The organism is Noviherbaspirillum pedocola, from assembly GCF_016632335.1.
Lineage (GTDB): Bacteria > Pseudomonadota > Gammaproteobacteria > Burkholderiales > Burkholderiaceae_D > Noviherbaspirillum_A > Noviherbaspirillum_A pedocola.
In genome coordinates, this window is record NZ_JAEPBG010000029.1 from 1 (window position 1) to 46,631 (window position 46,631).

Below are 46,631 nucleotides of genomic sequence, written 5' to 3' on the forward strand. Positions count from 1 at the left end.
GCTGGATGAACCGATTCCGCCGCGTTCTGATTCGTTGGGAAAAGCTGGCGAAAACCTATCTTGCGTTTCTTCATTTGGCGTGCGCTGTTATTACCTGGCGTGCAATTGGCCTACTGGAATAGGCTCTAAGCCGGCCCGCTTGCGGCACGCCTTGTTCCAGGTCAAGTGCGCCGCAGGCTTTTGCGGCAGCGGCGAACTTGCGCTTGCCCACACGCGTGCGCAATCATCAGGACACACTGCGAAAGGAAACCGGCATGCAATGCGACATCCTCTGCGTGGGCATTTCCACGCTCGACCGGGTCTGGCTGGTGGACAGCCTGCCCACCGGCGGCGGCAAGTTCCGCGCGCACGATTACCTGGAGCTCGGCGGCGGCATGGCCGCCAATGCCGCGGTGGCGGCAGCGCGACTCGGCGGCCGCGTGGCCTACTGGGGCCGCAATGGCGATGACAGCGCCGGGCGCACGATGCGCGACGAGCTTGCCGGCTGGGGCGTGGATGTCGCGCAGTTCCGCCTGTATGCCGGCCACCGTTCCTCGGTCTCGGCGATCTTCGTCGGCCGCGACGGCGAGCGCACCATCGTCAATTACCGGGATGAAAGCATGCCGACCGACGCTGCCTGGCTCCCGGCCGAGCGCGCCGCCGGCTGCCACGCGGTGCACGGCGATGTGCGCTGGCCCGAGGGCGTGGCGCCGGCTTACCGGGCCGCGCGCGCGGCAGGCGTGCCCACCGTGCTCGACGGCGAGATCGCCGCCCCGGAAGTCTTCGCCACGCTGCTGCCGCTGACGGACCATGCGATCTTTTCCGAGCCGGGCCTGGCTTCCTTCGCCGGCCGGCCCATCGCCAGCGACGCCGACCGTCTCGCCGCGCTCGCCGCCGTGCGAGCTCAAGGCTGCCGGGTCGCGGCGGTCACCCGCGGCACGCAGGGCGTGCTGTGGCTCGATGAACATGGTGAACACCATCTGCCGGCTTACACGGTGGCCGTCGTCGACACCACCGGCGCCGGCGATGTATTTCATGGCGCCTATGCGCTGGCGATCGGCGAAGGCCAGTCGGTCGAGGCGGCGATGCGCTTTTCCAGCGCGGTGGCGGCCATGAAATGCGCGGTCAAGGGTGGCCGCGCCGGCATTCCGACGCGCGTGGAAGTGGACGGATTTTTGGCCAACGGATAGCCGTTCCTGCTTTCCCGGTTTCGGATTTGCGCTCGGCGCGGATCGTGACCTGCATGCCCCAGTGGCCGGGACGGCAGCTTGACGCGGCACAGGAGCGCAAGCGTTCTTTGCCCTTAGGCTGGCATTCCTGTTCTTCGCAATGCGCACGAGGCGCTTATGTCGCACTCAAGAATCTTCCCCGACCGCCATGCGGCCGCGCTGGCGCTGGCGCAACGGCTTGCGCCTTACCGCGGACAGCGGCCGCTGATCCTGGCGATACCGCGCGGCGCGGTGCCGATGGCGCAGGCAATCGCCGAGGCGCTGGGCGGTGACATGGACGTGGTGCTGGTGCGCAAGCTCAGCGCACCGTTCAGCCCGGAATACGCGGTCGGCGCGGTGGCGGAAAGCGGCTGGACCTGGATATCGCCGCATGCGCAGGCGGCCGGCGCCAATGCGGCCTGGATCGACAGTGAAAAGCGCCGGCAGATGGCGCTGCTGCAGGAGCGCCGGAAGCGCTACACGCCGTTGCGGCATGCAATCGATCCGGCCGGGCGCATCGTCATCGTCGTCGATGATGGCCTGGCCACCGGCGCGACCATGACCGCCGCGTTGCATGCCGTACGCGCGCATCATCCGGCCCGGCTGGTGTGCGCGGTGCCAGTGGCCGCTCCCGACAGTTTGGCCAGAGTGGAGGGGCTGGCTGACGAGGTGGTATGCCTGGAAGCGCCCGAGGACTTTTCCGCGGTCGGCCAGTTCTATGCCCGTTTCGATCAGGTCGACGATGCGCAAGTCGAGGACATCCTGGCTGCGCAGGCGGGCGCGCAACCCTAAGGCATGGACTTGCGCAGCCGGCGTTCCTGGCGCTGCTCGCTGGCGATTGCGCCGGTCAGCAGCGACAGTTCCAGCGACAGCAGCCGGACGATGTCGTCACCGGTGACGATGCCGGCCAGCGCGCCTGACGCATCCACCACCGGCAGGCGCCGAATGCCGTGCTGGCGCATCAGCCGCAGGGTTTCGACGAAGCCGGCGTCGAGCCCCACTGTTACCGCCGGGCCCATCACGATGTCGCCGGCGGTGAAGAGCTTGGCGTCCAGATCCAGCGCCATGGTTTCAAGGACGATGTCGCGGTCGGTGACGATGCCCAGCGGCACGCGCCGGCCGTCGCGCTCCTCGATCACCACCACATCGCCGACATGATGCCTGCGCATCAGCGCCGCCACCTCGGGCAGCGCGGCGTCGGCATTGCAGCTTACGACCTTGCTGTTGGAGCATTCACTGATGGGCATGTTGATGATCTCCTTTCGGCAAACGCCTACGCTGGAAAGCCCTGCCAGACGCTGCCCTATAATGGACCGGGCCTTCAGGCCATCCCCCAACCAACCAGGAGCTTCGATGACCATGGAATCCCCCGGCGCCAATGAGCCTTCCACCAACGCGCAATGGAGTCTTGAGCGAATCAACCGCCTGGTCTTTGACCTCGAGCAAGAACTGTCCAAGGCGCCGCCAGAGGCCGATGTGGAGCGCATGCGCGCGGAATTGCACGTGCTGCGCAATGCTCTCAATGAACATGCGGCGGCGGACGCCGAAGCGCGCGACGCGCACATGGAAACCGCCCGTTCCTCGTTCGGCCGCATGACCGCCGCGGTCGAGAACGAAGTGCTGCGCGACAGCAGCTATATCGCCGAGCTCGGCCGCATCCTCGGCATGGTGTAGCGGGCTGCTCGCGCCGCAAGATCAGCCTTCATCATGCGACTCGCGCAGGCCGGGCTCGACATCGAACCCGGCCTGCCGGCACAGCAGATGCGAAGGCTTGAGCGTGCTTTCCCGGCCCAGACAATGCGCATGCCGCGCCAGCCATCCATCCATCGCGGCGCGGCCGACGCCGTGCAGATACTCCAGGAAATCCCATTCCACGTTGAACTTGCTCGAAATATCCAGCGAGCGCAGTTCCTGTTCGGCACTGATGTGATGCAGGCACATGCGCGCATAGCGCCGCTCGGCCGCGCTGCCATCGTGCACCAGTCGCTTCAGCAGCCGCAGCGTCGCAACCTCCTTCACCAGGCTGGCGTTGAAGGTGATTTCATTCAGGCGGTTCTGGATGTCGGCGGCGGTGCGCGGCAATTCCTCGCGTTCGGTGGGATTGATCTGCACGATCATGATGTCGTCGGCCGCGGTGTCATCGATCAGCGGAAACAGCGCCGGATTGCCCATGTAGCCGCCGTCCCAATACGGATCGCCATCGATTTCCACCGCGCGAAAGATCTGCGGCAGGCAGGCCGACGCCATCACCACATCCAGGCTGATCTCATGGCGCCGGAAGGTGCGGGCCCGGCCGGTGCGCACATTGGTGGCCGAGACGAACAGATGCAGCTCACGGCACGCGCGCACCCGCTCGAAGTCCACCTTGGCCGCGACCAGTTCGCGCAGCGGATTGATGTCGAAGGGATTGAATTGATACGGCGACACCAGGCTGCTGGCGATGCCGAACAACTGGTAGCCCGGCGAATTGTCCATCGTCCATTTGCCGAGGGCGCGGTCCAGCGGCGTGCGCTGCAGCGGGCTGAAGCGGGCCAGATTGCTTAGCGACTGCCAGAAGTCGCGCAGCGCCGCGCGCGCGCCGTCGCGTCCGCCGCTTGCAAAGCCATGCGCCAGCACCACCGCGTTCATCGCGCCGGCGCTGGTGCCGCTGATGCCGTCGGGAATGATGCGCTCGTCTTCGAGCAGCCGGTCCAGGACGCCCCAGGTAAAGGCGCCGTGCGCGCCGCCGCCCTGCAGCGCGAGATCGATGGGTATGGGTTGTTGGCTCATGGTTGTGCAGTTGTGAAGGAATGCCCGCAAGCTAGCACGGTCGAGAGCCGGTCCGACTGCGCTGGAGCAACCCAGTCTTGCCAAGCGCCCTTATCCGGCGAGGTGATGAAACCAGTCCGGCGCCTGCCTGGCATAGCAATGCCAGTCATCGTTGAAGCTGGCCAGCATGAACCCGTGCCTTTCACCCAGCAGCGCCAGGCTTTTCTTGGCATACAGGCTGATGTGGCCCACGCGCGGCGAGCAATACCACCAGTCGATGCGCTCATCCCTGCGCAAATAACCGTCCGAGGTCGCGGTGCTGAAGAGCACGACGCCGCGCGCATCCAGAAGGTGTGCAAGCGTCGCCATCAGCGCATTCGGATCCGGCACATGCTCGAAGACTTCGAAGGCCGTGATCAGGTTGAACTTGCCGAGCGCATCAAGCCGCGTGTCGCTCGCCGGAAACGGATCATGGGAAAGCGAATCCCATCCGTCGTCCCGCAGCAGCGCCGCAAGCCTGCCATTGCCGCCGCCGTAATCGAGATGCCGGATCTGCGCCTTGCATGGCGCAAGGACCGACATCAGCAAAGCGGCATTGGCGGACGGCCTGGCTTCGACATAGTCAGGATCGAGTTCCAGGTAATGCGCGTTGTAAACCTTCTCGAGAAAATCCGCGTCGCTCCATGACTGGAATTGCGGGCTGAATGTGAAATCGCAGGTTGCGCACATGTAGTAGTAGACCGGAACGCCGGCGAGCTCCAGGCGCTTTCCGGTGCGCTGCTGGTAAGTCAGGTTGTAGTTGAAATCGACGACGTCGAGCGCTGTGCTCGGGCTGGCGCAGATGGGGCAGGGGCTGGGTGTCATGTGTGGTCAGCGTTGTGATGGGCGGCCTCGGCTGAGTAACGCAGGTCGGCGCGCTGCTCATTGCCGCACATTGCCAGTCATTGCCAGCGAGCCATCCGCGCTGCGCCCGCTTGCGCGAATCGGCGCTGCGGCGCCGCCATCCCGGCTCATCCAGAACCAAGCCGCGCCTGCCCGGTCAACCGCTTCATCCCACCCGCAAAGGAGAGCCGCGATGCGCATGCATCATCTGAACTGCATTTCCTCCTGTCCGCTCGGCGGCAGGCTGATGGATGGCCGAACGCCCGGAATTCTGAAGCGCGGCGAACTGTGCTGCCATTGCCTGCTGATCGAAACCGAGCAGGGCCTGGTGCTGGTCGATACCGGCTTCGGACTGCGTGACGTAGCCGATCCGCACAGCCGCCTGTCCGAGTTCTTCCTGCTGCTGCTGTCGCCGGATTTCCGCGAGGAGATGACCGCGGTGCGCCAGATCGAGCGGCTCGGCTTTCGCGCCGCCGATGTGCGTCACATCCTGCTGACCCATCTCGACTTCGACCATGCCGGCGGCCTCGATGACTTTCCAAACGCCACCGTGCACATGCTCGAGCAGGAGCGCGACTATGCGCTGCAGCAGAAGACCTGGATGGACCGCCAGCGCTTCCGGCCGCAGCAGTGGAGCAGCCGCAAGCGCTGGCAGGTGCATGCGGCCAGCGGCGGCGATGCCTGGTATGGCTTCCAGTGCGTGCGCGACATTCCGGGCCTGCCGCCGGAGATCCTGTTCGTGCCGCTGCCGGGCCATACCTTCGGCCACGCCGGCATCGCGATCCAGACGCCCGATCGCTGGCTGCTGCAGGCCGGCGACGCCTACTTCTATCACCGCGAAATGCATGCCACGCATCCGTACTGCACGCCGGGGCTGCGCCTGTACCAGTTCATGCTGGAGAAGGACCGCCGGGCGCGCCTGGGTAACCAGGAACGGCTGCGGCGACTGCGCCATGCGCATGGCGGCGAGGTGGAACTGTTCTGCGCGCATGATCCGGTGGAATTCGAGCGCGTCACCGGACGCTCGCTGCACACGAGCGCGGCATCGCGCATCGGCGGCTTGCAAACGCATGCGGGCTGAGCCCGGGGCGCTCAAGCAGGGACCAGCCAACTGCCGTTACACTGACGCCGCATCGCGCGACGCCGCGCGATGACACCGCCCTGCGCGGCTGCGCGGGGACGCCGCTTTCCAACCACTTTCAATAACAAGCAAAGGAACGACATGGCCCTGAAGAATTCGCTGCCGCTCGTGTGCGCGGCAGGCATCAGCATGTTCATCGCTGCCTGCGCCACGCCGCAGGCTTCCGCCCCCGCAGCAGCCCCCATGGCCGCTGCCAGCGCGCCGGCCGCCGCCGGCAAGGTGCGGGTGCAATGGCTGGGACAGGCGACCACGAAGATCACCGCGCCGAACGGCAAGGTCATCGTGATCGACCCATGGCTGACCACGAATCCGAAAACGCCCGAAGCCTACAAGCGTCTCGAAGCTCTCGGCAAGGTCGACGCGATACTGGTCACGCACGGGCATGGCGACCATTTCGGCGATGCGCCGGCGCTGTCCAAGCTCAACAATGCGCCACTGTACGGCCCTGCCGGGCTGATCACGTCGGTGACGACGCTGGGCATCCTGCCGGCGTCGCAGGCGATCGGCTTCAACAAGAGCGGCGCGGTCATGCCGGTGGGTCCTGGCATCACCGTCACCGCGGTGCATGCGGAGCACAGCTCCGAGCTGGTCTACAAGAACCCGGAAAGCGGCAAGAACGAGGTGCATGTCGGCGGCGAGCCGATCGGCTATATCGTCGATCTGGGCAACTTCCGCATTTATCACATGGGCGACACCGGCGTCTTCGGCGACATGAAGTGGATCGCCGATTACTACAAGCCTGATCTGATCCTGATGCCGATCGGTGGCCATTACGTGATGGGACCGAAGGACGCTGCCTTTGCCACGCGCGAGCTGCTGCATCCGAAGTATGTAATCCCCATTCACTACGGCACCACGCCGCTGCTGAAGGGCACGCCGGAAGAGTTCAAGGCCGCGCTCGGCAACAGCTCGACCGCGGTGATCGCGCTGCAGCCGGGGGAGATGGTGGAGTTTTGAGGAGTCGGGCGCAAACCCGCTTGGATAAATTTTCGTAGGTTGGGTTGACGCAGGAAACCCAACATGTTCGCGGTCCGCAGACGCCGGATGTTGGGCTTGTCAGCCCAACCTACGCGTCCTCAAATGAACACGTAATCGCGGCCCGCAGACGCTGGATGTTGGGCTTGTCAGCCCAACCTACGCGTCCTCAAATGAAGACGTAGTCATCCGGCAACCGCATCACCCGCATGCGCAGCGAGGCTTCCATCAGCTCGATGCCGGAGCCCACCATCTGCACGTCATACGCCGAGCGCTTGCCGCCGGCAAAGCGGATGCGGCTTTCGATCTCGCTCCAGTCGACGCGATCGCGGATGTCATCCGGCGTCGGGCACAGGAACACCAGCAGGTCGGCATCGGTTCTGGCCAGGGCGTCCAGGCCAAGCCGCACCAGCGCGCCGGACGTATGGCCGTCCACCACCATGCCATACACCTTCGCGCCTTCCGGATAGGCAAAGCGCTGCGCGTGGGCCATCGTGCTTTCCATCGTTTCCATGCTCATCTCCTTTACATCGGCGGTTGGCCGTTGGAAGCGGTCAGGCCGCCATCCACCGGCAGGTTCACGCCGGTCACGAAGCGCGCGTCGTGGCTGGCAAGGAAGGCGATCACGTCGGCGATGTCTTCCGGCTCCGCGCCGCGTCCCAGCGGGATGCGCTCGGCAAATTTCTTCATCAGTTCCGCATCCTCATACATGTCGGTGGTGAGGTCGGTGCGCGTCAGGCTCGGGCAAACCGCGTTCACGCGCACGCCGTCGCGCGCATGGTCCATCGCCAGCGCGCGGGTGAAATTGGTGACCGCGCCCTTGGCGGCGTTGTAGAAGGACAGCGCCCAGTCGCCGCCCAGGCCCGACACCGAAGAGACATTCACCACGCACCCTTTGGTCTTGATCAGCTCGGGCATGGCCGCGCGACAGCAGAAGAACACGCCATCGAGGTCGGTGCCCATCACATCGCGCCAGTCTTCCACGCTGGCCTCGGTGATCTTCCCTTCGGGCGCGACGCCGGCATTGTTGATCAGCACATCGAGCCGGCCGAAGCGCGCGAGCGTGTCGGCCACCAGCCCCTGTACCTCCTCCAGCTTCGACACATCGGTCGGACGCACCAGGCTCCTGCCCTTGGGGATGTCGAGCGCCGTGCGCTCGAGCTTGTCGCGGGTGCGCCCGGCCAGCACCACCGAAGCGCCATCGGCGGCGAAACGTTTCGCGGTGGCCGCGCCGATGCCGGAACCCGCGCCGGTAACGATGACGACCTTGCCTTCAAATCGAGCCATTGCTGCTTTCCCTTTCTTGAAACGGTTTTCAGAAAAACAAGGCAAGCCATGTCCAGCCTGCAGTGGGCTTGTCGCTTTGGCCATATGGACGCGGAATTTGTGGCGGAGTTCGGATTTTTTTGCGTAAACACTTGCTTCGTGTCAGCCGAATCCCGACATGGACGTTACATTGCAGTCTTCCCGAAAAAATGCTGCATTGCTGCAACTTTGGCAATTGTCGCTCTGTCATCCGACCCGTACCGCCGACCCGTATCGATTTCCCGCCGCATGTCCGACATCCTGCTTCCCGAAGTTCCCGCGACCTCATCGTCGCAGCTCGACGTTTCGCTGGGCCATCCCGACCTGCTTGCCGGCCCTGTTCAGCCGGAGCTGTTGCGCAATGAAGTGCTGGCCGATTTGTTCGAGGCCACTGCCATCGCGCATCCGGAAAAGATTGCGCTGATATGCGGCACCGAAGCGATCAGCTACCGGGAGCTGAACGCCCGGGCGAACCGCGTCGCTTCGTGTCTGATCGCCGACGGCGTGCAGCCGGGGCATATCGTCGGCCTGTGGCTGCCGCGCGGCATTGCGCTGCTGGTGATGCAGCTCGGCATCGCCAAGGCCGGCGCGGCCTGGCTGCCCTTCGATGCCGACACCCCGGCCGAACGCATCGAAGTCTGTCTTTCCGATGCGCAGTCGGTCGGCCTGCTCACCTGCGACGCGCATGCGGCGCTGCTGACCGGACGCGAAGTCGGCGCGACTTGGACCCTGGAAGCCATCGCCGCCGAGCATGCGCCGGCCGAACACCGCCGCACCGGCGTGCTGCCCTCGCATCCGGCCTATGTGATCTACACCTCCGGCTCGACCGGCAAGCCGAAGGGCATCGAAATCAGCCAGGGCAGCATCTGCCATTTCCTGCGCAGCGAGAACGCCGTGCTCGGCGTGACTGCCGCGGACCGGGTCTACCAGGGCTTTTCGGTGGCCTTCGACATGTCCTTTGAAGAAATCTGGATCAGCTACCTGGTCGGCGCCACGCTGTGGATCGCGCCGAAGGAGCTGACCGGCGACCCCGAAGCGCTGCCGCGCGCGCTGGCCGACAACGGCATCACGGTGCTGCACGCGGTGCCGACGCTGCTGTCGCTGTTCGCCACGGACGTGCCCAGCCTGCGCATCATCAATCTCGGCGGCGAAATGTGCCCGGAAGCGCTGGTGTCGCGTTTCGCGCGCCCGGGACGGCGCATGTTCAACACCTATGGCCCGACCGAAGCCACGGTCTCGGCCAGCCTGGCGCAGCTCGTGCCCGGCAAGCCGGTCACCATCGGCACGCCGCTGCCGAATTACGGCCTCCTGATCATCAAGCCGTCGATGGAAGACGGCCTAGTGCTGCTGCCGCGCGGCGAAGTCGGCGAACTGTGCATCACCGGGCCGGGCGTGGCCGCCGGCTATCTCGGCCGGCCCGAACTCACAGCGGAAAAATTCCTGCCCAATCCCTGGTCCACCGGCGCGGCCGACGCCCGCCTGTACCGCACCGGCGATCTGGCCTGTATCGAAGCGGATGGCGAAGTGCGCTGCCTCGGGCGCAGCGACGACCAGGTCAAGATCCGCGGCTTTCGCGTCGAGCTCGGCGAAATCGAAGCGGTGCTCGCGCGCCAGGCCGGCGTCGGCGCGGCGGCAGTGGTGCTGCGCGCCGAGGAGGGCATGGACCAGCTGATCGCCTTTGTCGTGGCGGAATCCGGCGCGCAGCTCGAAGGCGCCGCCCTGCGCAATGCGCTGGCCGCGCTGCTGCCGCCCTACATGGTGCCGGCGCGCTTCGAATTCCTGGCCGAGATGCCGCGCCTGACCTCGGGCAAGATTGACCGCAAGGACCTGAAGGCCAGACCGCTGGCTGCTCCCGCAGCGAACGACGCGGCGCCATCGGATACGCCGGCCAACGACGCTGAAGGCGCGCTCTTCGCCGCGCTGGCCAAGCTCTTCCCGGGCCAGGCGATCCGGCGCGACGCCGACTTTTTCTCCGACCTCGGCGGCCATTCGCTGTACGCCGCGCGCCTGGCTTCGGCGCTGCGCGCCGATGGCCGCTTTGCGCAGGTGACGGTGCGCGACATCTACCAGAACCGCACCGTTGGCCGCATTGCCGAGGCGCTGATTGCCGGCGGCGCCGTGCGCGGCGCGGCGAAGGTCGACACCGACTGGGCGACGCCGATGGCTGCGAAACGCTGGGCCTGCGGCGCGGCCCAGGCCATCGCGCTGCCGATCATGATCGCGCTGCGCATGGCGCAATGGCTGGCGCCCTTCTTCACCTATCACTTCTACACCGGCGACCCGGGCGACTCGAACTGGCGCGCGCTGGGCATGTCGCTGGGCGCCTTCCTGGTGGCCACCGTGCTGGAATTCGCCATTGCCATCGCCGGCAAATGGCTGGTGGCCGGCCGCCTGGAATCCGGCCGCTATCCGCTGTGGGGCATGACCTATTTCCGCTGGTGGCTGGCCGACCGCATGGTCGATGCCGCGCCGACCTATCTCCTGGCCGGCTCCTCGTTGTATGCCTGGTGGCTGCGCGCGCTCGGCGCGAAAATCGGCCGCGATGTGGTCATCGGCTCGATCACGGTGCGCGCGCCGGATTTGCTGGCCATCGGCGACGGCGCTTCGATCGGCAATGCGGTGAACCTGGAAAATGCCCGTGTCGAGCATGGCGAACTGCGCCTGGGCGGCATTGCCATCGGCGACAACGCCTGCATCGGCTCGTACGCGGTGCTCGAAAGCGGCAGCAGCATCGGCAGCCACGGCCATCTCGACGGCCAGTCGGCGCTTGCCGAAGGGCAGACCGTGCCGGCGCTGCGCCACTACACCGGCTCGCCGGCGCGCGACATCGGCGCCTGGGATGTCGCATCGAATCCACCGCGGCCGAAGTTGACGAAGGCGCGCGCCACACTGGAAAACCTGTTCTTCCTGGTCGGCGGCCTCGCCATCACCGCGCTGTTTTTCCTGCCGGTGTTCCCGAGCTTTCTGCTGATCGACACCATCGACAATGCCGACCGCTTCCCGTGGCTGCAGAGCAGCAGCATCGCTTTCCAGCTCGCCAAGTACTTCTTGCTCGCCTTCCCGGCCACCGCGCTGATGATCCTGTGCACAGTGCTGCTGTCGGCGCTGGTGCGCTGGACCGTGCTGCCGCGCCTGAAACCCGGCAGCACGCCGGTGCACAGCCTGCTCTACTGCCGCAAGTGGCTGGTGAACCAGATCCAGGAAACCAGCCTGCACGTGCTGCACGGCGTGTATGCCACCGTGTATGCGCCGTTCTGGTATCGCCTGCTGGGCGCGAAGGTCGGCCGCGATGCCGAAATCTCGTCGGCGCTCGGCCTGGTGCCGGACATGCTGACCCTGGGCGACGAAACCTTCATCGCCGACGCGGTGATGCTCGGCGATGAAAAGATCGACGGCGGCTGGATGACCCTGAAGCCCACGGTCATCGCGCGCCGCAGCTTCGTCGGCAACGGTTCCTATGTGCCGGACGGCACCGTGCTGCCCGAAGGCGTGCTGATCGGCGTGCATTCGACGCCGCCGGCCAATGCCGAGTTGAAGAGCGGCCAAACCTGGCTCGGTTCGCCGCCGATCCACCTGCCGGCGCGCGAAGCGGTGGCCAGCTGCTTTCCCGAGAACCTGACCTTCCGACCGGGCAAGCGCCGTCGTCTCGCGCGCGGCCTGGTAGAGGCCTTCCGCGTCGTGTCGCCGCACGCCATCGTGATCTCGGTCGGCTACACCCTGGTGCTGAACCTGATGCCTCTGGCCGGCGCCGGCCGCTGGACCGAAGTCGTATTGCTGCTGGCCGCGGCCGGTCTGTGCTACGGCCTGGGCAGCCTGCTGTTCGTGGCGATGTTGAAGTGGCTCTTCATTGGCCGCTACCGCAAGCACAGCGTGCCGATGTGGACGCCTTTCGTCTGGGTCTCGGAAGCGGTCACCAACTTGTACGAAGGCGTGGCCGTGCCGAACTTCATGCGCTACCTGCGCGGCACGCCGATGCTGCCCAAGGCATTCAACCTGCTCGGCGCGAAAATCGGCCGCGGCGTGTATCTCGACACGGTCGACATGACCGAATTCGATTGCGTGGAAATCGGCGACCACAGCGAACTGAATGCGCTGTGCTGCCCGCAAACCCACCTGTTCGAAGACCGCGTGATGAAGATCGACACCGTGCGCATCGGCAGCCGGGTCTCGATCGGTCCGCGCGGCTGCGTGCTGTACGGCGCCGAAGTCGGCGACGGCGCGCAGCTCGGCGCGTTGACGCTCGTGATGAAGGGCGAATTCATTCCCCCTGCCACCGCCTGGACCGGCCTGCCGGCCGCACCGGCGCAGGCGTGAGCGAAGTTATCGTCCATCACTGGCCGCGCGACCGGGCCGCGGCGCTGGCCGCGCTCATCAAGGGCGATGCGCCGGTGCTGCTGCAATTCGCTACGCCGCAGACCACCCAGCGCGACGCCGCGCGCGCAGCAGTGCGCGATGCGCTATGCGTACTCCTCGCCGATTACCTCGGCTGCGCGCCCGAAGCCGTGCCGCTGGTTTCCATCCCCGGCCAAGCGCTGCGGCTCGATGTGCCGGGCGCGTTACCCGGCATCTCGGTCAGCCATGATGCCGGCATCAGCCTGGTGGCGCTCAATGCGCATGGCGCGAGCGGCATCGACGTCATGCGCCTGGAAGACTTGCCCGACTGGCGCGAAGTCGCGAGCGACTACCTGGGCGCGGCCGCATGCCGCCACATCGCCGCGAGCGCGCGGCAGGAGCGCGCGCAAATCTTCGCTGCTGCCTGGACCCGCATGGAAGCACGCCTGAAATGCCTGGGTCTGGCGCTGACCGAATGGACACCGACGCTGGAGCGCCTGCTCGAGCGCTGCGGCGCCCAGTCCTTCATGCCCGCCCCCGGCGTCGTTGCCACCCTGGCCTGGCGCCGGACGTACTGACCCTTCCTGACATCGCCGCCACGCTGTTGTCCGGCTCGAAGATGAACACTTGTTCGTTGCCTTGAGCAGCGATCGCCGCGTCGTTACCCACCCCGTCCCGACGCCGCCTTGCAGGCGCGGGTTCCGTTGTCCATTCCAATTCATCCCTGCAAGCGGCCATGGGTATTGCGCATGTTGTGTCCGTGGTCCCATGACGGTTCGATGCACCGGGCTGGACGATCACTCACCGATGGCGCAAGCGGCGAACGCATCGCGCAGGCAAGCGCCATCCTTATTCGGTATCGATCTCATGAGAACAAGCTCCGACTATGCGCGCCCAGTCGCGACTCCTGCGCCAGGAAATTTGCAACCACAACCGCAGGGCAACCACGTCGTGCCCGACGTGCGCAGCCAGCAGCAGGCCGCCATGCCGCTGACCACGGCGGCGCAGCCCGGGTACGGCAATGCAAAGGTTGTACTCGCGTCCGGGCCGTTCCTGCGGACGGTCCCGCCATCGGACCAGGCCGTGGAGGAAAACGAGGATGTGAGCGAGTGCCGGGTATTTGCCAGGCGTGGCGATGCCGAGTCGCAGAACGAATTGGGGTGGAGGTACCTCCATGGCTGTGGCGTGGCGCAAAGCTTTGACCTGGCGTTTTTCTGGTTAGGTAAAGCGGCGCAGCAGGGCCATGCGCTCGCACAGTACAACCTGGCCGTGATGCACATGCGAGGCGAAGGAACGCACCGGGATTTGGGCATGGCCTTTTACTGGTTCAGCAAGGCCGAGCAGGGAGGCAATCCCGATGCGCAGCGCGAATTAGGCTTGATGTATGCAGCCGGCAGAGGCGTGGCACGCGACCCGGTCCAGGCATGCGCCTGGTTCAGCAAGGCCGCACAGCGGGGCGACGCCAAGTCGCAGTACCTGCTGGGAATGCATTACTGCGAGGGTGCCGGCGTGGAGAAGGACTGGACGAAGGGGTTTGCCTGGATCAACAAGGCGGCAAAGCAGGGTGATGCCGAAGCCCAGTTCTGGATGGCCTTGATGCATTTCGAGGGCGAGGGCATGGTGAAGAGCGTCGAACTGGCGATCGCTTGGCTTGACAAGGCGGTTAAACAGAGGCATGCGGGGGCACAGTGCTTGTTGGGGCACTTCCATAGCGAAGGCATCGGCGTTGCGAAAGATCTCAAGCAGGCATTCGAGTATTTCAACCAGGCGGCGCAACAGGGCGTCGTCGAGGCGCAGCGTACCTTGGGCAGGATGTATGGCGCAGGCACGCATGTGAAGCAGGATGGTCGGAAGAGCGCCGAATGGATGATCCGCGCGGCCGGGTGGGGCAAACCCGATGTGGGCACGCTGAGCTTGCGCAATCGCGGCATCGACGACACGCTGCTGGCCGGCATGCTGACGTGCTTGCCGGCCAATGCCGGGATCGGACCCCTTGATCTCGGCAACAACCTGATCGGCAACGAAGGCGCGGCAAAGCTTGCCGCGATGCTGGACCGCTACCCGACCCTGACCGCGCTGAACCTGGACAACAATCCCATCACGAAGCCGGGAATCCGCGCGCTGGCGCAAACCTTGCGCGGCAATACCACCGTGACCGAGCTGAGCGTGATTCCGTCGATGCTGCCAGGCGCGGCCGGCAATGCCGAACTCGAACTGATAGAAGCCGAGTGCGAAAACAATCTGCGCATCGCCGCGCTGCTGCAGGAACAGCGATCATGGAAGACCGATGGCTGGAAGGGCTACGAGCCGAAGCTGGCGTCGCTGCTGGAGCAAAGCCTGATCCGCGCCGACATCAAGCTGCATGACAGCGATTCCGAAGACACGCAGCGCCGCGTCCTGGAAATGCAGCTGTGCCTGTCAGGACTGTCGAAGCAGTGAAGGTCTGAGCGGCAAACCATGGCCGGCATGCTTTGGTCGGTACGCCAAAGCGCTGACGATGACATCAGCAGCGTCGGCTTCACGCGGCCGCGCCAATAGCGTCACTTCCGCAGCGCTGCCGCGACCGCGCCGCGCAACTCCGGCAGCACTTCCGCATCGAACCACGGATGCCGCGCGAACCAGCCGCGATTGCGCGGCGACGGATGCGGCAAGGGCAGGCGCGCCGGGCCGTAGTCGCGCCAGGCAGCGACGGTATCGGTGAGCGTGGGCTTGCGCGTTGCTCCAAGAAAGTAGCGCTGCGCATACTGGCCGATCAACAGCGTCAGCCGTATGTCGGGCAATTGCGCCAGGATGCGGTCCAGCCATAACGCCGCGCATTCCGGCCGTGGCGGCAAATCGCCGGAAGCGCCGCGCCCCGGATAGCAATACCCCATCGGCACGATCGCAATGCGCGACGCATCGTAGAACACCTCCCTGCCCACCCCCATCCAGGCGCGCAGCCGCTCGCCGCTGGCGTCATCCCACGGTATGCCGCTGCGATGCACCTTCAGTCCGGGCGCCTGGCCGACGATCAGGACACGCGCGCTCGACTCCGCCTGCAGCACCGGGCGCGGGCCCAGCGGCAGATGCGCGGCGCAAGCGGTGCAGGCGCGTATTTCGGACAGCAATGCGGCAAGGTGAATGACGGACGAATCTGACATGGCGAGGAAGTGGGGCGGGGAATATCCCAGATGGCGCCTACCGTTCGTCGATCAAGAGCAAGCCTTGCGCGATGCAATGCCGGCATGCGGGCAAGGCTATCCATGCAGCATTCTTTCCTGCTGGCGATGCCTGCGCGCCGAAGCAGCCTTGCTTGCAGCCATACGACCCGGGGACCTCGAACCGTTCGTCGGTTGCAGCCGAACCGCATGCCAGAAGCGACGTCTATCCGCGCGGCATTGCCGCAAGGCGCCGCCCTCAACAACAATTCATGCGAAACGGAGTCACATTGAAATCCCTTCTCCCCTTGGCCGCGGCCTGCGCCGTGCTGATCTGCTCTTCCGCCCACGCACGGCAGGATCACCGCTACCTCAACCATCCCTGGAGCAGCGGCGCCACGACGACCACGACCAGCACGGCACCGACCACTACCACTACGACGACGACCACGACCGCTCCAACCACGACCACCACAAGCACCACGACTTCTGCCAGCAGTCCCACGACGACGAGCACTAGCGCCCAGCTCAGCGCCGCGCAGACCTGCAGCCTGCCCAACTTCCTGCAGGACATGATGAATCGCATCAATGCCGCCCGCGCCAGCGGCCGTACCTGTGGCACGACCTGGTATGGTCCGGCGCCGGCCCTGTCCTGGAACGCCGTGCTGTTCAATGCCGCCGCCGCGCATTCGACCGACATGGCAGCCAACAATTACTTTTCGCATACCGGCCTGAACGGCAGCGACCCCGGCCAGCGCATCACCGGCGCCGGCTATGCCTGGAGCGCCTATGGCGAAAACATCGCCGCCGGCCAGACCTCGGTACAAAGCGTGGTCGACGGCTGGTTGAACAGCCCGGGGCATTGCGCCAACCTGATGAATCCGCAGCTCGTCGATGTCGGCGTGTCCTGCGTCTCCAGCAACACTTCCAACTATCCGACCTACTGGACCATGGACCTGGCGCGGCCGCGCTGAGGCGGGACCTTGTGTGGCCGGGATGCGAGCGGACGCAATCCGGCCGCGTACGAATGTGCGAGTGTGCAGCGGGGAATTGCCGGGTGTTACGAAAGCGGCCTGTCTACTTTGAGAAAGGTCCGCCATGCAACCGTTCCTGGCCACGTACCAGCCCGCACGGTCAGACGACTGTCGCTTCGTCGACGCCTTTGGCGGGCTGCCCACCGATGTGGCGAAAATCGTGGTGCGTTCGATCCCGCAATGCGAACGCACCAGCCTGCTCAGCCTGGCGCTGCTGGAGACGAAGAACGAATGCATCGGTTCCGATAACGAAGTCGCGACATGGCGCCTGTTCATTCGTGTCATGGCCAATCAATCCAACTCGAACACCTTGCCGCGCTATCAGTCCAGCGAAGCGCTTGCGCTCGACCATGTAGCGGAGCTGCTGAAGCGGCAGAACACCATGACGCATGAAGCCTGGGTCGAAATAATGGCCACGACCGTCGAACAGCTCGGCCATAGCGCAAGGCTGCATGCGGCCGTTCGCGACGCGCTGTCGCATGCGGCCGCGATCGCACCGGCACCGCGCGCCAGGCTGCTGCGCCGCATCGTGGAAACCAGCCGGTTCGCGCAACCTGGCCAGCAGTCGGGCGTCATGCTGTACGTATTGCCGGTGGCGAAGGATCTGCCCAGCCGTGAACGATGCGACCTGTTCCTTCCACTGCTTTCGCTTTGCATGAAGGCCCATGCGCAGAATGGCGAAGCCGGCGAGTGGCTGCGCAAGACCACGGCCCTGCTTGCCCGCTTGCCCGAGCCTCTGGCCATGCATGCCATCGAGGAGGCATTGATGCACGTGGCGAAAGACTGCGCCGACATGAAAACCTACATCGCGGTGGTCGAGGCGCTGTGGGGCCAGGCCACGACGCTGTCGGCGCAGCCGCAGGCGCATCTGCTGCTGCAACTGGCACTCTGCATAGGGCAAATCGATGGCGAGCCTGGAGGGCGCATGCTGAGCGCATTGCTGACCCAGGCGGACGCGCTCGATCTGCCGCAAGCAAACAAAACCGCCTGGAAGCTCCTGTACCGCGCAGCGGCATGGCACCACGATATGGGCATGCAGCGCAATCAGCAGCATCGAAGCGCCATCGTGCGGGAGGCCAGGGTACTGCCCGAATCCCTGCGTCGGCAGGTGATATCGATGCTGCAAGCCATCGATGAGGCACCGTACGCGCGCAAGTACCGCCTGCCGGACGCGGGATGGGGATGCACGATCCTCTGACGTATCCCTGTCCATGCCTTCAGGCCAGACCGGCTTGCGCCAACGCCAACCCGCGCCCTTTCGGCGGAACCTATGTCGTTCACGCTTCGTCTGACGAGTCCTAACGCTGCCAAAAGGACAAGGAGGACGTCATGGGTCTGGGTGCCGATTTTTCCCGCATTCTCGAGCAATACAGCGATCCGCAGGCGCAGGCCGCGCCGCAGCAGGTCGAGTCGCAACAGGTCGAGCAGGACTTCGACCATGTCGCGCAAGGCGCCGATGTCGAAACGCTGCAGCACGGCATCGACGGCGCCTTTCGCTCCGAGCAGACGCCGCCATTTGGCAACATGGTCGGCCAGATGTTCGGCGGGGCCGATCCGAATCAGCGCGCCGGCATGCTGAACCAATTGATCGGCGCGGTCGGCCCGGCGGTGATTGGCTCGCTGTTAGGCGGAAGCAATGCCGGCGGCGGCGGCCTGGGCGGCCTGCTCGGCGGTCTGCTTGGCAATGGCGGCGCGGCTGCGCCACAGATCTCGCCGCAGCAGGCGCAACAGCTTGATCCGCAGCAGGTGCAGGAAATCGCCAACCATGCCGAGCGCGAAAATCCGGGCGTGGTCCAGCAGATGAGCCGCTACTACGCGCAGAACCCGCAACTGTTCAAGGCGCTTGGCGGCGCCGCGCTGGCGGTGGCCTTGGGCCATATCGCCCAGCGCAACCGCCAGGGCTGACTCAGCGGCGGAGCCAGCGATGAAGAATCCCTGGGGCAAGAAGAATCCCTTCCTTTCCATGTGGCTGTCCGGCGCCAACGCCATGGCCGGCGCCGCGCGCGGCCGCGCCAGCGGGCAAGCGAAGCGCCAGGCTGCCGCCGCGACCACCCGTGGAGCGAAGGCCGCAACCAAATACTGGACCGATGCGCTATTTCCGCCGCCCGCGCGCAAGAAGCGCAAATCACGCTGAGGCTGCCAGCGCTTTTCACCATACGAGGAGCGAACATGTCCGCTTATTCCATGCCGATGATCACCGGCATCTTCCCCGACCGTCCCAGCGCCGAGCGCGCCTGGGCCGAACTGGCCGCGCGCGGCTATGACGAGAAGGACATCAATGTGATGATGTCCGACGACACCCGCAAGCGCCATTTCGGCGACGACGCCCCGGATACACCGCTTGGCAACAAGGCTGCCGAAGGCGCCGGCATAGGCGCAGCCATCGGCGGCACGCTGGGCGCGATCATTGCCGCGGTGGCCGCGGTCGGCACCACGCTGGCCTTGCCTGGCGTGGGCCTGGTTGTGGCCGGACCGGTCGCCGCCGCGTTGCTGGGCGCCGGCGCCGGCGGCGCCACCGGTGGCCTGCTCGGCGCGCTGCTGGGCTGGGGCATACCGGCCGAGCGCGCCAGGCATGCCGAGGCCGGCATCCGCGGCGGCGCCATCCTGCTCGGCTTCGTGCCGCGCAATCGCGAGGATGCGGAATATTTCGAACGCCACTGGGAAGCGGTGCAAGTGCAGGAAGCCGCGCCGGTCGCATCGGCAAGCGCGCCTGCGACCGCGGCAAGCTCGACAGTGACGACATCCGCATCGCGGCCGGTGAGCCCGGCCGCGGCTGACTTGCCGCCATCGACCGCTTACGACCCGAACCGCGCCGACTTCCGCAACGAGACCATCGTGGTCAAGGAAGCTGCCGAGCAGCCAGTGGTGAACAAGACGGCGCGGGTGGTCGAGGAAGTCGCCGTTGGCAAGACCGCGGCCGAACGCAGTCAGCAGGTCGGCGGCACGGTGCGCCAGACCGTGGTCGACGTGGAGCGCGTGGGCGGGGTCGATGTGGGCAATGCGACGAATGCGGCCAATGCGGTCGATACGCACGATGCCGCGTACCGGGTGCACCACGCCGACAACTTTGCCCATCGCGGCGAGTATGAGCGCTATGCGCCGGCCTACCGCTACGGCGCAGAACTGGCCGGCGCCGGGCGCCATCGCGGCCGTTCCTGGGACGACATCGAGCAGGAAGCCAGGGCCGACTGGCAGGCGCGCCATCCGGACAAGCCATGGGAAGACACCGGCTCGGCGGTGCGCTATGGCTGGGAAAGGATGATGGGGCCGGATTGAGCATCGGCGCACCGCATCGGCATGGAGCGCGGCATGCCCGACGGGGACGGGCTTGCAGGTAAGCGCGCCGTGATTACGCGGTTTTGGGCGCCGTTTCAGCGCTGGAAAACTGTGCGCAGAAAGGAACGCGGGCACGCCGACAGTAACAAAGCGGGTCCTTTCTCCTTTCCGTCCGAACAGGCTGCGTTGATCAGATCCCGCTCATGTCCCCCTTTCCCTATCCCTTTTCCGCCCCGACTACGCCGGCGCTGCCCGACGATCACCGCTACGTCGGCAGTTTCGGCGACCTGCCCCTCGATATCCTGCCCATCGTGGTTCGCTCGATTGCGCTCGGCGAGCGCGCAAGCCTGCTGAGCCTTGCGCTGGTCAACAAGAGCATGTATTTCGCCACCCGGCCGCAGCGCACATGGCTGGGCGTGTGGCCCGAACGCGGCGCCTTGCAGCGGGAATCCTCGCGATTCCAGGCCGGAACGCGTTTTCAGTACATGCTGCACCTGGCCGCCTCGATGCAGGAGCCCATGCCTGTCGACGCCAGGCATGCCTTGCTCTGTGCATGGCTGGACCAGATCCTCCCGCATCGACATGGCTTGCTGCTGAACCACTACCCGGATTGGCCGCTGCACATGCTGCAGCAGTTCCTGCAAGCGGTGCAGACGCTGCCCGCGCGGGAACAGGGCGATCTGCTGTGGAGCTTGCTGAGCGCACTGGAGCGGCCGGTTCGGCAGCAGGGCCCCGAAGCAGGCGCGAAGACGACGCTGCTGCTGCAGATGAAGCAGATGGACGGCTGCCTGCCGGATGAAGAAAGACGGGCTTTCACCATCGCCTGCCGTGTCGCCGGCTGGCGCATCGAGAGCGGGTTGTTTGCGCATCGCTTCGATCATGCCGCGCAACAGGGCGAAGAAGCCTTGTCCGCCGAACACCTGCAAGCAGCGTGCGATGCAATCCTGTTGCATGCGCACGCGTTGCCGATTGCGGCGCTGGCGACAACGCTGGATGTCATCATCAGCCACCTGAGGTTTCTGCCGCAGCAGCGGCGCGAGAAGGCGCTCGCCTCCATGTTCGAGGCGAGCGCCGCATGGCCGGCTTATCATCGCGTCCGCATCCTGGCCGCGCTGCTCGATGCGCTTCGCCATTGCGACGTCAGCCCAGAAGCAGCCGACCGCGTCATTGCGCACATGCATGAGCTGGAGCCCATGCTCGACGCATGCGCGGCGCTGCCTGAGGATGACAAGCTGCGGCTGCTGCGCGATGCGGTCTGCCTGGTAAAGGGCTACGCCACGTTGTGCGAGCATTGCAGCGATCCGGCGGCAAGCGCCGCCGCGTTGGAAGAGGTCATCGATCGCATCGGCATCCAGCTCATTGCCCACCTGGTCGCGCTGCCCTCTTCGCGCTTGCCGCAGTCCGTACTGGAGCGCACGCTGCGCGAAGCGATGCGGACCATGTACGGATGGGGCGGCAACGCCTGCAAATGGCAGCAAGGCTACGCGGCGCTATGCGCAGCCAACAAGCTCGCGCATGGCGTGACCTATGGCCTTGCCTGCGACTGGATGGCCCGGGCTCTGTTCACGCGTGCTGAGCGAAATCGTGCCCAGTCGCCGCAGGAGGCGCTCGCCGCCCTGCTGGAGCAGGACGAGACAGCGCCGGATGGTCACGACGAGGTTGCGACGTGGCGCCTGTTCATCCGCATCGGCAGCAATAGGCTGGACAGCCGCCGGCGCGAACCCGACGACGACAGCGCCCTGGGCGACGCCGAGACCCTGCTTGCCAGGCCGGGCATCATGACGCCCGCTGCCTGGGTTGAACTGATGGGCATGAGCCTGGAGGGAATCGCGCCCTCCGATAATGGCTGTCGCCTCCTGCACCGGGTACTGCAGCACGCCCGTACGATCCCGGAGACGCTGCGCGCCGAACTGCTGGCGCGCATCACCCGCATCGTCAAACACTGGAAGCCCGAGCATCAATCGGGCGTGGCCGACAGTCTGTTGCAGATGGCCGAAGCGCTAAACGTCCACGCGCGGGCACGATTGCTGCCGGTCCTCATCGAACTCTGCATGGAAGCCATCCCGGGCAACCGCAGCGCGCAGTCATGGCTGGACGCAACCATGCGCATGATCGCCGGACTGCCGGATGCAGCGAAGTATCATCTGCTGGAGACAGTATTGAACGTCGATACCATTGCGAGCTCTCATGCTGTGGCCTGCGCCGCGTTACTGTCCCAACTCGAGCAACAGATCGCCACGCTGCCACCGCAGCCGCAAGCCCGCCTGTTGGCAAGCCTGGCGCTGTGCCTCGGGGGGCGCAGCGATGGCCATGCGCGGCGCATGTTCGAAGGCGTCATGGCCCGTTTGAATAGGCTCGATTTGCCGCCGCAGGCAAAGCAGGCCTGGCAGCTGGTGTGTCAGGCGGCCTATCTCCATCCGCGCCAGCTCGAACATGGCGAAGCTCCGCAGCAGAAGATACGCGGCGATGCCGAAGCGCTGCCCGATCCGCTGCGCCAGGCTGTGCATACGATGCTTGACCACATCGACGAGCTGCCCTCCTATTCGGTGCGCAGGCGGGAAGACCGCGACGGTACCTGCGTTCTCATCTGAATGCCGGTGCGCCGCGTGCGGGTGGCGTCGGCGGAAGCGGGCAATCAGGCGTCTTGGCATGCGCGCGCCGGCCGGGGCGACGAAGGGGCGTGGCAGGACATCAGCGCGCAATGCGATGCGCTGCCCGATGCCTTGCAACGGGACGCCCGCGCCATGCTGGACGACATCAGGCGCTTGCGCCACTACCGCGGGCAGAAGACCAGCGACAGAAGCAGCGGCTGCGTGATCTTCTGAGATGCCAAGCGCCTGGACAATTGCGCGCCACGGTTGCCGCCATCCCGTGCTATTGGAACGCCACCTCCGCAAAGCTCCTCAGCTTCCTGCTGTGCAACCGGTCCTGCCCATCCTGACGCAACAGCTCGGCCGCGCGTATGCCAATGCGCAGATGCTGGTCCACCCGCTGCCGGTAGAACTGGTTGGCCATGCCGGGCAGCTTGATCTCGCCATGCAAAGGCTTGTCCGATACGCACAGCAGCGTGCCGTAAGGCACGCGGAAGCGGAAGCCGTTGGCGGCAATGGTGGCGCTTTCCATGTCCAGCGCCACCGCGCGGCTCTGGCTGAAGCGGCGCTCGGGTGTGCGGTGCGGCAGCAGCTCCCAGTTGCGGTTGTCGGTGGAGGCCACGGTGCCGGTGCGCATGATGCGCTTCAGGTCGTGGCCGGACAGACGCGTGACTTCGGCCACCGCCGCTTCCAGCGCCAGCTGTATCTCGGCCAGCGCCGGAATTGGCACCCACAGCGGCAAGTCTTCATCGAGCACATGGTCCTCGCGCACATAGCCATGGGCCAGCACATAGTCGCCCAGCGCCTGCGTATTGCGCAGGCCCGCGCAATGACCCAGCATCAGCCACGCATGCGGACGCAGCACCGCGACATGATCGGTGATGGTCTTTGCATTCGCCGGTCCCACGCCGATGTTGATCATCGTGATGCCGCTGCCGTCTTCCCGCACCAGGTGATAGGCCGGCATCTGCGGCATGCGCGGCGGCGCCGCGCCGCGCTCGTCACCCGGTTGCGCCTCCAGGCCGGCGCGGCGTGTCACCAGGTTGCCCGGCTCGACAAAGGCGACATAGTCATCGGCACCGTTCATCGGCTGGCACATGATTTCCTGGCCGAGCTTGATGAACTCGTCGATGTAGAACTGGTAGTTGGTGAACAGCACGAAGTTTTGCAGGTGTTCGGGGGCGGTGCCGGTGTAATGGCGCAGCCGCTGCAGCGAATAATCCACGCGCGGCGCGGTGAACAGCGACAGCGGCTGCGGCCGGCCGGGCGCGATGTCGACGGTGCCGTTGGCGATGCCGTCATCCATCGCCGACAGATCCGGCAGGTCGAACAGATCGCGCATGCGGTGCAGCCGCTCCGGCGGCATGTCGGCTTCCACGTGGTCGTGCTCGGCGAAGGAAAAATGCACCGGGATGGGCTGCGAGCTGGTGCCGACTTCGAGCTGCACCCGCGCGCTGCCATGGTTCTTCAGCAGCAGGTCGAATTGCCTGAAGTAATAGTTGGCGAACAAATCGGGCCGGGTCAGCGTGGTTTCATAGGTGCCGGGTCCGGCGACGAAGCCATAGGCCAGACGCGAATCGATGGGCGCGTTGGTGTCCGTGTGCACGCGCACGAAGGGATAGCAGGCGCGCACCCGCTCGGCCAGGTTTTCGCCGCGGATGAAGCGCTGCAGGCAGGCGCGCAGATGGCGGATGCTGCTGTCATAGATCGCCTGGACCTGCGCGAGCGCGGCAGCCGGATCGTCATAACGTTGCGTGGCGATGAATGGCGGGGTCAGCATGTAAGGCTCCGTTCATGATGGATGCGGGAATGCGGGAATACATAATCAGTTTATGCAAGAAGCATGCTCAGGCGCATGATGGTTCTGCGCATTGTAGCGGTCGGCTAAGATGCCCGGTTCCCGGCATGGAGAACGCCTCATGAATCGTATCGACATCATCGCCGCTGTCTTGTTCGGCATCGCACTGCTGCACACCTTCTCGGTCAAGCTCTTCGAAAAGCTTGCGCATCGCAGCGCCCGCCATGCCGGGTTGTTTCATCTGCTCGGCGAAATCGAAGTGGTGTTCGGCTTCTGGGCCTTCGTGCTGATCGGCGTGATGGCCATGTCCGAAGGCGGCCGCGCGGCCATCGATTACGCCGAATCGCGCCAGTACACCGAGCCCTTGTTCGTGTTCGTCATCATGGTGGTCGCGGCGTCCAGGCCGGTACTGCAAGTGGTGCGCATGCTGATCGCGTTCTGCGCGCGGCTGCTGCCGCTGCCGGACGCGCTGGCGAAGACCTGGCTGTGCCTGGCGGTCGTGCCGCTGATTGGTTCAGCCGTCACCGAACCGGCTGCCATGACCCTGGCCGCGCTGATGCTCGCGCCGCTGGTGTTCCGGCCCGGCATGCCGGAATGGCTGAAGTACGGCGCGCTCGGCGTGCTGTTTGTCAACATCTCCATCGGCGGCACGCTGTCGGCCTTCGCCGCGCCGCCGGTGCTGATGGTGGCATCGAAGTGGCAGTGGAGCAGTCTGTTCATGCTGCAAACCTTTGGCTGGAAATCCGCGCTGGCAGTGCTGATCAACGCTACCGTGATGACCTGGCTGCTGCGCGCGCACCTGGCACATACGCCGCCGGCCGATGAGGCCGAGGGGGCATCGGCGCCGCCGGCAGTCATGCTGGTGCACCTGCTGTGCCTGGCCGGCGTGGTGGTGTTCGCGCATCACCCGGTGCTGTTTCTCGGCATCTTCCTGTTTTTCCTCGGCTTCACCCAGGCTTACGCGCAATACCAGGGCCCGCTGATTTTGAAGGAAGCCTTGCTGGTCGGTTTCTTTCTGGCCGGACTGGTGGTGCTGGGCGGCATGCAGCAATGGTGGCTGCAGCCGATCATCTCGTCGCTGCCGCCGCTGGCGCTGTTCTTTGGCGCGCTGGCATTGACCGCGATTACCGACAACGCCGCGCTGACTTATCTCGGCTCATTGATCGAGGGTTTGTCCGACGCGGGGCGGATATTGCTGGTGTCCGGCGCGGTCGCCGGCGGCGGGCTGACGGTGATCGCGAACGCGCCGAACCCGGCCGGCGTGGCGCTGCTGCGGCGCGGGTTTGCGGATGGGAGCATCGGCGCGCTGGGCTTGCTGCTCGGGGCGCTGGCGCCGACGGCAGTGGCGGCGGCGTGTCTGCTGATGTAGCAGACAGGCTGCGGCGTTGCCAATGCAGCCTCTGCCATGCGCAACAGAGGCGGCGCAAGCACCGCGCTGCTCAGTAATGCGGGTAGTAGACGATCTTTTTGAGAGCTTCCAGTTTCTCGCGGAGGACTTTCACCGTTTCCTCGTGGCCGCGATCCTCGGCGATCTGCAAAGCCGATTCGCCATCGCGGTTGACAAGCGCCGGGTTGGCGCCACCGTCCAGCAGTATTCGCACCGCGCTGGTAGCACCTTCGGCCGCAGCGCGCATCAAGGCATTCATGCTGTCGCAGTCGGTCCGGTCGATGTCGCTGCAAGCCGGGATCAGTACATTCAGCACCTCGATGTGGTTGTTTTCCGCGGCGATCATCAGCGCAGTGTCGCCGTTGTGAGCGGCCTGGCTCACGCGGGCGCCGCGGTCCAGCAGCAAGCGCACGACCTCTGCGTTGCCAGACCATGCCGCGCGCACCAGGGCACTGCGGCCCTGGTCGTCGACCAGGTCGGTGTTGGTGCCGAAAAACAGCAGCTCTTTAACCATGGCGGCGTCGCCACGGGCGGCGCTGAGCATCAGTGCCGCGGTGCACGCATCGTCGAAAGCATCGACGTTAGAGTTATCAACGTCTGCGCATTCGGCAACCAGCATTAATGCAAGCTTGGCCTCTTCCCTGAGTGTTTCGTACCCTAAGTCGCTTTCCCGGGCATTGCTTGCGGCATTCACGTCCGCTCGGATCCTCGGCGTCTCGCGGAGGACTTTCACCGTTTCCTCGTGGCCGCGATGCTCGGCGATCTGCAAGGCCGATGCGCCATCGCGGTTGACAAGCGCCGGGTTGGCGCCACCGTTCAGCAGTGCTCGCACCGCGCTGGTAGCACCCTTGGTCGCAGCGCGCATCAAGGCATTCATGCTGTCGCAGTCGGTCCGGTCGATGTCGCTGCAAGCCGGGATCAGTACATTCAGCACCTCGGTGTGGTTGTTTTTCGCGGCGATCATCAGCGCGGTGTCGCCGTTGTGAGCGGCCTGGCTCACGTGGGCGCCCGCGACGATCAGCGCTCGCACCGCTTCAACATCGCCTCGTGCCGAAGCGTGCATCAGCACGGTATCGCCTTCGTCACCTGCTCTGTTCACATCAGCCCCATTGGTAATCAGCATTTGCAGGCGGACGTTGTCACCGTTACATACAGCGTCTTCCAGCGCCATGCGGTGTACGTTTCGCGTCGTGGGAGTGGGCGCGGGTCGCTGACCCGGATAGAACGCATGTGCGGCTGGCATCGTGCCCCGCCATTGCGGCGCCGTGGTGACGGCAACGGCGCCTGGCGCGCCAGGCGCTAGCGCGAGCAGGCCAGCGCTTGATGACGTTGCGCGCAGCAACGCATCGGGCTGCTGCGCTGGCGTGGGTTGCGCTCGCGTCGACGGCGGCGCAGGTTGGTAAGGGGAAGATGAAGAGGAAGGCGTTGCGTGAACTGGATGTGCCATGGTTCTCTTTCCTTCGGATGCTGTAACGGTGAGGCAGCAGAGTGCTGTGGGAGCGCATTGGTCACGCCAACAGGCATTGTGTTCAATGCGTCGAACGATGACGCGATGAACGCATCGCACGCGACGCGATTCCTGAAGAGGTGTCGCATTGCCAACGCGCCGGCGTGGAAGACGCGCCGGAGCACGCCGCGACGCGTAGGTTCACCATTCGTCGTCGCTGCGGCATGCTCTGCTGGCGGCAATGGAGGTGGGGTGAAGAAGAATCTCGCTGCGCTGGAAACTGGATCGGCCATGCTGTTCTCTCCTCCACGAGTCGGGTGGACTGGCGCATGGTGCGCGAGCCCGTACAGCGCGGAAGATGATTCCAGTCCCGGCGCGCGGGCGGAACTGGATAAGGGGACCGGACCGAAGGTGCTCAGGCATGCGCACAGCCGAGCGCCGAGCGCGCCGAACCGCAGGCGCTTACTTCACCGCACCGCGCGACACCTCCATCACCAGCCTTGTCCCCAGGTACAGCCGTGGCACGATGCTGTCGACCAGCACGTACTCATCATTGGTCGAATGCGCGCCGTAGCCCTGCAGACCAAAGCGCTCGATCACGGCATTTTTCGTCTGCTGCGCGGCGAAGGCGGCATCGGTGCCGCCGCCTTCGGCCACCGGGTCGATCACCAGTTCGCGACCCAGTTCGCGGTACACCGCCTGCGCCTGCGCGGCCAGGGTGCGGGAGGCCGCGGATGCTTCCAGCGGCGGACGGCGGCGCTCGAACACCACGCTCACCTTCGCCCCCGGCACCAGCTGCCTGGCCGCGCGCTCGCGCACCGTTTTCTCGAGCGCGTCGTAATCCTCCACGCGCAGCACGCGCACATCGGCCGCGGCTTCCGCGCTGTCGGGGATCACGTTGCGATTGCTGCCGGCCTTGGCCACGGTCCAGTTCATCTTCACGCTGCCGTCGGGCCTGGACAGGTCGCGCATCTGCAGCACCTGGTGCGCCATCTCGTACAGCGCGTTGATGCCATCCTGCGGCGCATTGCCCGCATGCGACGCCTTGCCCTGCACCTTCAGGAACACGCCGGCGATGCCCGAGGTTGCCAGCGACAGCTTGTCCGCGTTCACGCGCGAGCCTTCGAAAGACATCGTCACGTCATGCTCGGCGCCGAGCTGCGTGATCAGCTTGCGCGAACCCGGCGAGCCGATCTCTTCATCGCTGTTGATCAGCACGGTGAGCGTGCCGTAGTCCGCAAAGCCGAGGTCCTTCAGCATGGCTACCGTATGCAGGATCAGCGCCACGCCCTGCTTGTCGTCGGCGATGCCCAGACCAAAGGCCTTGTTGCCATCGATGCGAAACGGCTGCTTGGCGAGCATGCCCTTCAGGTACACCGTATCCATGTGCGCAATCATCAGGATCTTCTTCGTGCCCTTGCCGTGGAAGGTGGCGAGCACTTCATGGCCGAGCTGTTTCGGCGTGTCTTCCATCGGATAGACATCGGCATTGCCGTCGATGAGCCGCACGTCGCCGCCCAGCGCCTTGAAGCGGTCTGCAATCAGATTGGCGAGTCGGCTCAGGCCTTCCAGGTCGCGGCTGCCGGATTCGATGTTGCACAAGTCCTTCAGCGTGTCGAGCAGCGGCGTCTTGTGCCGCTCGGCTTGCGCCAGCACGGATGCCACGGGTTCGGCCGCGGTGGCCGGAATGGCTGCTTGAGCGCCGGCGCAGAACAGCGCGCCGGCGGCAATGGCGACGAGGCGTCGGGACAGCAGGGATCGCATCATGGGTCTTTGATGTTGTTATGGAAGGAAGGGCAGCATGCCACAGGCAAGCGTGCTACTTCCAGACGCATGCATGACGGTGACCGTCTGTGTGTCCATTCCTATGCCCGGCCGCCGGCCACGGCCGTTTCGCCGCCGCAGCGACGCGGCAGCGCTCGCGCCGCGCGTCAGCAGCTGCCCGGAGACGCGAAGCAATAGGACATGCGCAGGACACGGACCGTGTCGGCACGGTGGCTGACAGGGGCAAGCTCGAAGGCGTTCATGCCTTGGTTGTCGCGCAAGTGCCGCTGCGCACCCGCGGCCAGCAATATCCGCACCACGTCGGTCTGGCCATTGATGGCGGCCGTTATCAGGGCGTTGCGGCCATCGACGTCGACCTGGTTGACCGCGGCGCCGGCCGCCAGCAGCACGCGCACGGCCTCGACATGCCCGCCCGCGGCGGCATGCATCAACGCAGTCGTGCCTTCCTTGTCGGCGGCGTCGATATTGCCGGCATCTGCGGCCAGCAATTTGATGACTTCGACATGGCCGCCGGCTGCGGCATGTATCAGCGGTGTACAACCATCCACGTCGGCCAGGTCGCGCCTGGCGCCCTTCTGCAGCAGCGCCTGCACCGTGCCGGGATGGCCTTCACCGGCTGCGCAAGCCAGCGCGGTGAGGTGCAGCTCGTTGGCATGGTCGTCGATGCCGAAACCCGCAGTGAGCAGCGTTTCGAGCGTGGCGAGATGGCCTTCATATGCTGCTATCTGCAGCGCGTGCGGATCGCGCCTGGCGCCGGCTTTCAGCAGCGCCTTCACCACATCGTCATGCCCGGTTTTCGCGGCAATCAGCAGGGCGGTGGCGCCTTCGTCATTGGCCTGGTCGATTCTGGAGGCGGCTTGCAGCAGCAACGTCAGCGCGTCCAGCTTGCCGTACGCGGCCGCGCGCATCAGCGCGGTGTTGCCGCTGCAGTCGGTATGGTTGACGCAGGCGCCGTGATTCAGCAGCAGTTGGACTGCCGCGCAATGGCCTTTTCCCGCGGCGATCATCAATGCGCTCGCGCCGACGCGGTCCGGGTGGTCGATGGCGATGCGGGAGTCGGTCAGCAGCATCTGTATCGCCATCAAATGGTTGCCCGCCACGGCGTTCAACAGCGCCGTCATGCCGCTGTTGTCGGCAAGGTTGACGCTGACGGTGGCAGGCAGCAGCGCCGCGATGGACGCGAATTGGCCTGCCTGCGCCGCAACCATCAGCGCATTCCTGCCGGCGCGGGAAACCTCGTTGGCATTGGTGCGCCGTGCGAGCAGCGTGTTGATCGCATCGACATTGCCCTCGCTCGCGGCAGCCAGCAATGGCATCCCATCCATGTAGCCGTAATTTTGCGGACTGGCGATGTCTGGTTGCGTTGAACCGTCCATCGCGGCCTTCTGGCTGCTGGCCAGGCCGTCGACGGCAGCCGTGCTGGTCGGCGCGGATGCCGTCGACGCCGGCATCTCGGCCTGCGCCGCGCCGGCCTCGGTGCCGAGCAGTGCCGCGGTCTTCGCCCTGTTGCCGTTGTACACCGCCTCTCTCAGCCAGTGCGAGCCGTTCCAGTCGGCGCTGTACGGGCGCGCCCCGGCCTCGCGCAGCTTGAACGACGTTTCCGCGTGGCCGTTGCATGCCGCAAAGAACAGCGCGGTGGCGCCGTTCTTGTCGGTGGCATCGACGCGGGCGCCAGCACCCAGCAGCGCATCGATCACATCGTTTGCGCCTTCGTGCGCCGCCGCCATCAGCGCGGTCCAGCCAGTGTCGTCGGCATGGTCCGGTTTGGCGCCGGCTTCCAGCAGCCGCCGCACCGCCGCAACCTGTCCGTGAAAGGCGGCGGCCGTCAACGCGGAAGCGCCATGACGGTCGGTCTGCTCGACGCGCGCGCCGGCTTTCAGCAGCGCTTCCAGCATGGCGGTATCGCCGCGGCCGGCAGCCATCATCAGCGCGGTCCAGCCCGAGCCTGATGTGGCGGCATTGACGCTCGCGCCGACCTGCAGCAGGCGTTGCGCCAGCACCGTGTTGCCAAAGCAGGCGGCGACCATCAGCGGCGTGAGCGCCTCTTCCTCCAGGCCGTTCCAGGAAGCGTCGCCGCCGGCAGCAAGCAGGCCGGCGCGGTTGACCTCGGCGCGCACGTCGACGTTGTCTGCCTGCAGCCCGGCCAGGATGCGTTCCAGCGCGGCGGCGTCGCCGCTTCGCACGGCCTCGAGCAGCGGCGAGGCGCCGCGCATCGCGGTCGCGTCGGCGTGGGTGCTATGGGCGCTATGGGCGGGCGGCGGTGCGGCATCGGCGCTTGCGTCGGGCAGCCACTGCGGCGGCTGCGTCAGGGCGGGCTGCACGGCATGCGACGGCAATGGCTGCGCCGTATCCGGATGGGAGCCGGGATGCAGCGCGGGACCCGTGGCCGGGACCGGCGCATCGCCCTCGGCTTGCGACAGAGCATGTGGCGTGAAAGGGATGTTTGCTGCGGAAGTCGGGGAAGTCATGTCTTGGCTCCTCTTGATATTTGACGGTGTGATGCGCACGGCGCATGCGTTTGCGTAACCGGAAAGTAAATCGGGAGCAACTCGGTAACACGGCGGCCGATTGCGCTCATTCGTTCAAACCGATGTGCGGCGAAAGGACAGATCCCGTCAATAATTGCCGATCGGCGCACTTGCTGGAACGGACCGGGACGGGCGGCAGTGCCTCTATCGACAGTGCACGCATCACTTCCGCCCTGAAATTCGTTAAGCGGCCATTGCGCGTTGTGGTGAGATGCGCGCCGGTGTCATACTCGCCGCATCGTTCGGCTTCGCTCTTCCGTTTCTCCCATTCCTCCGATTTCTCCCATGTCCGCACTCCCTATCGATCTGCCCGCCTATCTGCGCCGCATCGGCCATGACGGTCCCGTGGTCGCTGAGCTCGCCACGCTGCGGCAACTGCATGCGCTGCACGTGTCGGCAATTCCGTTCGAAAACCTGTCGCCGCTGCTGGGCGACGAAGTGGGTCTGGACGCCGCCAGCCTGCAGGGCAAACTCATCGCTGCCGGCCGCGGCGGCTGGTGCTATGAGCACAACCTGCTGTTTCGCCACGCGCTGGAAGCGATCGGCTTTCGTGTGCGCGGCCTGGCGGCGCGGGTGCGCTGGAATGCGCCGGCAGGCGTGACGCGGCCGCGCACGCACATGCTGCTGCTGGTGCATGTCGATGACGAGGAATGGATTGCCGATGTCGGCTTCGGCGGCCTGACGCTGTCCGCGCCGCTGCGCCTGGCTCCCGGGCTGGCGCAGGAAACGCCGCACGAGCCGTTCCGCATCGCGTCCGAAGGCGATACCTGGCTGCTGCAGGCGCGGCTCGACGAGGCATGGAACACGCTGTATGCCTTTGATCTGCAGCAGCAGCACCTCGCCGACTACGAGCTGGCGAACTGGTATCTCGCGCATCATCCGCAGTCGATGTTCGTCAACCATCTGCTCGCCGCGCGCGCGGCGCCGGGCGAGCGCCATGCGCTGATTGATACCCGTTACACCCGGCGCTGGAACGGCGGCAGCGAAAGCCGCGATCTGGTCGACGTGGACGACATGAAGCGCGTGCTGCGCGAGCGCTTTCTGCTGCGCTTGCCGCCGCATCCGGCGCTGGATATGCGCCTTGCCGGTTTCTTCGATGCCGCGGACAAATGACAATTTTCCTTCAACACGATGGAGCATCACCATGAAGTACTGCCCGCACTGCGCGGCCCCGCTGTCGACAAGCGCAATCGATGGCATCGAACGCCTCGCCTGCGGCGCGGGCTGCGGTTATGTTTTCTGGAACAATCCGGTGCCGGTGGTCGCGGCCCTGGTGCAGTACCGCGGCGGCGTGCTGCTGGCGCGCAACGCGGCCTGGCCGAGCGGCAAGTTCTCGCTGATCACCGGCTTTCTCGAACGCGGCGAATCGCCCGAGGAAGGCATCCTGCGCGAAGTGCATGAGGAGCTGGGCCTGTCGGGCAGCATCGCGCGCTTCATCGGCTACTACCCGTTTCATCCGCAGAACCAGCTGATCCTGGCCTTCGATGTGCTGGCCGAAGGCGAGGTCAGCCTGTCGCCGGAGTTGCTGGAATACCGGGTCATTGCGCCGGAAAAGTTGAAGGCCTGGGATTTTGGCACCGGCTTCGCGGTGCGCGACTGGCTGGCCATACGGGCGGCATGAAGGCTGCGCGATGGACAAGCCCGTCGTCACTGCACTGTCGGCCGTCACGCTGGCCACCGCTGACATGGCGCGCGCCACCCGCTTTTACGATGCGCTTGGCTTTGCGCTGCGCTACGGCGGCGCGGCGAGCGAGTTCACGTCCTATGCGATCGGCGCAGCGTATCTGAACCTGATTGCGCAGGCCGTGCCGATTGCCTGGTGGGGCCGGGTCATCTTCCATGTGTCGGACGTCGATGCGATGTACCGGCTGGCGCTGGATGCCGGCTATGCGCCGCATGCGCCGCCGGCGGATGCGCCCTGGGGCGAGCGCTATTTCCACATCACCGATCCGGACGGCCATGAGCTGAGCTTTGCCAGGCCGCTATCGCCAGCCTTCGCGCCGCCATGAGCGCGTCGCCGCGTCCGACCATCATCTTCGGCGCCTTCGACCGCCACAATCTCGGCGACATGCTGTTTGCCCATGTGCTGCAGGCGCTGCTCGCGCCGCGGCCGCTGGCCTTCGCCGGCCTGATCGACGCTGATCTGCGCGGCTGCGGCGGCCACAGGGTACATGCGTTGCGCCGGCTGGCGCTGCGCTTGCCCGGCGCGAACCTGGTGCATGCCGGCGGCGAAATCCTGAGTTGCGACGCGCCGCTTGCCGCGGCCATGCTGCTGCCGCCGCGCCAGGCGCAAGACCTGCTGCCGCAGGACGACGCGCCATACGCCGATCGGCTGGCATGGGCGCGGCAGCGGCTGGGCATGCCCGATCTGGCGCCGTATGTGGCAGGGCGCGATGCGATCCCGCAAGGCGCGGCGCTGTTGCACAACGCCGTCGGCGGCGCGGACTTGGACAGCGCCGAGCCTGCGCTGCGCGAGGAAGTGCGCAGGAAGCTGGCGCAGGCCGATGTCGTGACGGTGCGTGATGCGCGCAGCGCCGCGGCGCTGGCTGGCCTGGGCATCGCAAGTCGCTTGTTGCCGGATCCGGTCTGCCTGCTGCGCGAGCTGTTCGGCGCGCCGATTGCGCAGCGCGCGCGGCAGGGCGAAGTGGCAGCTGCGCGCGCCGGTTTTGCCGACGGCTATCTGGCGGTGCAGTGCAGCGCCGACTTCGGTGACGACGCCACACTCTCGGCCATGGCCGCCGGCCTGGAGGCGCTGGCACGCGCGCGTGGCCTCGGCATTGTTTTCTTCCGCGCCGGCGCGGCGCTGTGGCATGACGAACTGGAAACGCTGCAGCGCCTGAAGGCGCGCATGCGCATGCCGGCCATGCTGATGACGAGTCTCGACATTGTCGACATCTGCGCACTCATCGCCGCTTCGCGCGGCTATCTCGGCAGCAGCCTGCATGGGCGCATCGTCGCGATGGCTTATGCGCTGCCGCGCGCCAACCTGCTGTTTCCGGGTACGCACAATGCCAACAACAGCGCCAAGCACGATGCCTATGCCGCCATATGGGAAGCACCAGGATTACCGACGGCGCTTGCCGTGTCCGATATCCCCGAAGCCATGCGGGCGGCGCTCGATGCCGCGCCGCGTACTCTCGAGGACTTGGCCCGCGCCCACGCAGCGATTTACCGCAGCGGCTTCGCCCAGCTGCGGGCAATGCTGCAATGAATTTTCGTCTTGGCGCAGCGCAAAATATTTGATGGAACTTCGCCCGGAGCCGCGAGTCTGGTAAGAACGCTATCGACTGAAAGTCTGCATGCCGGCCGTTTGGAAAGGCATGGTTTTAATGAGAACAAGGATGCGTACGACTGCGCGGCTTTCCGATTGCGCCGGGGGCCACTTCATTCCCACCCTGCGTAAGTTGACGTACGCCACATGAGACAGAACGACCTGGACGATCACGGCCTGGATGATTGGCCGCGCAAGACTGCCATCAGCGCCGCGTTGAGCGAGCTCGACTGCAGCAATGCCGGGCTTGGCCCACCCTGTACCTGGCCATCCAGCCTGAAGTCCGCCGCTGCCCTTTTGCTGCGGTTGCCGATGCCGGCCTTTCTGCTGTGGGGCGAGCGCAGCGTCCAGCTCTACAACGATGCCTGCCTGCCGCTGCTCGGCGAACGGCATCCGGCCGCGCTCGGCCAGCCCTTTGCCGCCTCCTGGCCCACGCTGTGGCGCGACCATGCTTCGCTGCGCCGCGCGATTGAAAACCGCAAGCCCTGCACGCTGCACGATCTTTGCCTGGAAGGCGCCACCGGTGCAGCCAGGCATGCGCTCTGCTGCATGCCGATGCCGGATGAGCGCGGCCTGACCGGCGGCCTGCTGCTGACATTGCATGACGAAGCGCCCGCCGACGGCGCCGGGTTTGCGGTTCGCGATGAACGCCTGTGCCTGCTGGAAGAAGTCTTTCGCAGCGCGCCCACCTTCGTGCATGTGCTGAACGGACCGGATTTCGTGATCGAATCGGCCAATGCGGCGTTCTACCGGCTGGCCGGCCGCCCCGATCTGCTCGGGCGTCCCCTGTTCCGTGCGCTGCCTGAAATGCTGTCGGCCCGATACCAGGGCTTGCTGACCGGCGTGCTGCAAACCGGAGAGCCGTTCATCGGGCGCGAACAGCTCGTGCGGCTGGGTGGCGCGCCGGGACGCGAGCCCGAAGAGCGGTACATGGACCTGGTCTACCTGCGCCTGGGCGATAGCCCCTGTCTGCTTGGCTACGGCGCCGATGTCACCGACCGGGTACACGCAAGACAGGAAGCGATCACGCGCCTGAAGGAAAGCGAGGCGCAGTTGTCGGCGATCTTTTCCCGCGCCGCCGTGGGCTTGAGCGAGCTGTCGCTGGACGGCCGCTTTCTGCGCGTCAACGACACGCTGTGCGAGATGCTCGGGCGCAGCCGTGAAGACCTGCTCGGCGTGCCCGCAGCCGAAGTGACCCACCAGGAAGATCTGCCGAATACCGTGGCCGCGCTGCAGCGCGTAGCGATCACCGGCGAACGAACCTCGCTGGACAAGCGCTATCTGCGCCCGGATGGCAGCGTGGTCTATGCCAACAGCGCGCTGACGCTGCTGCATGATGAGCGCGGCAATCCGCGCAGCTTCCTCGCGGTCACGGTCGATCTGACCGAGCGGCGCAGCGCCGAGGAAGCGCTGCGCGAGAGCGAAGAGCATTTCCGCTATACCGTCGAACTCAATCCGCAGATCACCTGGACTGCCGATCCCAGGGGCAGCATCATCGCTTCGCCGCAGCGCTGGATCGACTGGACCGGCAGCAGCGCATTGGGCGACGGCTGGCGACGGTCCGTGCATCCGGAAGACCTGCCCATGGTCGAAGCGGCATGGAAGGCATCGCTGGACAGCGGCCAGCCGCCGGACATCGAATTCCGGCTGCGCATGCGCGGCGGCCATTACCGCTGGGTGCGCGCCCGCGCCTATCCGCGCCGCGACGCCGGCGGGCGCATTGTGCGCTGGTACGGCAACATCGAGGACATCCATGACCGCCGGCTGGCCGAGGAAGCGCTGCGCTACAGCGAGGAGCTGCACCGTTTCGCCGCCGAGGCCGGCCACATCGGCAACTGGGACCTGGATATTGCCAGCGGCGCGCTGATGCTGGCGCCGCAGATGGCGGCGCTGCTCGGCTACCCGGCCGAGCACATGGTGCTGCCGGCGGCGCAATGGAAGTCGCTGGTGCTGCACGAAGACCGCGGTGCGCTGGATGCCGCGATCCGGATCGCGGTGAAGAACGCCGAGCGCGTCGATATCGAATACCGGGTGCGCCATCGCGACGGCACGATACGCTGGCTCTACAGCCGCGGCGCGGCAGTGCGCAGTGATGGCGGCTCGGTCATACGTCTGCGCGGGGCTGCGCTCGACATTACCGAGCGCAAGGCGGCCGATGCCGCGCTGCGCGCCAGCGAGGAGCGCTACCGGGTACTTATCGAACTCAATCCGGACGCGGTGCTGGTCGATGCCGGCGAGCGCATCGTGTATGCCAATCCTGCGGCGCTGCGCATACTCGGCGCGACATCGACGGATGAACTCATCGGCCGCGCGCCCACGTCATTCATCGAGCCGCGTTGTCGCGCCGCGGTGCGCGCGAGCCTGGATCAGGCCAGCCGGCACGGCGTCATTCCGCCGCTGTCCGAGCAGCGCTGGCATCGCCTGGACGGCAGCGTCATCGATGTGCAGCTCTCGCTCGGGCCGGTGTACTGGGAAGGCGCGCAGGCCACGCAGATGCTCTTGCGCGATATCAGCGAGCGCAAGCGCACCGAGGATGCGCTGCGCATTTCCAATGAGCGCCTGAAGCTGGTCATCGAAGGGTCCGGCGAAGGCATCTGGGACTGGGACATCGCGGATAACCGCTACGTCTTTTCCGGTCGCCTGAAACGCCTGCTCGGCTGGGATGCCGTCGAGCCGCGCGACGGTGGCAAGGCATTGCGGCGCGCGATCCATCCGGACGACCAGATGCGGGTCTGGTCCGCATTGCGCGCCTATATGGAAGGCCGGGCGTCTTCGTATGCCTGCGAATTTCGCATCCGCACCCAGAACCGCGGCTGGCGCTGGATGCAGTCGCGCGGCATCATCGTGGCGCGCGACGCCGACGGCAAGCCGCAGCTCATGACCGGCACCATGGCTGACATCTCGGGCAAGAAGGAAGCCGAGGAGCAGATCTGGCGCCATGCCAACTTCGACGGCCTGACCGGCCTGCCGAACCGCCGCCTGTTCCGCGACCGGCTCGACCAGGAAGTGCGCAAAGCCGCACGCCACGCTCACCGCATTGCGCTGCTGTTCATCGACCTGGACCGCTTCAAGCAGGTCAACGATCTGCTTGGTCATGACGCTGGCGACATGCTGCTGGCGCAGGCGTCGCAGCGGCTGAAGAGCTGTGTGCGCGACAGCGATACCGTTGCACGTTTGGGCGGCGACGAATTCACCGTGATCCTGACCGAGCTGGAAAGCTTCGACCATGTCGAGCAGGTGTGCCAGAAGATCCTGGAAACGCTGGAGACGCCGTTCAACATCGGCAAGGAAGTCGCGTACATGTCGGGCAGCGTCGGCGTGACGATCTATCCGGATGACGCCATGCGCAGCGATGAGCTGATCCGCAAGGCCGATCAGGCGATGTACGCGGCCAAGCACGCTGGCAAGAACCGCTTCAGCTATTTCACCCAGGCCATGGATGAAAAGGCGCATCTGCGCCTGCGCCTGGCCAGCGAATTGCGCGGCGCGCTGTCGGCCGGACAGCTGGAAGTGCGCTACCAGCCGGTGGTGGAACTGGCATCGCAGCGCATCGTCAAGGCCGAGGCGCTGCTGCGCTGGCATCATCCGCGCCTGGGGCTGGTGGAGCCGGCGAGCTTCATCCCGCTGGCCGAGGAAACCGGCATGATCAATCAGATCGGCAACTGGGTGTTCAAGCAGGCCGCCGATTGCTGCAAGGTCTGGAGCACGCATCTCGGCGAGCCGTTCCAGATTGGCGTGAACAAGTCGCCGATCCAGTTTCTGTCGCCGAAGGAAGAATCCGACTGGCGCGCGCACCTGGAAGAGCTGGGCCTGCCGGGCAGCAGCATCAGCATCGAAATCACCGAAGGCCTGCTGCTGCATGCCTCTTCCAGCGTCAACAACCGCCTGCTGGAATACCGCGATGCCGGCATACAGGTCGCTATCGACGACTTCGGCACCGGCTATTCCTCGATGGCTTACCTGAAGAAGTTCGATATCGATTACCTGAAGATCGATCAATCCTTCGTGCGCGACATGGACACCGATCCAGGTGACCGCACCATCGCCGAGTCCATCATCGTCATGGCCCACAAGCTGGGCCTGAAGGTGATTGCCGAGGGCATCGAAACCGAGGCGCAGCGCAGACTGCTGGTGGAGGCCGGTTGCGATTACGGACAGGGTTTTCTGTTTGCCAAAGCCTTGACCTCGGCGGATTTCGAGCAGCTGCTGCTGGCGGGGAATCAGCGCGCGATGTTGTCGGCATGACGGAAAGCAGCGAAAACGGCACCACCCACGACTGACTTTCAGTCATCGATCTCCGGAACAAAGAATCCCGGCCGACGTGTCGGAAAATGCAGGGGCAACTGTAGACGCGCCCGGCATTTCATTGCATGATGCGACCACAAAAATCCATACCGATGGGAAGCGAAGAGACAGGACAGCCCGCGCATCATGCCGCGGGCTTTCTTTTGCGCGTCCGTCGCGGATGATCACCTTGCCCGCATGTCCGATTGTGTTCAGGCGAAAAAAAACCCGCTCGCCTTGACGGGGAGCGGGTAATCCATCCTTGGGAGGGTGGAGGAGACAGGTGCAACTATAGTCACTTGCCGCGCATAACGAAAATTCCGAATTCGGATAGTCGAAATACGTTTCATGAATGGCGGCCGGAGCAGGGCGTCTTCGGCAGAAAAAATTCATCTGGATTAATATATCGGACTTCAACGATATTCATATCCGCACTTTCCGATGAACGCAGCCGACCAGGTATCCGACCGCGAAGCCGCCGATGAGATCGCCTCAAGCGAGGCCATCGACATGGACGTCATCCACAAGGCCCTCGCCAATCCGACCCGACGCCAGATCCTGTGCTGGCTGAAGACCCCCGAAGCGCATTTCGCCGAGCAGGAATATCCGCTCGATCTCGGCGTATGCGCCGGGCTGATCGACAAGCGCTGCGGTCTGTCGCAATCGACGGTGTCGGCGCATCTGGCCACGTTGCAGCGCGCCGGCCTGTTGAGCGCGCGCCGCGTCGGCCAATGGATTTTTTTTCGGCGCAATGAAGACCTCATCCGGCGTTTTCTTGCGCAACTTCATGACGGTTTGTAAGGCCGTTTTCCTCACCCGGCGGTTTTTCCGCCTCCAACAAGAAAGAAGGAAGCATGAGCACACTGTTTGATCCCATCAAGATAGGCGACCTCGAACTCCCGAACCGCGTCATCATGGCGCCGCTGACCCGCTCCCGTGCCGTCGGCGAAGGCCGCGTGCCGAATGCCCTGATGGCCGAGTACTATGCGCAGCGCGCCTCGGCCGGGCTGATCCTGTCCGAAGCCACGGCTGTCACGCCGCAGGGCGTGGGCTATGCGAACACCCCGGGCATCTGGTCCGACGAACAGGTCGACGGCTGGAAGCGCGTGACCGACGCGGTGCATGCGGCGGGCGGGCGCATCTTCCTGCAGCTGTGGCATGTCGGCCGCATCTCCGATCCGATCTTCCTGGATGGCGATCTGCCGGTGGCGCCGAGCGCGGTGCAGCCCGCCGGCCATGTCAGCCTGGTGCGTCCGAAGAAGGAATACGTGACGCCGCGCGCGCTGGACATCGAAGAGATTCCCGGCATCGTCGCCGCTTACAGGAAGGGCGCCGAAAATGCGAAGCGCGCCGGCTTCGATGGCGTGGAAATCCATGGCGCCAATGGCTATCTGCTCGACCAGTTCCTGCAGGACAAGACCAACCGTCGCACCGATGCCTATGGCGGCTCGATCGAGAACCGCTCGCGGCTGATGCTGGAAGTCACGGACGCGTGCATAGCGGTGTGGGGCGCGAATCGCGTCGGCATGCATCTGGCGCCGCGTTGCGACGCGCATGACATGGGCGACTCCAACCCGGCCGCGACTTTTGGCTACGTGGCCAGGGAACTCGGCAAGCGCGGCATTGCCTTCATCTGCGCGCGCGAAGCAATCGGCCCGGACAGCCTGGGTCCGCAATTGAAGACGGCTTTCGGCGGCGTCTACATCGCCAATGAGGGCATGACCCGTGCCAGCGCCGAGGGCCTGATCGAAGCCGGCAAGGCGGACGCCGCGGCCTTCGGCAAGGACTTCATCGCCAACCCGGATCTGCCGCGCCGGCTGGAGAGGAATGCGCCGCTCAATCCGCAACGTCCTGACACCTTCTATGCGCCGACCGCGGAAGGCTACACGGACTATCCGGCACTGGCGGCGTAAGCGCGTCGATCGACATCGTGCCTGCATCGGGAAGGCGCGATGTCGAGGCGTAGGTTGGGCTGACAAGCCCAACATTAAACGCCCGCGGTCCACGGACATGTTGGGCTTGCCAGCCCAACCTACAAATTGGACTCAGTTTTCCGGAAACCTGGCGTGCCCCGCGGTGAGATTGCGCAAGTCCTCGCGCGCCACGTCGCATGCAAGCGCAGGCAAGCGAAACTCCAGCCGCGCCAGCACTCCATGGCTGCTCCCTGCCAACAGGTAGCCCTGCTGCGCCAGCCAGCGCCGCACCCGCGCCTCGCTGGCGTAATCGACTTCCACCGTCAATGTCGCCATCGGCACCTGCACGATGCGCTCGGCGCCTTTCAGCGCCGCGGCGATCGCATCGGTGTAGGCGCGCACAAGGCCGCCCGCGCCCAGCTTTACGCCGCCGAAATAGCGCACCACCGCGCCGAGCACGCCGTCGAGTTCATGGTGGCGCAGCACTTCCAGGATCGGCCTGCCCGCGGTGCCGGAAGGCTCGCCATCGTCGGACATGCCCGAATGGCCGCCGGCCAGAAGCGCCCAGCACACATGCGCCGCGCCCGGATGCTGGGCGCGCAAGGCATCGACAATGGCCAGCGCCGCGGCGCGGTCTTCTACCGGCACTGCCAGCGCGATGAAGCGGCTCTTGCGGATCTCGATCTCGGCATGCGCGGCTGCCGCGAGCGTATGGGACGGCATGATGTTCAGCCCTGCAGCGCCATGCGCAGCGGCCGGGCGTTGGCGTCGATGCCGGTGGCAATCGATAGCGAGAAACAAGGCGGCAGCGCGCTTCTAGAAGTCATGAGAACGGGCTTGATCGTAATGAAGCCGGGGCAGCGACGGACACGGCGGTGGCGGGAAGCCGCTATTATAGGCGGCCCGACAAGCCCCCCTTTCCTGCACCTCCTGCACCATGACAACCGATGAAGCGCTGCAAGCGCTGGTCAGCCGCGAAATGCCCTTCGGCAAATACGAAGGCCGCCTGCTGGCCGATCTTCCCGGACACTACCTCGGCTGGTTCGCCCGCGTCGGCTTTCCGCAAGGCGAACTCGGCCGGCTGCTGGCGCTGATGTACGAGCTCGACCACAACGCGCTGCGTCATCTGCTCGAGCCGCTGCGGGAGCAACGGGCATGAGCTTCGCCAGCTGGTGGCTGTTCGTGGCCATGACCTTCGTGATCTGCGCCACGCCCGGACCGAACATGCTGATGGTGATGACCTGCAGCGCGCGCCATGGCATGCGCGCCTCCTTTGCCGCAATGGCCGGCTGCCTGTGCGCACTGATCGCGATGATGTCGATTTCCGCCGCCGGGCTTGGCGCGCTGCTGGCCGCATTCCCGCGTGTGTTCGATCTGCTGCGCTTCATCGGCGCGGCCTATCTGGCCTGGCTGGGCTGGCGCGCGTGGCGCGCGCCGGTGTCCGACATGGATGCCGAGGCGGCGAGCCCGTCGCTGCCGCAAGTCAGAGGCGCCGCGCTGTTTCGCCAGGGGCTGCTGGTGGCGGCCAGCAATCCGAAGGCGATCCTGTTTGCCGCCGCGTTCCTGCCGCAGTTCATCGCGCCCACGCATGCCGCGTTGCCGCAGTTCGCGATCCTGCTGGCGAGTTTCGCCGTCATCGAATGCGGCTGGTACCTGGTTTATGCGGCCTGCGGCCAGCGTATCGCCGCGCGGCTGCGGCGCGCCGCGGTGATGCGCGCCTTCAATCGAGCGACCGGCGGCGCCTTCATCGGCTTCGGCGCGCTGATGGCGGCGCTGCGGCATTGAGGAGATGAGCATGAGCGGGAATGATCCCTGGAAGCTGCAGCGTTTCGTCGATGCGCAGCAGCCGGTGTATGCGCAGGTACTGGCCGAGCTGCGCGCCGGCCGCAAGACCAGCCACTGGATGTGGTTCATCTTTCCGCAGATCCGCGGCCTGGGGTCGAGCCCGATGGCGCAGCATTACGCGATCGCTACGCTGGAGGAGGCGCGCGCCTATCTCGCGCATGCGCTGCTGGGTCCGCGCCTCAGGGAATGCAGCGCGCTGGTCGCAGCGGTGGATGGACGCAGCGCCCACGCCATCTTCGGCTCGCCAGACGACATGAAATTCCGTTCCTCGATGACGCTGTTTGCGCATGCGGCCGAGGACAATGCGGTGTTTGTTGAATGCCTGGCGAAGTATTACAGCGGCGTTGAGGATGCGGCGACGCTGGCCCGCTGCGGCTTGGCCTGACGAGGAAGACTCGGCGCCTTCGCTGCCCGCGGGCGCTCGATGTTGGCTCGGCGCCGAAATCACCTGGCTGATGCGCAGGGTGGGTGCAACCCACGCGTCTGGTCGATCAAGCGCAGACCGCGTGGGTTGCATCCAGCCCGCAAACCTCGGCGGAAGAAGTCCGACCTGCGACGGGTCCGGTCGTTCGAGGCGTCATTCGCCGGGAACGACCCGACATCCCCCATCTGCTCTTGCCGCAGCTGCAGCAGGCGCGGCGTGGAAAGCCTAACTGGCTGTTGCATGGTGCGACTCCATCAAATGGGGGAGCCTCTGCGTGACGAAGGACCGCGCACGGTTCCGGAACCGGCTGCGACGATTCAGCTCTCGGCCCTGTCTTCCATGCCAACCTCCGGGCGCGCCTTCGCCACCATTGCCACCGCAGCCGCCAGCTTCGCCGCGTCGACCGGCTTGGCCACATAGGCATTGAAGCCGGCCGCGAGCGCGCGCTGCCTGTCCTCCGGATGGGCAAAGGCGGTGAGCGCGACCGTGGGCAGATCCGGATGCCGCAGGCGCGCCTGGCGCAGCAGCGCGTAGCCATCGGTTTCAGGCATGCCGATGTCGGAAACCATCACTTGCGGCCGGCGCGAGCACAGCATTTCCATCGCCTCCGCGGCGCTGGCGGCAACCACCACATCGGCCGCGCAATCGGCGAGGATGCGGCAGGAAAGCTCGAGCGCGTCGGGCTCGTCATCAACCACGAGCACGCTGATGCCGGCCAGGCGCGTGGCTGGCGCCGGCGCATCGGTGTCCTGCGTCGTCGTGGCCTGTTTCGGCGCAAATGGCAGGCGCAGCGCGAAGCTTGCGCCTTGCCCGGCTCCGGCGCTGGACACCGCGATCGTGCCGCCATGCAGCTCCACCAGCTGGCGTACGATCGCCAGTCCCAGGCCCAGTCCGCCATGCCGGCGCGCGGTGGACGAATCGGCCTGGCGGAAACGGTCGAAGACATGCGGCAGGAAATCCGGCGCGATGCCGATACCCGTATCCGCAACCGTGATCTCGACGCCGCCGCCCTTCTGCGCGAGGCATACCCGCACGGCGCCGCCTTCGGGCGTGAACTTGACCGCATTGACCAGGAGATTCCACATCACCTGCTGCAGCCGCGCGGCATCGACACAAACGGCTTCGGCCTCTTCATCGACCTCGGCATCGACGCGGATGCCCTTCTTCAAGGCCATCGGCCGCACGGTTTCGAGCGCGGCCTGCACCACGGGGGCTGGCTGCAGCGGCTTCAATTCCAGGCGCATGCGGCCGGAAATGATGCGGTTCATGTCGAGCAGGTCGTCGATCAGTTGCGCCTGCGCGCGCGCATTGCGCTCGATGACCTCGAGGCCGCGCCGCAAATCGCCTTCGCGTCCGTTCTGCTGCAGCAATTGGGTCCAGCCGAGGATGGCGTTGAGGGGCGTGCGCAGTTCATGCGACAGGATCGCCAGGAAATCATCCTTCATCGCCGACAGCCGCTCGGCCTCGGCGCGGGCGGCGGATTCGCGCGCCAGCAGCGACTGGCGCTCGACCGCGGTGGCCTGCAAGAGCCGCACCGCTTCCGACCGTGCTTCCAGGCGCGCGTCGTAGATCGCCACCAGCAGCGTGGCGCCGAGCAGCAGCAGGCTGGCGCCGCCGATCATCACCGCCAGCGCATTCTGCGTATAGCCCTGGCCGGCGGCGCGGCAGATGCTGCCTTCCGGGAAGCCGGCGGCGGCCATGCCGGTGTAATGCATGCCGGCGATGGCAATGCCCATGACGGTCGCGCCGGCGCCGCGCGCCAGCCACACTTGCGGCAGGCTGCCGCGCAGCTGAAAGCCCAGCCACAGCGCCGCGCCCGATGCCGCCACCGCGATGGCCACCGATGCGGCCACCAGTCGCAGGTCATAGACGATGCCCGGCTCCATGCGCATGGCCGCCATGCCGGTGTAATGCATCAGCGCGATGCCGCCGCCCATGAGCAGCGCGCCTCTTGCGAGATGCCGGGGCCGCAATTGCGGCTGCCGCGCCTGGCGCAGCGCCAGCGTTGAACTGGCGATGGCGATGAGCAGCGAGGCGAGCGTGATGCGAAAGTCGTAGCCCAGCGGAATCGGCAGCCGGAATGCCAGCATGCCGATGAAATGCATGGCCCAGATGCCGATGCCCATGACCACCGCGCCGCCGACAAGCCAGCGCCGCCCCGCCGTGATCGAGGCGGCAACGCGTCCGGACATGGCCAGCGCCGTCGCCGAGGCAAGGATGGCTACCAGCACCGAGACCGCGACAAGCGGAAGTTGATAATGTCCGGTCAACACACTTTTTCCGTGAGGAAATGCAATTGGTCAATGTGACCGATTATCGCCTGAAACACAATGTGCTTTTACAAAACCGGGTCGTACCACGGTTTTTCACAGGCGCGACCCGTAGCCTACTTTGTTATCCAGTTCACCCGCGGAAACTTGCGATGAAAGCTTTCCGGCATTGGCACGACGCGACGTTCACGGTAATCGAAGAACACGAAACCGGACTTGGCCATTGCTACTAGCGCGCCGTCACTCGGGCGGGTGATGCGAAAGATGATGTCGCCGCCGTAGCGGTTGAAATCCATCACGCCGGTTTCGAACAGCAAGGCGTCACGCGCATGCGCTTCACTGCGGTAGGTGGTCGCCAGGTCGGTAACGATGATGCCGGGGCCGCCATCGCGGCTTTCGCTGATGCCGAAGTCGAACAGGAAGCGTGCGCGGGCCTCGGAGATCATCGAGATCATCGAGTCGTTGCCGAGATGGTTGGCGGCGTTGATGTCGGTCACGCGCACCGTCAGGTGGGTGGAATGGCAGTATTGGTCTTCGGGAAAATCGAGTGTCAGGCGGGCCATGATGAAGAGCAGGGAAACGGCGCGGAATGCGGGCGGCCATTGTACTCGCGGCGCCCGCTCGCGATGCTGCGGGGGCATCGCCAGCCCACGCGCTTCTTGGATCGGCTATGCGTTGGACTGACGAAGGAAGCCCGACATGCTCGCGGTCCGCGGGCGCTCGATGTTGGGCTTGTCAGCCAGCCCTTTCAAGGTGACGTCGAATTGTCTTTCAGGCCGTCGGTAGGCCGAGATAAGGGTAAGTTGCCGTTGCCGTTGCCGTTGCCGTTGCCTTTGCCTTTGCCTTTGTAGTTGTCGTTGTAGTTGCAGTTGCTGTTGCCTTTAACCCCCGTTGATTGCGCCGTGACGGCGATGCCCGGAGCGGGAAAAGGTGCGGCGTCTGTTTGAGCGAAGCGCAGCGTAGCGAGTTTAGCCGCGCCCCGCTCCGGGCGTCGACGGCACGGGAACCCCGCGCAGCGGGGCGCAATCTCCGGGGGCGCTTTTCTTGCCTACTTCTTTTGGCGCGCAAAAG

At 65.7% G+C, this 46,631-nt stretch carries 40 protein-coding genes and 1 pseudogene; 27 read left to right on the forward strand and 14 right to left on the reverse strand.

Annotation, left to right across the window (positions count from 1 at the left end):
* From JJB74_RS29945 to JJB74_RS29955, 3 genes and pseudogenes are all read left to right on the forward strand, one after another.
* Nucleotides 1-122: pseudogene (locus JJB74_RS29945) on the forward strand (IS5/IS1182 family transposase); the annotation flags it as partial.
* Nucleotides 123-254: 132 nt separating this feature from the next.
* On the forward strand, nucleotides 255-1,169 hold the full coding sequence (locus JJB74_RS29950) for a PfkB family carbohydrate kinase (protein WP_200598227.1): 915 nt from the start codon (nucleotides 255-257) through the stop codon (nucleotides 1,167-1,169).
* Between the two features lie 156 nt (nucleotides 1,170-1,325).
* Entirely contained in the window at nucleotides 1,326-1,979 is a 654-nt protein-coding gene (locus JJB74_RS29955) for a phosphoribosyltransferase (protein WP_200598228.1), read from the forward strand.
* Here the strand turns inward: JJB74_RS29955 and JJB74_RS29960 are convergent.
* A complete protein-coding gene (locus JJB74_RS29960; RefSeq protein WP_200598229.1) occupies nucleotides 1,976-2,434 on the reverse strand; it encodes a CBS domain-containing protein in 459 nt (152 codons plus the stop codon). The two genes, JJB74_RS29955 and JJB74_RS29960, sit on opposite strands and share 4 nt — an antisense overlap.
* Before the next feature lie 106 nt (nucleotides 2,435-2,540).
* Between JJB74_RS29960 and JJB74_RS29965 the strand changes: the two genes are divergently transcribed.
* Nucleotides 2,541-2,861, forward strand: a complete 321-nt coding sequence (locus JJB74_RS29965) for a hypothetical protein (protein WP_200598230.1) — start codon at nucleotides 2,541-2,543, stop codon at nucleotides 2,859-2,861.
* Between the two features lie 21 nt (nucleotides 2,862-2,882).
* Here the strand turns inward: JJB74_RS29965 and JJB74_RS29970 are convergent, their stop codons facing one another.
* Nucleotides 2,883-3,956, reverse strand: a complete 1,074-nt coding sequence (locus JJB74_RS29970; protein WP_200598231.1) for a patatin-like phospholipase family protein — start codon at nucleotides 3,954-3,956, stop codon at nucleotides 2,883-2,885.
* Nucleotides 3,957-4,046: 90 nt separating this feature from the next.
* Entirely contained in the window at nucleotides 4,047-4,799 is a 753-nt protein-coding gene (locus tag JJB74_RS29975) for a class I SAM-dependent methyltransferase (protein WP_200598232.1), read from the reverse strand.
* A gap of 211 nt (nucleotides 4,800-5,010) precedes the next feature.
* Here JJB74_RS29975 and JJB74_RS29980 point away from each other — a divergent pair, with 211 nt between their 5' ends.
* Nucleotides 5,011-5,898 carry an MBL fold metallo-hydrolase gene (locus JJB74_RS29980; RefSeq protein WP_200598233.1) on the forward strand — a complete coding sequence of 296 codons (888 nt, stop codon included), beginning with the start codon at nucleotides 5,011-5,013 and terminating at the stop codon, nucleotides 5,896-5,898.
* A 141-nt stretch (nucleotides 5,899-6,039) separates the two neighbouring features.
* The gene (locus tag JJB74_RS29985; RefSeq protein WP_234484981.1) at nucleotides 6,040-6,915 is read left to right on the forward strand and encodes a metal-dependent hydrolase; all 876 of its coding nucleotides are present in this window, start codon (nucleotides 6,040-6,042) and stop codon (nucleotides 6,913-6,915) included.
* A 187-nt stretch (nucleotides 6,916-7,102) separates the two neighbouring features.
* Here JJB74_RS29985 and JJB74_RS29990 read toward each other — a convergent pair whose 3' ends face one another.
* Nucleotides 7,103-7,447, reverse strand: a complete 345-nt coding sequence (locus JJB74_RS29990) for a hypothetical protein (RefSeq protein WP_200598234.1) — start codon at nucleotides 7,445-7,447, stop codon at nucleotides 7,103-7,105.
* An 11-nt stretch (nucleotides 7,448-7,458) separates the two neighbouring features.
* On the reverse strand, nucleotides 7,459-8,220 hold the full coding sequence (locus JJB74_RS29995) for an SDR family NAD(P)-dependent oxidoreductase (RefSeq protein ID WP_200598235.1): 762 nt from the start codon (nucleotides 8,218-8,220) through the stop codon (nucleotides 7,459-7,461).
* A gap of 267 nt (nucleotides 8,221-8,487) precedes the next feature.
* Between JJB74_RS29995 and JJB74_RS30000 the strand changes: the two genes are divergently transcribed.
* From JJB74_RS30000 to JJB74_RS30010, 3 genes are all read left to right on the forward strand, one after another.
* Complete coding sequence (locus JJB74_RS30000; protein WP_200598236.1) at nucleotides 8,488-12,552, forward strand: Pls/PosA family non-ribosomal peptide synthetase; 4,065 nt, start codon at nucleotides 8,488-8,490, stop codon at nucleotides 12,550-12,552.
* A complete protein-coding gene (locus JJB74_RS34050; RefSeq protein ID WP_200598237.1) occupies nucleotides 12,549-13,148 on the forward strand; it encodes a 4'-phosphopantetheinyl transferase family protein in 600 nt (199 codons plus the stop codon). Before JJB74_RS30000 ends, JJB74_RS34050 begins: the two co-directional genes overlap by 4 nt.
* A 343-nt stretch (nucleotides 13,149-13,491) precedes the next feature.
* Nucleotides 13,492-15,009: an SEL1-like repeat protein gene (locus JJB74_RS30010; protein WP_200598238.1), complete on the forward strand. Its 1,518-nt coding sequence runs from the start codon at nucleotides 13,492-13,494 to the stop codon at nucleotides 15,007-15,009.
* Nucleotides 15,010-15,110: 101 nt separating this feature from the next.
* Here JJB74_RS30010 and JJB74_RS30015 read toward each other — a convergent pair whose 3' ends face one another.
* A complete protein-coding gene (locus JJB74_RS30015; RefSeq protein ID WP_200598239.1) occupies nucleotides 15,111-15,710 on the reverse strand; it encodes a uracil-DNA glycosylase family protein in 600 nt (199 codons plus the stop codon).
* A gap of 287 nt (nucleotides 15,711-15,997) precedes the next feature.
* On the opposite strand from JJB74_RS30015, the gene JJB74_RS33560 reads away from it, so the two are divergent.
* The 7 genes from JJB74_RS33560 (at nucleotide 15,998) to JJB74_RS30050 (ending at nucleotide 22,842) form a co-directional block, all read left to right on the forward strand.
* The gene (locus JJB74_RS33560) at nucleotides 15,998-16,681 is read left to right on the forward strand and encodes a CAP domain-containing protein (RefSeq protein ID WP_234484982.1); all 684 of its coding nucleotides are present in this window, start codon (nucleotides 15,998-16,000) and stop codon (nucleotides 16,679-16,681) included.
* A gap of 124 nt (nucleotides 16,682-16,805) precedes the next feature.
* A complete protein-coding gene (locus tag JJB74_RS30025; RefSeq protein ID WP_200598240.1) occupies nucleotides 16,806-17,939 on the forward strand; it encodes a hypothetical protein in 1,134 nt (377 codons plus the stop codon).
* A 131-nt stretch (nucleotides 17,940-18,070) separates the two neighbouring features.
* The gene (locus tag JJB74_RS30030) at nucleotides 18,071-18,646 is read left to right on the forward strand and encodes a hypothetical protein (RefSeq protein ID WP_200598241.1); all 576 of its coding nucleotides are present in this window, start codon (nucleotides 18,071-18,073) and stop codon (nucleotides 18,644-18,646) included.
* A gap of 19 nt (nucleotides 18,647-18,665) precedes the next feature.
* Complete coding sequence (locus JJB74_RS30035; protein ID WP_200598242.1) at nucleotides 18,666-18,875, forward strand: hypothetical protein; 210 nt, start codon at nucleotides 18,666-18,668, stop codon at nucleotides 18,873-18,875.
* Nucleotides 18,876-18,910: 35 nt separating this feature from the next.
* Entirely contained in the window at nucleotides 18,911-20,017 is a 1,107-nt protein-coding gene (locus JJB74_RS30040) for a YsnF/AvaK domain-containing protein (RefSeq protein WP_200598243.1), read from the forward strand.
* Between the two features lie 203 nt (nucleotides 20,018-20,220).
* Nucleotides 20,221-22,608 (forward strand): hypothetical protein, encoded by a 2,388-nt coding sequence (locus tag JJB74_RS30045; protein ID WP_200598244.1) that lies wholly within the window; start codon nucleotides 20,221-20,223, stop codon nucleotides 22,606-22,608.
* Complete coding sequence (locus tag JJB74_RS30050) at nucleotides 22,609-22,842, forward strand: hypothetical protein (RefSeq protein ID WP_200598245.1); 234 nt, start codon at nucleotides 22,609-22,611, stop codon at nucleotides 22,840-22,842.
* Between the two features lie 49 nt (nucleotides 22,843-22,891).
* Here the strand turns inward: JJB74_RS30050 and JJB74_RS30055 are convergent, their stop codons facing one another.
* Nucleotides 22,892-24,388, reverse strand: coding sequence for an AMP nucleosidase (locus JJB74_RS30055; protein ID WP_200598246.1), 1,497 nt, complete (start codon nucleotides 24,386-24,388; stop codon nucleotides 22,892-22,894).
* Between the two features lie 139 nt (nucleotides 24,389-24,527).
* Here JJB74_RS30055 and JJB74_RS30060 point away from each other — a divergent pair, with 139 nt between their 5' ends.
* On the forward strand, nucleotides 24,528-25,775 hold the full coding sequence (locus JJB74_RS30060; protein WP_200598247.1) for a putative Na+/H+ antiporter: 1,248 nt from the start codon (nucleotides 24,528-24,530) through the stop codon (nucleotides 25,773-25,775).
* A 70-nt stretch (nucleotides 25,776-25,845) separates the two neighbouring features.
* Here JJB74_RS30060 and JJB74_RS30065 read toward each other — a convergent pair whose 3' ends face one another.
* The 4 genes from JJB74_RS30065 to JJB74_RS30080 form a co-directional block, all read right to left on the reverse strand.
* Nucleotides 25,846-26,964 carry an ankyrin repeat domain-containing protein gene (locus JJB74_RS30065; RefSeq protein ID WP_200598248.1) on the reverse strand — a complete coding sequence of 373 codons (1,119 nt, stop codon included), beginning with the start codon at nucleotides 26,962-26,964 and terminating at the stop codon, nucleotides 25,846-25,848.
* A gap of 128 nt (nucleotides 26,965-27,092) precedes the next feature.
* The gene (locus tag JJB74_RS30070; protein WP_200598249.1) at nucleotides 27,093-27,533 is read right to left on the reverse strand and encodes a hypothetical protein; all 441 of its coding nucleotides are present in this window, start codon (nucleotides 27,531-27,533) and stop codon (nucleotides 27,093-27,095) included.
* Between the two features lie 169 nt (nucleotides 27,534-27,702).
* The gene (locus JJB74_RS30075) at nucleotides 27,703-29,007 is read right to left on the reverse strand and encodes a M20/M25/M40 family metallo-hydrolase (protein WP_407672444.1); all 1,305 of its coding nucleotides are present in this window, start codon (nucleotides 29,005-29,007) and stop codon (nucleotides 27,703-27,705) included.
* A 164-nt stretch (nucleotides 29,008-29,171) separates the two neighbouring features.
* A complete protein-coding gene (locus JJB74_RS30080; RefSeq protein WP_200598250.1) occupies nucleotides 29,172-31,493 on the reverse strand; it encodes an ankyrin repeat domain-containing protein in 2,322 nt (773 codons plus the stop codon).
* Nucleotides 31,494-31,838: 345 nt separating this feature from the next.
* Between JJB74_RS30080 and JJB74_RS30085 the strand changes: the two genes are divergently transcribed.
* From JJB74_RS30085 to JJB74_RS30115, 7 genes are all read left to right on the forward strand, one after another.
* Nucleotides 31,839-32,666, forward strand: a complete 828-nt coding sequence (locus JJB74_RS30085; RefSeq protein WP_200598251.1) for an arylamine N-acetyltransferase family protein — start codon at nucleotides 31,839-31,841, stop codon at nucleotides 32,664-32,666.
* A gap of 31 nt (nucleotides 32,667-32,697) precedes the next feature.
* A complete protein-coding gene (locus JJB74_RS30090) occupies nucleotides 32,698-33,174 on the forward strand; it encodes an NUDIX domain-containing protein (RefSeq protein ID WP_200598252.1) in 477 nt (158 codons plus the stop codon).
* Between the two features lie 10 nt (nucleotides 33,175-33,184).
* On the forward strand, nucleotides 33,185-33,562 hold the full coding sequence (locus JJB74_RS30095; RefSeq protein ID WP_200598253.1) for a VOC family protein: 378 nt from the start codon (nucleotides 33,185-33,187) through the stop codon (nucleotides 33,560-33,562).
* Nucleotides 33,559-34,764, forward strand: coding sequence for a polysaccharide pyruvyl transferase family protein (locus JJB74_RS30100; RefSeq protein WP_200598254.1), 1,206 nt, complete (start codon nucleotides 33,559-33,561; stop codon nucleotides 34,762-34,764). The genes JJB74_RS30095 and JJB74_RS30100 overlap by 4 nt, the downstream gene beginning before the upstream one ends.
* Nucleotides 34,765-34,971: 207 nt before the next feature.
* On the forward strand, nucleotides 34,972-39,069 hold the full coding sequence (locus tag JJB74_RS30105) for a PAS domain S-box protein (protein WP_200598255.1): 4,098 nt from the start codon (nucleotides 34,972-34,974) through the stop codon (nucleotides 39,067-39,069).
* 543 nt (nucleotides 39,070-39,612) lie between these two features.
* Nucleotides 39,613-39,909, forward strand: coding sequence for an ArsR/SmtB family transcription factor (locus tag JJB74_RS30110; protein ID WP_325170199.1), 297 nt, complete (start codon nucleotides 39,613-39,615; stop codon nucleotides 39,907-39,909).
* A 53-nt stretch (nucleotides 39,910-39,962) separates the two neighbouring features.
* Nucleotides 39,963-41,021, forward strand: a complete 1,059-nt coding sequence (locus tag JJB74_RS30115; protein ID WP_200598257.1) for an alkene reductase — start codon at nucleotides 39,963-39,965, stop codon at nucleotides 41,019-41,021.
* A gap of 132 nt (nucleotides 41,022-41,153) precedes the next feature.
* Here the strand turns inward: JJB74_RS30115 and JJB74_RS30120 are convergent, their stop codons facing one another.
* Nucleotides 41,154-41,744: an IMPACT family protein gene (locus tag JJB74_RS30120; RefSeq protein WP_200598258.1), complete on the reverse strand. Its 591-nt coding sequence runs from the start codon at nucleotides 41,742-41,744 to the stop codon at nucleotides 41,154-41,156.
* Between the two features lie 214 nt (nucleotides 41,745-41,958).
* On the opposite strand from JJB74_RS30120, the gene JJB74_RS30125 reads away from it, so the two are divergent.
* The 3 genes from JJB74_RS30125 to JJB74_RS30135 are packed head-to-tail and all read left to right on the forward strand — an operon-like array spanning nucleotide 41,959 to nucleotide 43,251.
* A complete protein-coding gene (locus tag JJB74_RS30125; protein WP_200598259.1) occupies nucleotides 41,959-42,180 on the forward strand; it encodes a DUF3820 family protein in 222 nt (73 codons plus the stop codon).
* Nucleotides 42,177-42,806, forward strand: a complete 630-nt coding sequence (locus JJB74_RS30130; RefSeq protein ID WP_200598260.1) for a LysE family translocator — start codon at nucleotides 42,177-42,179, stop codon at nucleotides 42,804-42,806. The genes JJB74_RS30125 and JJB74_RS30130 overlap by 4 nt, the downstream gene beginning before the upstream one ends.
* Before the next feature lie 10 nt (nucleotides 42,807-42,816).
* Nucleotides 42,817-43,251: a DUF1810 domain-containing protein gene (locus JJB74_RS30135; RefSeq protein ID WP_200598261.1), complete on the forward strand. Its 435-nt coding sequence runs from the start codon at nucleotides 42,817-42,819 to the stop codon at nucleotides 43,249-43,251.
* Nucleotides 43,252-43,607: 356 nt separating this feature from the next.
* Here JJB74_RS30135 and JJB74_RS30140 read toward each other — a convergent pair whose 3' ends face one another.
* Both JJB74_RS30140 and JJB74_RS30145 read right to left on the reverse strand, forming a co-directional pair.
* Nucleotides 43,608-45,563, reverse strand: coding sequence for an MHYT domain-containing protein (locus JJB74_RS30140; RefSeq protein ID WP_200598262.1), 1,956 nt, complete (start codon nucleotides 45,561-45,563; stop codon nucleotides 43,608-43,610).
* A gap of 113 nt (nucleotides 45,564-45,676) precedes the next feature.
* Complete coding sequence (locus tag JJB74_RS30145; protein ID WP_200598263.1) at nucleotides 45,677-46,123, reverse strand: thioesterase family protein; 447 nt, start codon at nucleotides 46,121-46,123, stop codon at nucleotides 45,677-45,679.
* Between the last annotated feature and the right edge of the window lie 508 nt (nucleotides 46,124-46,631).

Excerpts from the sequence above, each read along its gene's own strand:
- JJB74_RS30025 (WP_200598240.1), top strand. The coding sequence starts at position 16,806 with ATGCAACCGTTCCTGGCCACGTACCAGCCCGCACGGTCAGACGACTGT.
- JJB74_RS30130 (WP_200598260.1), top strand. The coding sequence starts at position 42,177 with ATGAGCTTCGCCAGCTGGTGGCTGTTCGTGGCCATGACCTTCGTGATC.
- JJB74_RS29965 (WP_200598230.1), top strand. The coding sequence starts at position 2,541 with ATGACCATGGAATCCCCCGGCGCCAATGAGCCTTCCACCAACGCGCAA.
- JJB74_RS29950 (WP_200598227.1), top strand. The coding sequence starts at position 255 with ATGCAATGCGACATCCTCTGCGTGGGCATTTCCACGCTCGACCGGGTC.
- JJB74_RS30100 (WP_200598254.1), top strand. The coding sequence starts at position 33,559 with ATGAGCGCGTCGCCGCGTCCGACCATCATCTTCGGCGCCTTCGACCGC.
- JJB74_RS30115 (WP_200598257.1), top strand. The coding sequence starts at position 39,963 with ATGAGCACACTGTTTGATCCCATCAAGATAGGCGACCTCGAACTCCCG.
- JJB74_RS30055 (WP_200598246.1), bottom strand. The coding sequence starts at position 24,388 with ATGCTGACCCCGCCATTCATCGCCACGCAACGTTATGACGATCCGGCT.
- JJB74_RS30135 (WP_200598261.1), top strand. The coding sequence starts at position 42,817 with ATGAGCGGGAATGATCCCTGGAAGCTGCAGCGTTTCGTCGATGCGCAG.
- JJB74_RS30120 (WP_200598258.1), bottom strand. The coding sequence starts at position 41,744 with ATGCCGTCCCATACGCTCGCGGCAGCCGCGCATGCCGAGATCGAGATC.
- JJB74_RS30105 (WP_200598255.1), top strand. The coding sequence starts at position 34,972 with ATGAGACAGAACGACCTGGACGATCACGGCCTGGATGATTGGCCGCGC.
- JJB74_RS30080 (WP_200598250.1), bottom strand. The coding sequence starts at position 31,493 with ATGACTTCCCCGACTTCCGCAGCAAACATCCCTTTCACGCCACATGCT.
- JJB74_RS29975 (WP_200598232.1), bottom strand. The coding sequence starts at position 4,799 with ATGACACCCAGCCCCTGCCCCATCTGCGCCAGCCCGAGCACAGCGCTC.
- JJB74_RS29980 (WP_200598233.1), top strand. The coding sequence starts at position 5,011 with ATGCGCATGCATCATCTGAACTGCATTTCCTCCTGTCCGCTCGGCGGC.
- JJB74_RS30035 (WP_200598242.1), top strand. The coding sequence starts at position 18,666 with ATGAAGAATCCCTGGGGCAAGAAGAATCCCTTCCTTTCCATGTGGCTG.
- JJB74_RS30125 (WP_200598259.1), top strand. The coding sequence starts at position 41,959 with ATGACAACCGATGAAGCGCTGCAAGCGCTGGTCAGCCGCGAAATGCCC.
- JJB74_RS29960 (WP_200598229.1), bottom strand. The coding sequence starts at position 2,434 with ATGCCCATCAGTGAATGCTCCAACAGCAAGGTCGTAAGCTGCAATGCC.
- JJB74_RS30060 (WP_200598247.1), top strand. The coding sequence starts at position 24,528 with ATGAATCGTATCGACATCATCGCCGCTGTCTTGTTCGGCATCGCACTG.
- JJB74_RS30075 (WP_407672444.1), bottom strand. The coding sequence starts at position 29,007 with ATGATGCGATCCCTGCTGTCCCGACGCCTCGTCGCCATTGCCGCCGGC.
- JJB74_RS29990 (WP_200598234.1), bottom strand. The coding sequence starts at position 7,447 with ATGGAAACGATGGAAAGCACGATGGCCCACGCGCAGCGCTTTGCCTAT.
- JJB74_RS30145 (WP_200598263.1), bottom strand. The coding sequence starts at position 46,123 with ATGGCCCGCCTGACACTCGATTTTCCCGAAGACCAATACTGCCATTCC.
- JJB74_RS30065 (WP_200598248.1), bottom strand. The coding sequence starts at position 26,964 with ATGGCGCTGGAAGACGCTGTATGTAACGGTGACAACGTCCGCCTGCAA.
- JJB74_RS30070 (WP_200598249.1), bottom strand. The coding sequence starts at position 27,533 with ATGGCCGATCCAGTTTCCAGCGCAGCGAGATTCTTCTTCACCCCACCT.
- JJB74_RS30095 (WP_200598253.1), top strand. The coding sequence starts at position 33,185 with ATGGACAAGCCCGTCGTCACTGCACTGTCGGCCGTCACGCTGGCCACC.
- JJB74_RS30085 (WP_200598251.1), top strand. The coding sequence starts at position 31,839 with ATGTCCGCACTCCCTATCGATCTGCCCGCCTATCTGCGCCGCATCGGC.
- JJB74_RS30030 (WP_200598241.1), top strand. The coding sequence starts at position 18,071 with ATGGGTCTGGGTGCCGATTTTTCCCGCATTCTCGAGCAATACAGCGAT.
- JJB74_RS30040 (WP_200598243.1), top strand. The coding sequence starts at position 18,911 with ATGTCCGCTTATTCCATGCCGATGATCACCGGCATCTTCCCCGACCGT.
- JJB74_RS29970 (WP_200598231.1), bottom strand. The coding sequence starts at position 3,956 with ATGAGCCAACAACCCATACCCATCGATCTCGCGCTGCAGGGCGGCGGC.
- JJB74_RS30000 (WP_200598236.1), top strand. The coding sequence starts at position 8,488 with ATGTCCGACATCCTGCTTCCCGAAGTTCCCGCGACCTCATCGTCGCAG.
- JJB74_RS30090 (WP_200598252.1), top strand. The coding sequence starts at position 32,698 with ATGAAGTACTGCCCGCACTGCGCGGCCCCGCTGTCGACAAGCGCAATC.
- JJB74_RS29995 (WP_200598235.1), bottom strand. The coding sequence starts at position 8,220 with ATGGCTCGATTTGAAGGCAAGGTCGTCATCGTTACCGGCGCGGGTTCC.
- JJB74_RS30015 (WP_200598239.1), bottom strand. The coding sequence starts at position 15,710 with ATGTCAGATTCGTCCGTCATTCACCTTGCCGCATTGCTGTCCGAAATA.
- JJB74_RS30045 (WP_200598244.1), top strand. The coding sequence starts at position 20,221 with ATGTCCCCCTTTCCCTATCCCTTTTCCGCCCCGACTACGCCGGCGCTG.
- JJB74_RS29985 (WP_234484981.1), top strand. The coding sequence starts at position 6,040 with ATGGCCCTGAAGAATTCGCTGCCGCTCGTGTGCGCGGCAGGCATCAGC.
- JJB74_RS30050 (WP_200598245.1), top strand. The coding sequence starts at position 22,609 with ATGCCGGTGCGCCGCGTGCGGGTGGCGTCGGCGGAAGCGGGCAATCAG.
- JJB74_RS29955 (WP_200598228.1), top strand. The coding sequence starts at position 1,326 with ATGTCGCACTCAAGAATCTTCCCCGACCGCCATGCGGCCGCGCTGGCG.